Origin of the sequence: Candidatus Aegiribacteria sp. (assembly GCA_021108435.1) — a bacterium.
GTDB lineage: Bacteria > Fermentibacterota > Fermentibacteria > Fermentibacterales > JCC-6 > Aegiribacteria.
Map to the genome: position 1 here is coordinate 1 of JAIOQY010000046.1, position 45156 is coordinate 45156.

At 47.0% G+C, this 45156-nt stretch carries 40 protein-coding genes and 1 tRNA gene; 40 read left to right on the forward strand and 1 reads right to left on the reverse strand.

From position 1 onward, the window contains the following. Positions 1-1328, reverse strand: a 1328-nt coding sequence (locus tag K8R76_02595) for an HD domain-containing protein (GenBank protein MCD4847062.1), incomplete at its 3' end; no start/stop codon positions are given. Positions 1329-1434: 106 nt separating this feature from the next. Here K8R76_02595 and K8R76_02600 point away from each other — a divergent pair. From K8R76_02600 to smc, 40 genes are all read left to right on the forward strand, one after another. Beyond that, positions 1435-2322, forward strand: a complete 888-nt coding sequence (locus tag K8R76_02600; protein MCD4847063.1) for a PHP domain-containing protein — start codon at positions 1435-1437, stop codon at positions 2320-2322. 3 nt (positions 2323-2325) lie between these two features. Next, positions 2326-2529 carry a hypothetical protein gene (locus K8R76_02605; GenBank protein MCD4847064.1) on the forward strand — a complete coding sequence of 68 codons (204 nt, stop codon included), beginning with the start codon at positions 2326-2328 and terminating at the stop codon, positions 2527-2529. Positions 2530-2533: 4 nt separating this feature from the next. After that, positions 2534-3328, forward strand: a complete 795-nt coding sequence (locus K8R76_02610; protein ID MCD4847065.1) for a hypothetical protein — start codon at positions 2534-2536, stop codon at positions 3326-3328. A gap of 206 nt (positions 3329-3534) precedes the next feature. Then, on the forward strand, positions 3535-4518 hold the full coding sequence (locus K8R76_02615; GenBank protein MCD4847066.1) for a rod shape-determining protein: 984 nt from the start codon (positions 3535-3537) through the stop codon (positions 4516-4518). A 42-nt stretch (positions 4519-4560) separates the two neighbouring features. After that, positions 4561-5322 carry a rod shape-determining protein MreC gene (locus K8R76_02620; GenBank protein MCD4847067.1) on the forward strand — a complete coding sequence of 254 codons (762 nt, stop codon included), beginning with the start codon at positions 4561-4563 and terminating at the stop codon, positions 5320-5322. A gap of 39 nt (positions 5323-5361) precedes the next feature. Continuing rightward, positions 5362-5847, forward strand: coding sequence for a hypothetical protein (locus K8R76_02625; GenBank protein MCD4847068.1), 486 nt, complete (start codon positions 5362-5364; stop codon positions 5845-5847). Positions 5848-5851: 4 nt separating this feature from the next. Further along, positions 5852-7564: a penicillin-binding protein 2 gene (gene mrdA, locus K8R76_02630; protein ID MCD4847069.1), complete on the forward strand. Its 1713-nt coding sequence runs from the start codon at positions 5852-5854 to the stop codon at positions 7562-7564. Continuing rightward, entirely contained in the window at positions 7561-8769 is a 1209-nt protein-coding gene (gene rodA / locus K8R76_02635; protein ID MCD4847070.1) for a rod shape-determining protein RodA, read from the forward strand. The genes mrdA and rodA overlap by 4 nt, the downstream gene beginning before the upstream one ends. Positions 8770-8851: 82 nt before the next feature. Next, positions 8852-9661: a prolipoprotein diacylglyceryl transferase gene (gene lgt, locus K8R76_02640; protein MCD4847071.1), complete on the forward strand. Its 810-nt coding sequence runs from the start codon at positions 8852-8854 to the stop codon at positions 9659-9661. Continuing rightward, positions 9616-10335 (forward strand): ComF family protein, encoded by a 720-nt coding sequence (locus tag K8R76_02645; protein ID MCD4847072.1) that lies wholly within the window; start codon positions 9616-9618, stop codon positions 10333-10335. The genes lgt and K8R76_02645 overlap by 46 nt, the downstream gene beginning before the upstream one ends. 35 nt (positions 10336-10370) lie before the next feature. Beyond that, positions 10371-11507 carry a hypothetical protein gene (locus K8R76_02650; protein ID MCD4847073.1) on the forward strand — a complete coding sequence of 379 codons (1137 nt, stop codon included), beginning with the start codon at positions 10371-10373 and terminating at the stop codon, positions 11505-11507. Beyond that, positions 11507-14971, forward strand: coding sequence for a DNA polymerase III subunit alpha (gene dnaE / locus K8R76_02655; GenBank protein ID MCD4847074.1), 3465 nt, complete (start codon positions 11507-11509; stop codon positions 14969-14971). Before K8R76_02650 ends, dnaE begins: the two co-directional genes overlap by 1 nt. Then, positions 14968-15684, forward strand: coding sequence for a hypothetical protein (locus tag K8R76_02660; GenBank protein ID MCD4847075.1), 717 nt, complete (start codon positions 14968-14970; stop codon positions 15682-15684). Before dnaE ends, K8R76_02660 begins: the two co-directional genes overlap by 4 nt. Positions 15685-15701: 17 nt before the next feature. Further along, on the forward strand, positions 15702-16931 hold the full coding sequence (locus K8R76_02665) for an aminopeptidase (GenBank protein ID MCD4847076.1): 1230 nt from the start codon (positions 15702-15704) through the stop codon (positions 16929-16931). 9 nt (positions 16932-16940) lie between these two features. Beyond that, positions 16941-17114 carry a Trm112 family protein gene (locus K8R76_02670; protein ID MCD4847077.1) on the forward strand — a complete coding sequence of 58 codons (174 nt, stop codon included), beginning with the start codon at positions 16941-16943 and terminating at the stop codon, positions 17112-17114. A gap of 62 nt (positions 17115-17176) precedes the next feature. Beyond that, positions 17177-17455, forward strand: a complete 279-nt coding sequence (locus tag K8R76_02675; GenBank protein MCD4847078.1) for a DUF167 domain-containing protein — start codon at positions 17177-17179, stop codon at positions 17453-17455. Beyond that, complete coding sequence (locus tag K8R76_02680; GenBank protein MCD4847079.1) at positions 17452-20322, forward strand: AAA family ATPase; 2871 nt, start codon at positions 17452-17454, stop codon at positions 20320-20322. Before K8R76_02675 ends, K8R76_02680 begins: the two co-directional genes overlap by 4 nt. A gap of 86 nt (positions 20323-20408) precedes the next feature. Next, positions 20409-20975: a hypothetical protein gene (locus K8R76_02685; protein ID MCD4847080.1), complete on the forward strand. Its 567-nt coding sequence runs from the start codon at positions 20409-20411 to the stop codon at positions 20973-20975. Between the two features lie 123 nt (positions 20976-21098). Next, on the forward strand, positions 21099-21650 hold the full coding sequence (locus K8R76_02690) for a hypothetical protein (protein ID MCD4847081.1): 552 nt from the start codon (positions 21099-21101) through the stop codon (positions 21648-21650). Beyond that, the gene (gene ileS, locus K8R76_02695; protein ID MCD4847082.1) at positions 21647-24427 is read left to right on the forward strand and encodes an isoleucine--tRNA ligase; all 2781 of its coding nucleotides are present in this window, start codon (positions 21647-21649) and stop codon (positions 24425-24427) included. The genes K8R76_02690 and ileS overlap by 4 nt, the downstream gene beginning before the upstream one ends. Then, positions 24420-24923, forward strand: a complete 504-nt coding sequence (lspA, locus tag K8R76_02700) for a signal peptidase II (GenBank protein ID MCD4847083.1) — start codon at positions 24420-24422, stop codon at positions 24921-24923. Before ileS ends, lspA begins: the two co-directional genes overlap by 8 nt. 6 nt (positions 24924-24929) lie before the next feature. After that, the gene (locus K8R76_02705; protein ID MCD4847084.1) at positions 24930-25913 is read left to right on the forward strand and encodes a carbamate kinase; all 984 of its coding nucleotides are present in this window, start codon (positions 24930-24932) and stop codon (positions 25911-25913) included. A gap of 51 nt (positions 25914-25964) precedes the next feature. Beyond that, a complete protein-coding gene (locus K8R76_02710) occupies positions 25965-28430 on the forward strand; it encodes a PAS domain S-box protein (protein MCD4847085.1) in 2466 nt (821 codons plus the stop codon). Between the two features lie 25 nt (positions 28431-28455). Then, a complete protein-coding gene (locus tag K8R76_02715; GenBank protein MCD4847086.1) occupies positions 28456-29091 on the forward strand; it encodes a methyltransferase domain-containing protein in 636 nt (211 codons plus the stop codon). Continuing rightward, positions 29088-29459, forward strand: coding sequence for a hypothetical protein (locus tag K8R76_02720; GenBank protein MCD4847087.1), 372 nt, complete (start codon positions 29088-29090; stop codon positions 29457-29459). Before K8R76_02715 ends, K8R76_02720 begins: the two co-directional genes overlap by 4 nt. Before the next feature lie 136 nt (positions 29460-29595). Further along, a tRNA-Val gene (locus K8R76_02725) sits at positions 29596-29672 on the forward strand. 44 nt (positions 29673-29716) lie between these two features. After that, the gene (thrS, locus tag K8R76_02730; GenBank protein MCD4847088.1) at positions 29717-31642 is read left to right on the forward strand and encodes a threonine--tRNA ligase; all 1926 of its coding nucleotides are present in this window, start codon (positions 29717-29719) and stop codon (positions 31640-31642) included. Between the two features lie 34 nt (positions 31643-31676). Continuing rightward, the gene (infC, locus tag K8R76_02735) at positions 31677-32183 is read left to right on the forward strand and encodes a translation initiation factor IF-3 (GenBank protein ID MCD4847089.1); all 507 of its coding nucleotides are present in this window, start codon (positions 31677-31679) and stop codon (positions 32181-32183) included. Between the two features lie 12 nt (positions 32184-32195). Next, on the forward strand, positions 32196-32387 hold the full coding sequence (gene rpmI, locus K8R76_02740) for a 50S ribosomal protein L35 (GenBank protein MCD4847090.1): 192 nt from the start codon (positions 32196-32198) through the stop codon (positions 32385-32387). A gap of 18 nt (positions 32388-32405) precedes the next feature. Next, positions 32406-32759, forward strand: a complete 354-nt coding sequence (gene rplT / locus K8R76_02745) for a 50S ribosomal protein L20 (protein ID MCD4847091.1) — start codon at positions 32406-32408, stop codon at positions 32757-32759. Between the two features lie 17 nt (positions 32760-32776). Continuing rightward, positions 32777-33061: a hypothetical protein gene (locus K8R76_02750; GenBank protein ID MCD4847092.1), complete on the forward strand. Its 285-nt coding sequence runs from the start codon at positions 32777-32779 to the stop codon at positions 33059-33061. Continuing rightward, positions 33061-33456 (forward strand): cell division protein ZapA, encoded by a 396-nt coding sequence (locus tag K8R76_02755; protein ID MCD4847093.1) that lies wholly within the window; start codon positions 33061-33063, stop codon positions 33454-33456. The genes K8R76_02750 and K8R76_02755 overlap by 1 nt, the downstream gene beginning before the upstream one ends. Before the next feature lie 151 nt (positions 33457-33607). After that, entirely contained in the window at positions 33608-35158 is a 1551-nt protein-coding gene (rny, locus tag K8R76_02760) for a ribonuclease Y (protein MCD4847094.1), read from the forward strand. Between the two features lies 1 nt (position 35159). Next, complete coding sequence (locus K8R76_02765; protein ID MCD4847095.1) at positions 35160-35921, forward strand: YmdB family metallophosphoesterase; 762 nt, start codon at positions 35160-35162, stop codon at positions 35919-35921. Further along, a complete protein-coding gene (locus K8R76_02770; GenBank protein ID MCD4847096.1) occupies positions 35908-36798 on the forward strand; it encodes a polyprenyl synthetase family protein in 891 nt (296 codons plus the stop codon). The genes K8R76_02765 and K8R76_02770 overlap by 14 nt, the downstream gene beginning before the upstream one ends. Positions 36799-36802: 4 nt before the next feature. After that, positions 36803-38653, forward strand: coding sequence for a 1-deoxy-D-xylulose-5-phosphate synthase (gene dxs, locus K8R76_02775; protein ID MCD4847097.1), 1851 nt, complete (start codon positions 36803-36805; stop codon positions 38651-38653). Beyond that, positions 38643-39509 (forward strand): NAD(+)/NADH kinase, encoded by an 867-nt coding sequence (locus K8R76_02780; protein ID MCD4847098.1) that lies wholly within the window; start codon positions 38643-38645, stop codon positions 39507-39509. The genes dxs and K8R76_02780 overlap by 11 nt, the downstream gene beginning before the upstream one ends. A 1-nt stretch (position 39510) precedes the next feature. Continuing rightward, a complete protein-coding gene (locus tag K8R76_02785) occupies positions 39511-41169 on the forward strand; it encodes a DNA repair protein RecN (GenBank protein ID MCD4847099.1) in 1659 nt (552 codons plus the stop codon). Beyond that, a complete protein-coding gene (locus K8R76_02790) occupies positions 41166-41477 on the forward strand; it encodes a CDP-alcohol phosphatidyltransferase family protein (protein MCD4847100.1) in 312 nt (103 codons plus the stop codon). Before K8R76_02785 ends, K8R76_02790 begins: the two co-directional genes overlap by 4 nt. Positions 41478-41726: 249 nt before the next feature. Further along, the gene (gene smc / locus K8R76_02795) at positions 41727-45155 is read left to right on the forward strand and encodes a chromosome segregation protein SMC (GenBank protein MCD4847101.1); all 3429 of its coding nucleotides are present in this window, start codon (positions 41727-41729) and stop codon (positions 45153-45155) included. Position 45156 lies beyond the last annotated feature (1 nt).

Genomic DNA, 45156 nt, shown 5'->3' on the forward strand with positions numbered 1-45156 from the left:
AGCGGCATTGCCGCTCTGTGGAACAGATCCCTGCAAGTATTTTCTACCTGTTCCTTCAGTTCCGGACAGCAGTTAACAGTCAGATAATTCCTGTTTGGTTTAGCTCTGGCAAGGTATTCGGAGAAAGCCGGATCGATATCCTCAAGATCCTTGATTTCTTCATTCTGATTGACATATTTGATTCCCAGTTTCTCGAATCGTTCTTCGGATACTTTTACCGCATCAAGAGGCAGATCGACCAGAATGTATCTGGGATCAACTCCTGCCGCTTCAGCGATCATCCTTACAAGAGTAGCGGCAATCTCAGAAGGCGTTTCCTCTGATGCTCTGATTGTGTTCAGAAAAGAGATATCACTCTCATCAAGGGTTGCGGCATCTATACGGAATACCTGAGAAAAGAGCTTCTGTCTGTACTTCACTCTCCATGCCATCTCCCGCACCCACGGATCAGTTGAATCGCAGGCAAGGAAGCTTAGGATCTCATCATCGGTAAGAACATGGAAATCCTGTATTTCTCCGAGTTCGATAATACTTCTCCTTGCTGCTGCGAGCATCATCATATCTACAATCCTGGTTTTCTTATGAAGGTATACGCTGGAGTACATCTGCATTCTGGCGAAAAGGAAATCACGAATTGCTTCATGACCCTTGATAAGAAAAACTATCTCATCATTTACTACAGTCATGGTTGAGATGATCCTCTCCATCTCTATATGACCGAATGCTACTCCGGTGAAGTAGAAATCCCTCTGCAGATAATCAAGCATATCTGCATCGACTTCACCGAAGATCATCTGTTGAAGATAGCGGGGCCCCTTATATCTGCTGCAGATGAGATCCGCAACGTCTTCAGGATTGATGTCATATGATTTCAGGATATCCGGTATCCTGCCGGAACCTCTGATATTGAGAACCTGCTTACCCACCACAAGATCGGCAACGAGTCTCATGTGATCCATACCATGTATTTCGATATAGAGTGGCTCAAGAGTATGTGACCATGGTGTGTGTCCGATATCATGGAGTAAACCAGCAGCCTGCAGAATCTTACGCATTTTAAGCTGTTTATCCGCCGGGATATCGTCGATCTGTTCGAGAATGTGTTCTCCGATCTTATCCGCAAGATATGACACGCCAAGGGCATGCGATAGCCGCATGCAATGAGCTCCAGGATAGCTCTGGTAGGTTGTACCCAGTTGATGTACAAGACTGAGCCTCTGAACCTCGACTGTCTTGATAAGATCTTCCTGCAGACGGGAGAGTCTTATATTTCCATGTACAGGATCGCGAATATACATGACCTTTTTTCTGTTCGAATTTTCAGACATTATCTATTTCTCCATTCTCTGGATCATCTGCAAAGCAATTACGGGATTTTGCAGTTGCATTGTATTTCATAGCGGATAATATTCTCGATTCCGGAGGAAATTGCACATGCAGACTTATGTTGATCTTCATTTACACAGTACAGCCTCTGATGGTACTCGATCACCTTCCGAGCTGATTGAGCTTGCTGCAGAGAGAGGCTTATCCATAATCGCGATAACCGATCATGATACATTTGACGGTATTCCTCGCGGAATGGAAGCTGCTGATTCGATGGGGATAACCATGATTCCCGGTGTGGAACTGAGCGTTGATCTGGAAGAAAAAGGTTTATCCGCTCATCTGCTTGGGTATTTTCCGGGATCTGACCCTGATAAATTAATATCCGGATCAACTCCTCTTGGTAAAGCAATAACCTTCATTCAGGGAGGCAGAGAAAGAAGGAATCCCAGGATACTTGAGAAACTCAGTCATACAGGCATACATATTGATATTGATTCATTGAAACTTATTGCAGGTGGAGATGTCATCGGTCGGCCCCACATAGCAGAAGCTCTTATTGCAGGTGGACATGTGGGAAATTTCAGAGAAGCCTTTGACAGATATCTGGCAAAGGGGAAACCCGCATATGTTGACAGAGACAGACTTCCAGTTCATGAAGCAGTACGTCTAATAGCCGATGCAGACGGATTGCCTGTAATGGCTCATCCGGGATATATTCAAATGGAACCGAACGAGTTGAAATTATTTTTTGGCCGAATGAAGAATTACGGATTGGCAGGTATTGAAGCTTATTATCCCGGCCATTCCATATTGTTCACCCGTTTGCTTAAGGAGTTCGCAAGCAGATATGAACTTGTTCTTACAGGTGGAACTGACTATCATGGTCGGAAGCAGGATGCTGTTCCACTTGGCGGGAAACAGGATGGATTTCATATAACAGTTGAAATGGTTAAAGATTTTCTGGCTCTGTGCATTAGCGAAAACAGGAGGTAGCATGTGGCTAAGTTGAGCGAACTGATAGAAAAGGTCGACAGTGAAGTGAAAAGCGGGAACAGGAAAAGAGCTTTGCTGATGCTGGATAAGCTGCTTGAGAAAATTCCGGATAACAAGTCACTACTTGCCCGTAAGGCGAAGTACGGAAAAGAATACGAATTCGAAAGAAGAATAACAGCTCTTCAGGAGAAGTACGGCTCAGAATAGAATAATGCGGATAGCTGCAGCAGCTTCTTTGTTTCTTATTCTCTTTATTTCCCCATCATGCGGACTTCATACAGTTACAAGAGACAGTCTTCAAAGTCAAAGTGAGATCTACGCCAGCAGAATTTCATTTGGGTGGGGGAATCTGGACTGCTTTCAGCTTCGCGGAAATGCAAGACTTCAGGGAAGCAATCTTGTAGCCAGGGGACCTTTCGTACTCTGGGGAAGTACTTTGGACAATCTGCTCAGGGGTGATTTCTATGGACCTGACGGCAGCCCCGTTCTTTCTATGAATGGTGATTCGACAGGGATTCTGATCTATATGCCACAGGACGATTACGCAGTATTCATGCCTGGTGGACTTCAAACCGGATCAGGGACTATAACAACAGAAGATCTTATTTATCTGATCAGAACAGGCTTTCCATTACTTCTGGAAGCATGGATGATTGCTGATGGAGCCAAGGTCGATAATGGCATCATCGAATGGTTTTTCACTGTTCCTGATTCAATGGAATACATGCATCTCTCAATGTATAGTGGAGATATGTTTCCATCAATCTGTATCTGGGATTCAGGCAGATTCGAGATAACAGCATCTTCTCCACATGATGAGTACAGGGCATGGCCATGGAAATGGATTCTGTCTATTAACTCTAATTCTGTAAGCATTGAGTTAACGAGTATTAATTCATCAGCAATACCCTGGGAGGGTATCTGGGAAATGATCGTTCCAATTCCTGTTGATACGCTTTGTTCGAGTGCTTGCTGGCAGCCCGGCTGGAACATTCCGCAAAGGTAACGTTAAAGGTTACGTTAACTGAAAATCAGGCTCATGCCGATTTATTCTCCAAATATAACTATATCCGTTTTAGCATGGAGTTGACGCAGAGCTGAATGTTTACTATTCAACCTGTTACGAGTTAGTTTACGGGAGGTGAAATGAGTACTTCTGGTTTGTTAAGCGGTTTATTCGGAAGAAAGCCGGGAACACTGCTCTCAACTGCCATGGCGATTGATCTCGGAACAGCCAATACCCTTATTTATCTTCAGGGAAAAGGCATCGTTCTTGATCAGCCCAGTGTTGTAGCAGTTGACAGGGAAACAGGTGAAGTGGTTGCAGTTGGCGACGACGCGAAAGCAATGCTTGGCCGAACCGGATCTACACTTGATGCTGTCAGACCACTCAAGGACGGGGTAATAACAAATGCCACCGCGACAATGGCTATGCTCAGAGAGTTCTTCAGTATGGCTCAAACAAGAAGATTCTCAATGCGTCCCAGAGTACTTGTCTGTGTTCCAAGCGGTATAACTGAGGTTGAGATATCTGCCGTCAGAACTGCGCTTGAGAGAGCAGGCGCGCGGGAAGTACTCCTAGTTTCAGAACCTTTAGCATCTGCCATCGGTGTAGGAATATCCGTTGAAGGAGCTGCCGGTAATATGGTTGTTGACATAGGGGGGGGAACTACTGAAGTAGCCGTAATCAGTCTTTCAACTATCGCTGCGAATAATTCCATCAGAATTGGTGGAGATGAAATTGACGAAGCTATTGCCGGATATCTCAAGAAGCGATACAGTCTTTTAATAGGAGAGAGAACCGCTGAGAAAGTTAAACTCAACATGGGTACCGTACTCAAAAGTGACGACCGTGAATATGAGGTAAGTGGTCTTGATTTTGTAAATGGTATTCCGGAGACCTATTCCGTCAGTTCCGAAGATATCAGAAATTCCCTGAAGGAAGTTATTGGCACCATTGTTGAGGCTGTGCGGCATGGTCTCGAGAAGACACCGCCTGAACTTGCCAGTGATATCGTTGACCGTGGTATCGTCATGACCGGGGGTGGTGCGCTGCTTCGAGGTCTGGACAGGCTTCTTATGAGTGAGACCGGTTTGCCGATTCGGGTCGCTGATAATCCTCTGTCCTGTACTGTTCTTGGAGCGGGATTGATTCTTGAAGATATTTACCGGTATCGAAACCTTCTTCTTCAGTAGTATTTCAATATGAGCCTTGCTAAAAAAACCCGTAGAAGCACAATGAGTAATAAAGGGAAAAGATTGCTTCTGTACGTTGTGCTTTCAATAATACTGCTCTTGATCGGACCTGTTCTTCTTGGAGGACTGGGAAGCTGGATGGGAGCCAGATTTTCAACAATGTTCTTCAATCGTTCTGATTCTCCGGTTTTGGATGAACTCAGGGATGATATCATTCAGTTGATGCTTGAAAATGCCATTCTCAGAGAAGAAGCAATTAAAGTAGATCAATACCGAATTCTGCTTGGTATTACGCGGACGGGTAACAGAGATGCTCTTCCAGCAAGAGTTCTTTATAGATCAGAGGGTCTTGTTACCGGAACCATGGTCGTCGATCGAGGTTTTCGTGATAGAGTTGTGTTGAACTCCGTTTGTATCTCATCCAGAGGTCTGGTCGGAATAGTGAGTTCCGTACAGGAGAGAACAAGTGAGATTCTGCCTGTTACCAATCCCTCTGTTAATGTCAGCTGTGTAACATGGCCATCAGGCGCCTATGGAATTCTGCAGTCATCTTCAACCGGAGATCTGCAGCTTGTGCATGTTGATCTAACGAGTGGTGTAGAAATCGGAGACAGAGTGCTTACATCAAGATTTGGCGGTGTATATCCTGATGGACTTCTTGTCGGCAAAGTAATGAGAGTTTCGTCCGGGGAATCAGGGCTCGCGCTTAAGCTTGATATCGAATCAGCGGTTGATTTCAGAAATACCGGTGAGGTTCTGATACTTCTTCCAGACGAGACTTCTTCCAGTCATACGCAGCAGTAACGTTTACATATGTTGTGTATAAAGGATTAAAGGTGGAAAATGCAGATCAGGTTACTTCTGCTTTCAGTTACTGTTATTATTCAGTTTCTGCTGGAATTGACAGTCGGACGGGTTTTTCTGGCTCCATCTCTTCTACCTCTGGTTCTTGTATACCTTGCTGAGAATCATGGGAGCAGATGGGCGGTAGACGGAGCCTTCTGGTCCGGTCTGTGTCTTGATCTTCTGCTGCATCAACCTCCCGGTTCTTCTTCTCTCGCACTATTGGCGGGATTGTACATCGCCGGAATTCTTGGTGAAGTATCCGCTGGTGAAGGAAGGGGTTCTTTTCTACTTATGGCAGCTGTGGCTGTGGTGGTATCCGATTCTGTCTTCATTATCGTCGCGTCACGTCCCTTTGGTTCAGGTTTCTGTTCACTGCTTCTATTGTCTCTGCCCAGAGCCCTGATTACAACAGCATTAGGAGCCTTGATTATTTCAGCAGAATCGTGGATTTCACATATCAGAGCATATAGAGTGTCAGGATAGCTGAATGTATGGAAACAGCAAAAACTGGCCATTCTTCTTCTTTCTATCCGTAGTATCAATCCTCTTTATTCTGCTTGGAGTAAAGCTGGTTCATCTTCAGGTTATTAAGGGTGAGTATTACAGAGGGCTGGCAAGTCAGAACCACATAAGGGTCATCGTTACACCGGCTCCACGTGGAGTTATCAGTGACAGGAACGGTATTATCCTTGCTGACAGTAAGCCAGCCTTTATCGTTTCCGCAGTACCTTCAGAATTCATTAGAACCAATGCTGCACTTGTCGAACAACAGCTTGAAATGACCGAGGGCGAACTGAATGGAATCCTTGATGAAGCTTCAGATGTTCCTCACAGACCAGTCGTGCTCAGGGAGGGACTGGGTGTGGAGAAGGTCAGCTCAATCGCGGAGAATCTGTATAGAATACCAGGTGTGATAATTGATGTTGCTCCCCTGAGACGTTACCACAGACCGGAGGATTTCTGTCACATTCTGGGGTATGTCAGTTTGGCTGATGCTCAGGATTCATTCAGAGGTGAAATTACCGGCAGGACGGGGCTTGAACTCAGACTCAATGAAACACTGCGCGGAACTCCAGGTCTTCAGCGAGAAGTTGTTGATGCACTCGGCAGGATTGTGGAAGAGTTTCGAGGTGTTTCTTCGGAAGATCCCGTGCCGGGCGGGAACGTAGCGCTTACAGTAGACGCGGATTTGCAGAGTATTGCATTAACAGAACTGGAGCAGACTGGAATGCCGGGAGCAGCAGTGGTCATTGACTACGAAAACGGGGATATTCTCTGCGCCGCTTCGGTTCCAGCATTTGATCCGAATATGTTTGCACGGGGGATCACTCAGGCTGAATGGAATGCTATTCTCGATAATCAGGACAATCCTCTTTTCGAAAGAGCATGGGCGGCCGCTTATCCCCCTGCTTCCACTTATAAGGTTATCACGGCCTGCTGGCTGCTTTCGGAGGGCCTGATCTCCCGAGACTACATGCCTAACCCCTGCTATGGCTCACTGACTCTGGGAGATACAGAATTTGGATGCTGGACAGCTCATGGCAGGTTAAATGTAGTACAGGCACTTGAACAGTCATGCGATGTATTCTTCTACAGGACAGTGCAGCTGGGTTCAATTGATGAACTTGCTGAATATTCAGCCTGTTTCGGGATGGGAGCCAGGCTCACGGATGTTCTTACAGGAGAAAAAAGCGGTTTGATTCCCGATTCCGATTATCTCACTCGCGCCTACGGCAGTGATGGATGGGGTCTGGGTAACCTTCTTAATATCTCAATTGGTCAGGGAGAGCTTCTTGCAACACCTCTTCAGCTTGCAGTGATTGCCGGGATTATCGCCTCAAGAGGTGAAATGCCGTTTCCCGGAATTCTTCTTCAAAGAAAAACCCGGGATCCGGTACTATCCCCTGGTGCTGTCACGGATTACGCATTTGATACTGTAATCGAGGGTATGCTCAGGGTGGTTACTTCCAGAAGAGGAACTCTGTATAATGTCTTTTCTGATTCTTCTCTGGATTTCTGGGGGAAAACCGGTACAGCTGAATGCCCTGGAGAAGATCATGCTCTGGTTATCGGTTTTATGCGGGATCCAAAGCCTCTTGCGATATGTGTTGTTATTGAACATGGAGGACATGGTGGCGCTGTTGCCGGACCAGTAGCAAGAAATATCCTTTCAGGCTACCTGGCTGAAAGAGGGGAGTGATTGAACTGATAGGAAGAGACCGTCCCGATCTCCTTCTGATTATTTCAGTCGTTATACTCCTGGCAATTGGCCTCAGTACAGTATATTCCGCATCCATGGCGGCTTCCGAAAGCGGGCTGTTCAGTAGACAGGTGCTCTGGGTGGTTATAGGAATAGTCTTTTTCCTTGTCGGAACATGGATATCCTTTCGAAGGCTTGAAGAAATCTCTCCGGTTATTTATCTGCTGACCTGTCTGCTTCTCCTTGCTACAGTTTTCCTCGGAAGCGGGCCGGCAGATCGCTGGATCATCATAGGTCCCCTGCATATCCAGCCATCCGAGATAGCAAAAGCAGGCTTAATACTGATGAGTTCCTGGTGGCTCTCATCACTCAGAGTCCGACCCAGAAAATTTGGCGAGCTTCTGGTGTTTCTGACAATTCTCCCGGCCATCATTCTGACACTTCTACAACCTGATCTTGGGACTTCAGTAGCAATGATCATGATTGTGCTTGCGATATTTGTCTGGGCCGGATACGGTCCCGGATGGATATATCTGATCGTAAGTCCAATTCTGGCTGCTGTTTCCTCAATACACATCGTTTTCTGGATCCTGTTCGTTTGCATTCTTGGATTAATACTTTACAGACGCAGATATCCATTCTCAAGCTGGCTGATTTTCATTGGAGGGAACTCTATTGTCGCAGCCCTTACACCTATCGCATGGAATCTGCTCGAGACATATCAGCGATCAAGACTGATAACTTTTCTTGATCCTGCAAGTGATCCGCACGGAGCCGGATGGAATATCATTCAGTCAGAAGTTGCGGTTGGATCCGGAGGGTTATTCGGCCAGGGTTTTCTTCAGGGCGCGCAGAAAGAGCTGGCTTACCTGCCGGCAAGACATACCGATTTTGTATTTTCGGTCTGGGCGGAGGAGACAGGTTTCCTTGGTGGAATTATTCTCCTTGCTACTTTCTTTCTGCTTATATGGAGGATAACCCTTGCAGCAAGAAAATCGGTCAATGCTTTTAACTCGCTTGTAACTGCGGGAATAGCAGCATATTTCACATTTCATGTTTTCGTTAATGTTGGGATGACAGTTGGAATCATGCCTGTAACCGGACTCCCACTCCCTCTCATAAGCTACGGAGGAAGTCAGATGATCGTAGTTCTATTCCTGCTGGGACTTGCTGTTAATGCAGGAATGTACTGGAGAGAAGTGTGAAGTGACAGGAATCAACTCGTACCTTAGATTATGACTCCTAAAAATACTCATTATAGGACAGACTACCAGGGAGGTTCTGACAATGCACCCGGTTCTGTTTAAAATAGGCTCGCTGCCTATCAATTCCTATGGATTGATGCTTGCTGTTTCCTTTATGTTTGGGCTCTGGCTTGCTGCCAGAAGAGGTGAAGCTGCGGGAATATCCAGAGGAGACATTTACGACCTTGGTGTGCGTCTGATGATAGCTGCAATTGTGGGATCACGAGTTTTCTATGTAATTACGCATATGTCCGAATTCCAGGGGCACTGGCTGGATGTAATTGCTATCTGGAAGGGCCTGTACGGTCTCAGTATGCTGGGCGGTGTGATTCTTGCAGTCGCAGTCGGGTTCTATACCGTATGGAGAAAGCGACTCCCCACATGGAAACTCGCGGATGCCGTCATTCCTTCATTTGCTCTTGGTATTTTCATCACAAGGATCGGTTGTTTTCTCAACGGATGCTGCTTCGGCGCAGAAACATCATGTTCTCTGGGAGTTTCATTTCCTGATTCGGCGATGCCCTATTTCAATACCGGAATTATCCCCGGTTCATATATTCATCCGACACAGCTTTACAGTTCATTATCAGGATTGTTCATAATAGGAATCCTCCTGTGGGCTGATCGATATAAACATTTTCCCGGCTTCATCTTCTGTCTGTTTCTTGGTTTGTACGGTGTCACCAGATTCGGTATAGAAGAGTTTCGCTATTTTGATCACACACCCGATCAGATTCTGGGTTACAGTTTTACTGACAATCAGATAATCTGTCTCATAATGCTTCTTTCTGCTCCTATACTGGGAATATGGCTCTATCGGCGTTATCGCGGAACCTTCTCCGTCTCTTCCTGACTTCCGTTTGTCCCGGATGTGGAGGCAGAAGAGGGGAAAACGAATATCTCTGTTCATGGTGCAGGCTGAGAATAGACAAGTGCAGGCATGTACACTGGAGCAGAACCGGTGCTTCCTTCAGTCCGGTCTCTTCAAAAGGAAAGGCTGAGGAATTATCCAGTGGTATTGCCATATATTCAGCAGCTCTGTACAGAGGATTGCCCAGAGAGATAGTGCTGAGGTTGAAATTCAACGGAGAGAAATATCTCGCACCGACGGCAGCTGACATGATTCTGAAAAACTCAATGGTACTTCCGGAAGCTGAAGATGTTCTGGTTCCTGTTCCCGCAGGAAGAAAAAGGATACGTGAGCGAGGGTATAACCAGTCCTTCCTGATTGCCGGAGCACTTGCTTCGCGAACGGGTGCCCGAAACATGAACCTGTTGTCCAGAGACGACAGCCCTTCACAGGTTGGACTTTCTGTAACCGAGCGAAGATCTAACGTTAAGGGAGTATTCAGGCTGAGGAATCACAGAGAAGTACCTGCTTGTGTTCATATATGGTTGATAGACGATGTTGCCACCACCTGCAGTACGATGGACAGTGCTTCAGAAATACTGCTGGAAGCAGGCGCTGAGACTGTTACCGGTCTCACTCTGACCTACCGAAAACAGGCGTTCGGTAGTATTGTCTGATGAATTAAGATACGAGTATCGCGGAGGGAGTGAACATGACTGAAGAGCTGCGTTTCAATGTAAAAGATATTCCCCTGTGCGCGAAGTATGGGTTCAGCGCCAGGAAGATATGGGTTTATTTCAAGACACTTATTTTATCATGGATAATCTGGGACATTTTCATATATCTTGGTTTCTTTGCAGCGGGATATGACATGGCTGCCAGATGGGAACAGAGTCGTCTTTTTCCTCTTCCCGGAGCGCTCTTCTGGAAAGAAGTGATACCGGTTGCATTTTTGATTATCGCCGCTATTCTGATCTTATACGTTCTCATCCGTGGCGGACTGAAAGTTTCCAGAATGACCTTTCAGCAGATCCGTGGAGATAATTTCTTCTCCGGAGCGGATGCATCCAGGTTTGCCAGAGGAAACAGCTTCCCCCTTATTGCAATCCCTGTTCTTCTTGTACTTGTTATTCTGCTTGCACTGGCTGCCGGTGCGGCATCAGGAGTTCTTTCCAGGATTCCTGTCGCGGGTCCGATTCTGTCCGCATTGCTTGCAGTCCCGTTATGGGGTGTTATGCTGCTGGCGGTTCTGACTGCTCTGGCGCTTGTTCTTTCCTTTCAACTGCTTCCTTCGATAATAGCCACTACCGGTGCTGATACTTTCGAATCAGTCTTCGAATTGTTCTCCACCATGACTTCTCAATCCTGGAGAGTGTTTCTCTATTGGCTGCTTTCGCTGATCATAATAATGCTTGGCGGGATTACCTTTTTCCTGTTTGCATCGCTGGCGGTGGATTTACTCTCTTTTTCCGTAACTCTCGGCGCGGGAAGCGGGGGATTCGGTGCGGCACTTGCTTCAGGTCCAAGATTACTGGCTCCCGAGGCTCTCCCGTTCTTCTCAGGTCTGACAACCTTCGGACAGCAGGATTCCATTCAGACATGGACAGGAATATCCGGAGTGATTGCAGGGCTTTCAGGTACAGCAATATTCCTGGTTGTTGTATCCTATTTTCTCTCCTGCTGCTCATCCTCCTGGACACTTATTTATCTTGTTCTAAGATACAAAAAAGATGGTGTTGACCTTGCGGACAGGGCTGATCTTAAAGAACAACGTGAGTTTGACCGTCTGTACGGTAATACTGATGGTGACAATCAGTCATCAGGTTCGACAGGAGATTCAGAAGACTAATGAGTGAAGGTTTCGTTCATCTGCATTTGCATTCGGAATACAGCCTTCTCGATGGAGCGATAAGATTTGACCGCCTGGCAGGCTACATTGCCGAGAATGGAATGAATTCAGTAGCTGTTACTGACCATGGCAGCCTCTTCGGGGCAGTTCAATTCTTTGAGAAAACAAATGAAATGGGAGTACATCCAATTCTCGGAATGGAAGCCTATATAGCTTTCCCTTCCATGAATGATCGAACCAGGAACGGGAAAAGATATCACCTCACTCTTCTGGCGAAAAACGAAAAAGGATACCGTAATCTCTCGAAGCTTTCATCAGCCGGTTATATAGATGGATTTTACTATAAACCAAGGATTGATCGGGAAACCCTGGCTCGTTTCAGTGAAGGGCTTCTTATCGGATCAGCCTGCTTGCAGGGGGAGGTTACACAGCATATCCTTTCAGGCAGCAGGAAAAATGCTTTAGACGCTATTCGATTCTATCAGGATCTCGTTGGACCTGAAAATTACTTCATTGAGCTGATGGATCACGGATTGTCCGATGAAGCAAAGGTTCTTCCAGTTCTTGCTGAGCTGGCAAAGGAAACCGGGGCTATTGTCGCGGCGACCAACGATGCGCATTACCTTCGAAGAGAAGATCATCAGGCACACGAGGCACTTCTGTGTCTCCAGACAGGGAAGACCCTGAACGATCCCGGACGTATGCGTTTTGAAACAGCTGAATTCTATGTAAAAACTCCTCTTGAGATGCAGAAACTCTTCGAATGGATACCGGAAGCTGTCTCAAATACTGTCAGACTTGCGGAGAAATGTGAATTCAATTTGATCGAGGGTGAGCCCATTCTGCCCGAGTATCCCCTTCCTGAAGGGGAGGCGGACACAGATGCTTATCTCTATCGGCTTTCTTTTGAAGGTTTGACCAGGAGACTGGACAGGGAATTGAAACCCCGGGAAACCGAAAGACTTAAGCACGAACTCGGCATCATCGGAGATATGGGCTTTCCGGGGTATTTTCTCATCGTCTCCGAGATGATGAGATGGGCCAGGTCCAAAGATATACCGGTGGGACCCGGAAGGGGCTCAACTGCCGGAAGCCTTGTTTCCTATGCGATTGACATTACTGATATAAATCCGCTTGATTACGACCTCAGTTTCGAGCGCTTCCTGAACCCCGCACGGAAGGAGATGCCGGACATCGATATCGATGTTTGCTGTGAACGCCGCAGTGAGATCATCGATCACATCATCGCCATGTACGGCAGGGAAAATGTCTGCCAGCTCATTACCTTCAGCAGGATAAAAAACAGATCTGTGGTAAGAGATATGGCGCGTGTCATGGGAATGAGTGTCTCGGAGGGAGATATTCTGGCTAAACTGGTGGCATCAGCTCCCAATCCTGACGCTCCTCTCCCGGAAGTTGTAAAAAGTGTTCCGGAGCTTTCACGGAGAGTCAGCGAAGAAAAGGAAATTGAGAAGCTGTTCAAGTATGGTTACACTCTGGAGAATATCGCCAGGCATTCCGGAGTTCACGCAGCCGGTGTTATAATAACACCCGGCAATCTTCGCGAGTATGTTCCTCTCTGCTCCGCAAAAGAGGGCATTACAACCCAGTACGAAAAGAAAAGCGCAGAAAAAGTAGGTCTTCTGAAACTGGATCTGCTAGGTCTTCGAAACGTAACGATTATTCATCGGGCTGAGGGATTGGTTCGCAGACGAGATCCTGATTTCAGAGTGAAGGATCTGTCATTTGATGACAGGAAGACTCTTGAACTGATGAGCAGAGGTGAGACAGCAGGTGTGTTTCAGCTGGAAAGCTCCGGTATGCGTGATGCTTTAAGAAAAATAAACGTAAACAGCTTTGATGACATTGTTGCCGCCGTAGCTATTTTCCGTCCGGGCTCCATGGACATGATAGATCTGTATGCTGATAACAAGAAAGGTATTGAATCCGGTTCATCCGACTTCACCATTTCATTTCCCCATCCTGATCTGGAGGAAGTTCTTTCATCTACATTCGGAGTGATAATCTATCAGGAACAGGTTATGAGAATAGCAAACCTTCTGGCCGGCATGACCATGGCGGAAGCGGATACACTCAGACGCGCGATGTCGCGGAAGAACCCGGAAGTAATGGCTCAAATGCGGGAGAAGTTTATCAGCGGCGCCACCGGCAGGAATGTTAAGAAAAAAACAGCTGTGAAGGTATTTAACCTTATTGAGAAATTCGCCGGATACGGTTTCAATAAATCTCATGCTGTCTGTTATGCGGCGCTTGCTTATTGGACCGCATGGTTGAAAGTAAACTACCCTTCAGAATTTCTGGCAGCGTGTCTTACCAGTGAGATAGGCAAGATCGACAGGATTACTCCCCTCATTGAGGAGTGCTCACGACTTGGCGTTACAGTGAATCCTCCATCCGTTAATCACAGTTCGGTCAAGTTCGATGTTGATCAGGAAGGCAGGATAGTCTATGCGCTTTCCGCGATCAAGAATGTAGGAGAGGGACCGTCATCCGAGATCGTGGAGGCAAGAGAGAAGGACGGACCATTTGAAGACATCTTCGATTTGTGTACGAGGCTGGGAAATGGAGTAATCAACAAGAAGGCTGTTGAATCTCTCATTGGTGCGGGAGCAATGGATTGCTTCGGTATAAACAGAGCGACTCTTCTTGATTCAGTCGAACGCGCGATTACGTATGGAATATCTGTCAGAAGGCATATTGAAGCAGGACAGATGTCATTGTTCGGTGGAGAGCGGGACGACAGCGAAGAGAATTCTGTGAATCATGCGCCGATACTGAAGGAAAAGGAAGAATTATCCCTGAAAGAAGTGTACAGACTGGAAAAATCACTTCTCGGGTTCTACATGACCGGTCATCCTCTTGAAATGTATTCCGATGAGATTGACAGTTTTTCCAACGAGCCGATCGAACTGGCTCATGAAAGCGAAAGGAAACTCATAACTACCGCCGGTATGATCCTTAAAAAGAAGATCATTCCCACAAAACATGGTGAGATGGCTTTTGTACTGGTTGAAGGCTGCCGGGGTACAAGTGAGGTTGTTGTATTCAGTGATGCTCTTAAGGAATTCGGCGATTTGCTTGAACCGGATTGTCTTGTTCTGATGGATGGTGAGGTGTCCAGAAGAAGGGGGGACAGCCGTTTCAGCGCCAGGAAGATTTTTCCGCTGGACAAGGTCAGATCGATACTGAGAGCCGGCGTGACCATAATGGTTGATGGAAGCAACCCCAGAATTAATCTGCTTGAGCAAGCGGTAGACTGTCTCAGGAACAATTCGGGCAAGGGAGAAGTATCAGTTATTATCAAACACAGATCAGGATGGAAGGTTATGGGACGTTCCAGGTCTCTTAGAGTTGATCCTGACGCCGAATTGATTTTAAAACTGAGAGAGCTTCTGGGGAAGGAATCCGTATCTCTGTCCAGAGGAAGGGGGCCGCGCTTATGAGGAAAATTATCCTGATCGGTCTGTTGCTTCTGTTTGCCGGAGCCGGCGGTTCCGGTGAACTGATGAGAATAGTACATGAACCAACCGCTGGAATTGTCGCACCCAGGACTTACAGCATCTCCTTGAACACATTCCCGAATGATGGATTAAGGTTCTCATTCTGCGTGGGTATAATACCGAGGCTTGCAGCGGGGCTTGGTTACGGAGGATGGAATATTACCGGCATGAATGACCCATCATGGTTTGATCATATCTATCTCAAAGCAAGGTTTCGTCTGCTGGATGAAACCGTACCTCTTCCCGGCGCGGTTCTTGGATTTGATAATGAACCGGAAGCTGTTCGAAGCGGTGGATCGTACAGACGAAAAGCCAGGGATCTTTATCTGGCGCTCAGTAAGAATTTTAATACTATCGGTGGCGATATGGCATTCCACTTCGGTATCAGCGCCGACGTCAGGGAACTTGTGCACGCCGGTGTCTGGACAGGTCTGGATAAATCGTTTCCAGGTGGATTCGGAATGGCGTTCGAGTACGATTTCGCTACAGATGAAGCTGACTCTGTTCGTTTTGACGTAGGAGGAGGCTTTCTTAGCGGAGAAGTATACTGGGAGAGTTTTGGCCAGGTCAGAATATCACTGCAGTTTATTGATATACTTGAAACCGGGGGAAGAAGTTACAGAGCGCTTGGAATAGATTTCCTCGGATTGTTTTAATTATTGAACGGAGAATCATGAACAAAAACGAGTTCCACAGAAAGTATGCGGAAGTAATCATAAAAACCGCTGTCAATCAGCAGGAGGGTAAACCTCTCCTCATAAGGACTGATATAGCACAGAAGGAATTTGTCAGAGAACTTGCCAGCCTTGCGTACGAAAACGGAGCTTCTCTGGTCTCTGTTAAATACTCGGATTCCGCATTAGGCAGAATGCGAATTGACGGAGTCAAAAAGGATGAATACCTTGATTTTTTGCCCTCCCATCTGGAGAATATGTATGAGAGCTATCTCAATGATTCCTGGAGCAGCATTTCTCTTAGAGGTCCGGAGAATCCCGATATTATGGAAGGTGCTGATTCCATACGTCTCGGCAGGGTAAGCAAGGTAAACTCAAGGGCTATGCAGAAATTTCTGAAGGGGGTTTCAGCAAACAGGATCGCATGGAACGTATGCCTGTATCCAACTGAAGCCTGGGCAGAAAAGGTTCTTGGAGACTCCGAGAACTGGGAAGAGCGGATATGGGACATACTCATTCCAATTCTCCGCCTGGATCATGATGATCCCGCGAAGGCATGGCTCGAGCACGATGCCGAACTCAAGAGAAGATCAGAGCACATGAACAGGATACGCTATGATAAGATACATTTCACCGGTCCTGGAACTGACCTGTATGTCGGAATGGCTCCGAACAGAGTTTTTGCAGGCGGAAGATGTTCCAATCAGAGCGGAATAGTATTCTTTCCGAATATTCCGACAGAAGAAATATTCAGCACTCCCGACTTCACGCGAACTGAAGGAACAGTCAGAACAACACGTCCTGTAGAAGTACTGGGTTCACAGGTCGAAGGTGCGTGGTTCATATTCAAAGGGGGCAAAGTAATTGAATTCGGAGCTGATCATAATGTAGAAGTACTGGATCAGTATCTCCAATTCGATGAGGGGGCAAGGGCTCTCGGAGAAGTCGCTCTTGTTGATGTCAATTCACCCATCTACAGAAGTGGAAAGATATTCCAGAATATTCTATTTGATGAGAACGCTTCGTGTCATATCGCTCTTGGTAACGGTTATGCTGATTGCATTGAGAATGGAACCGGTATGTCCGATGAAGAACTGAAAGCGACGAAGTGCAATTCATCTCTTGTTCACACTGATTTCATGATCGGTTCGGAAGAGGTTTCCGTTTTTGGAATCCGGAAAGATGGTTCGGAGGACAAGATCATAGAGGATGGTCTTTTCGTAATTTAGGAGTGTATTATGCTTGATGAAAGATTGCTTTCGATTCTTGCCTGCCCGAAGTGCAAGGGTGAACTGGAATACAGAACCGATCCTGAAGAAGTGCTTGTATGTAATTCCTGTGCCCTTGTATATGAAGTGAAGGATGATATTCCGATAATGCTCATTGAGGAAGCCAAACCCCTCAATAAATAGTGACAGGCACTAGTTTAAAATGTCAGTTGTAATAATGTAAATAAAATGCCTGAATATGGCAGATGATGAACAACGAACAGTGTGCAATACGTTTGGAGATCAAGGTCATTCCACGGGCCTCACTAACTGAGGTTCGGGGAAGAATGGCGGATGGAACACTCAAAATAGCGCTCAATGCTCCCCCGGCTGACGGAAAAGCCAACAGAGAACTGCAGAAGTTCCTGGCTGGTGAGTTCGGTACAACACAGCTGTCCATTAAATTGCTGTCAGGCATTACATCAAGAAGAAAACTCGTATCTATAGACACTCACTCAAAATTACCTGACTGGTTCATTGAATGACAGTCAGATCATCCGGGCCTTACCGTGGAGCCATGGTCGGGCGCGAGCATCAGCTTGCTCGGGCGATCTCTTTTTTCTCGGAACTTGAAACCGGTGATTCGCCTGGTTTACTCTGTTACTGGGCTCCCGCAGGTATTGGTAAGACCAGACTTGTAAGAGAGATCGATGCAGCTCTTCCGGATACTGAATTCATCTTTATTGAAGCCGATCAGGCTCCGGGCACTGACCCTGTAGCTGATTTTTTCCGGGCGTGGTTCAATCTTGATGCAGGAGTTTCGGAGAAGAAAAACTCCGAGAACTTCCGGCACCTCTGGGAAGGGCTCCTTCTCAATCTTGAACTCCGGACAGATTATCCCGTTCATCAACTGATTGACGAACTCATGGATGCCAGACCTTTCCTTGAAAGTATTTCAGGGCTTTATCAGAAATCAGGGTCGATAGTACACCAGCTTGAACCATCGCAGCGGGCAGAAAGAATTTCGACATCAATAGCTTCGTTCTTCCTCGCTCTTTCAATTCTGCAGCCTGTTGTTGTTGTAATAGAGAATATCCAGTGGTTTTCCCGCGAGAGTATTCTGATCTTAGAGAGACTGTTCAGGACAGCTTCCGGATTTCCACTCGGGTTCATTGCGACGGGTAGACCGGATTCTACGGGATCCCAGCCTGTATTTCCATCCGCTGCATCTGCTTCGGGGTCAGACATAGTATTCCTCAGCGGGCTTTCAAAAAAGGACATCACCTCATTTGTGGAGGAGCTTACCGGTGTTGAGCCTGAACTGAAGCTTGTTGATTTTCTGTGGGATAGAGCGGGAGGAGTCCCTCTGTTTCTTGAGCAGGCCCTTGATTATCTAATTGAAACGAAACAAGTTAACAGAAGAGGAGACCATCTTGACCTGAGGTGGTCTGCAACTGAGATCACGGAATCAATTAAGGATATGTTCCTCGCCAGAGTTCGAATGATGCCGACTTCAGTGCAGAAGATAGCAGGAACCGCATCTCTTCTTGGTAAGACGTTCAATCCGGATGTTCTGGCTGAAGTCACTGAATCTGAAAACATTGAAAATGAACTGGAATCATGCGTTCAGAAGCACATATTCACAGTTGAAGGATTTTCCATTTCATTCGCACATATGGTGTTTCGTGAATGGGCTTTCGAACTCATTCCCTCCGATGAACATGAGAAGCTGCACCTGAGAGCCGGTAAGATTCTTGAAGTATTGCATGAAGGCTCAACTTCCGCTTCTCACCTAGAAGGAATCGCCAGCCATTTCCAGCTGGGCGGTGATAATTTGAAAGCTGCCATATATATCGGAAAAGCTGCGGAGACTTACGCTGACAATTTCGAGAACAGCGCGGCAATTGCATTGTACGGACGACTTGCTTCCATGGTTCAGGATCCGGAAAGGACAGAGGCTGATCTGGACCTTGCAGGTGTTTATCGGAACGCGGGGCTGCTTAACGAAGGTATAGACCTGCTTACCAGCACAATGAAGAGAATCAGCGGGGACCCCCTGATTGATGATTCACTGAAAGCCAGGGTGATGTTGAAGCTGGGGACTAATCTGGGTTCTTCGGGAAAACTGAAACAGGCCGAGAAAATGCTCCGGAGCTGCCTGGAAACGTTTTCGAGGATGGCTGATGTGCGCCACATGTCTATTGCCACGCAGCAGCTTGGTTTAATTGCCAGAACAGCAGGAAGAACTGAAGAAGCTGTAACTCTTGGTGAAGAATCTGTTGATCTTGCTCGCAAATCAGGGATTCCACTGGAGATATGCGCTTCTCTTTACTGGGTTGCCATAACTTACAGACAGCTGGGCCAGTACGATCTCATGAAAAAGTGTACAGAGGAGCAGGTCAGACTTGCTCAGGAAACGGGTCTGATAAAGAGCATCATCGCGGGATATGATAACCTTATGAGAGTTCACATTTACAACAGAGATTACGACAGTGCAGAAGACGTGCATAAGAAACTCAGGAAAGCTGCAGAGAAAACAGCGAACTGGGCCGCGCTGAGTACCGCCACAAGCAAGCTTGGAATTATCCATCTTCGGAGGGCGGAATGGGAACAGGCGATTGACTGCTTCATGCAATGTGTAACACTCAGCATTAAAACTGGTAACCTGAGGGCGAAGTGCGCTGCACTGGGCAATCTCGCTCACGCGTCGATTGAAATCGGAAATACCGATGCTGCTCTGAAGTACGCAACCGAGCTGATAGATACTGCCTCAGTCATCGGTTTCAGATCAGGTCTGATGTCAGGCTATGCCAGAATGGGATATATCTTTTCTCTCAAGGGAGATTATGAGTCAGCGCTTGATTGTGTTCAAACTCAGATTGAACATGCAGAGGCGATTGGTGATAAACGTAATCTGTCTGAAGGGTGGTCTGCGATTGCTCTGATTCAGTTACTGCTTGATGAACCTGCGGCAGCAATTGAAAGTATCAACATAGCATTGGAGAATTCAAGGAAAGCAAATGATATGGTATCCTTCAGCGGTCAGCTCGGACTGAGGGGAAAGATTCTTTCACTTAAGGGAGAATTCGAAAAGGCAGAGAAGGACCTCAGAGAAGCTCTTGATCTGAATGATGGCAGAAAAGGCAGGGAGAAGTTTGTCTACAACAGCAGATTGTATCTGGCAGTTATCCAGGCAGAGAAAGGCGATGAAAACGCATCCGCGAAACTCCTTGAAATGCTTGAGAATGCTCCTGATCGAAATTACAGAGCAGAAACTCTTTACCATCATTGGAAACTGACCGGCAATTCTGAATCTGCATCAGCAGGCAGAATGCTGCTTGAGGAAATCCATCAGGATAGACCTCAACCCATTATAAAGAAGTGGCTTGATTTGATATCAGCTGAAAAATAAATCACGAATTCAGAGGATTCATTAATTTCATTATTGACATGATCTTAATGGGTACCCATCTTTACTCAACTGAAAAGGGGGATCTTATGGAAAAGAAACGAATGTTCATACTTATTGTTGCCGTGATTGGAATGATTGGTGCATTCCTTCCATGGTACAATGTCTTTGGCACAATGAATGTCAGTGGTACCGAGGATGGTGGCTGGTTAGTTGTAATTCTGTTTGCTGCAGGCGGCGCGATCGCTTTCTTCACAGGAGATAAAACGGAACCTCTCGTAAAGAAATTTCTAAGCGGCGTCTGGATTCCAGCAGCTATTGCTTTTCTTCTGATACTGACCAAGATATTCAAGAGCAGACCGGGTGGGATCAGCCTGGGCATTGGTATCTGGGTCGTTGCGCTTGCTGCTTTAGCCCAGATATTCGTTACTTTCTTTTACAAGGGCGCAGCCGGCTGGGATATGCCCAAGTCAATGGCGGATGTAACCAAAGCAGCTGGAATTCCTGCTCTTGAAAAGGAACCTGAGGTTGCGGAACCCGCAGCTCCTGTTGCACCTGTAGCTCCTGTTACGCCAGTAGCTCCTGTTACTCCCGCAGCTCCTGCAGTTCCTGAGGCTCAGGAAGAAGAACCCGTAGAACCCAAACCTAACGAATAGCTAACCGCTTATAGAAAAAACATAGCGCTCCCGCCTCCCGCGGGGGCGCTTCACTTGTTCCACTGGATATATGTTTGCATAATCGCTGTTCGTTGTTCTCATATATTTAAAGAAGGTGATTGAATGTTCGCGGTTCTTCCCGGCAGCTGGAAATGTGATCTTCCCGAAGATACCTCAATCCATATTCGTACAGACAGGGAAGAAGCACTGGATTCCGTTCGATCCGCTCTTGCAGAAGGAGAGAAGCTTTTCCTGATAGGGGCAGAGGGCGTCTCCAGCACAAATAAATGGATTATTGTCTCCGACCATATTGCTTTATTCGGGGGCAGTCCGCTGATAGGTTCAAACAGAGAGGATCTGGGTCCAAGATTCCCGTCACTGATGGATCTCTATATCACTCCTGACGGTCCCTGGGAAAAGGGCGTAATAGGCAGAGTACCTGATTGGAGACTTGCTACACCGGCGGAACTGTCTGTGATGGGAACGGACGCGCTTGTGTCGGAAGGAGTGGACGAGGCTGAAGTGGCAGGTCATGGCGGAGCAGGAGTAATATTTCTTGTAAGGTGCCATAGCTGGGATTCCGCTAATTCTGAAGTATCACCCGTTAGAGAGGTCGCGAAAGCGGCACTCGATTTGTTCAATTCAAAATTCACCGGGGGAGGTGAGGAGCAGTGAACTACAAGGACACAATAAATTTGCCCAGAACCGGCTTCTCCATGAAGGGCAACCTTATTGCAAAGGAGCCTGAAGCGCTGGAGGAGTGGAGCAAAGGAGATATCTACGGCAAGATAAGGCATTCGCGCAAGGGGAGTCCTCTGTTCATTCTCCATGATGGACCTCCCTACGCAAACGGGCATGTTCATCTAGGAACAGCTCTCAACAAAATATTGAAGGATTTCATTGTCAAATCTCATACGATGATGGGATACGATTCTCCATACGTTCCAGGCTGGGATTGTCATGGCATGCCTATCGAGCATCATGTCATGGGAGATCAGCCGGAAGGTGGAAAGAATCTTTCAAGGGAAGAGATAAGGAAGAAATGCCGCGAGTATGCCGCTGAATTCGTGGGAGTTCAGAGGGAGGAGTTCAAGAGGCTTGGAGTATTCGGTCTCTGGGATAAACCCTATCTCACCATGAGTACTGATTATGAATCAGGTATTGTCAGGGCTTTCGGTGAACTTGTCAAACGTAATTATGTCTATCAGGGACTCCGTCCGATACACTGGTGCATGAAGTGCGGAACAGCGCTGGCTGAAGCCGAAGTGGAATACGGAGACCATACTTCTCCTTCGATTTACGTCGCGTTTCAGCAGGAGAATTCTGAGAACTGGGAGAAGGCTGGCGTTCCCTTCGGAACCAGAACAGTTATCTGGACAACAACCCCATGGACGCTCCCGGCAAACATGGCGGTAGCGCTTCATCCAACCGAGAAATACGTAATTGTCAAAACTGATGAAAACAGCTTCCTTGTCGCCATGAAACGATCCAGGGCATTTATAGATGAAACCGGTATTGAAGGAACAGTTCTTGAAGAACCTGTCTTCACCGGCAGCGAACTTGAAGGCCTGCTGTTGGAGCATCCTCTGCTTGAGGGTAGAACATCCATGATGATACTGGCGGACCATGTGACAATGGAGGATGGCACCGGTTGTGTTCACACCGCTCCGGGGCACGGAGCTGAGGATTTTATCGTCGGACTTAAATACGGTCTGGAAATATTCAGCCCTGTTACCGAAAACGGCACTTTCTCTGATGCCGCCGGCAAATACGCAGGCATGCATGTATTCAAGGCGAATCCGGTCATAACTGATGATTTGAAGAACTCGGGGCATCTTGTGGCTGACAGTAAGGATATCAAGCACAGTTATCCGCACTGCTGGCGCTGCAAGAAACCGCTCATCTTCAGAGCGACCAGACAGTTCTTCCTGAGTCTTTCACATAAGGATCTAAAGAATCGTGTTCTTGAAAAAGTAGAGGAAATAGACTGGCATCCGGCATGGGGTCACGAACGCATGCGGAACATGATGGAGGTCCGCCCGGATTGGTGTCTTTCAAGGCAGAGATCATGGGGGGTAGCTCTTCCTGTCTTCACATGTCCGGATTGCGGTGAGCCGGTTTTTGATCATGAGGTGATCGATGCTTTCGCTGATCTGGTTTCTTTGAATGGATCCGATGTCTGGTTTGAACTCGACCCTTCCGAATTATTCAGACTTGCCGGTAAAGAGGCTGAATGCCCATTCTGTAGCGGACATAATCTTGAGCGGGTAGACGACATACTGGATGTATGGTTCGACAGTTCTCTGAGTCATTACAACGTACTTACGGAGAAACACGGGCTTTCCCGCCCGGCAGCGGTTTATCTGGAAGCGACCGACCAGCACCGCGGATGGTTCGGATTAAGCCTTGTAACGAGCGAGGCGCTCGGTATGAGCAAGCCTGCTGATAATATCATAACACATGGTCTTATTCAGGATAAAAACGGACGGAAGATGTCCAAGTCCATTGGAAACGTGATTTCTCCTTTGAAGGTTATAAACAGTCAGGGAGCAGATATACTCCGTCTCTGGTTCGCCAGTGTGGATTACACATGTGATTTCCGGGCTGACATGTCTCATCTGGATGATGCGAGAGAGGCTTACAGGAAACTTCGCAATACTCTCAGATTCATGCTGGGCAACCTTGGAGAATTCAATGAATTTAACCTTGATCCTTCTGAACTTGAAGGTTTTGACAGGTACATCTACCTCCGTTTCAGAGAACTCTGCGGGTTCTGCATCGAAGAGTACCGGAAATTCCAGTTCCACAGGGTATATCGAGAATTACGGAACTTTGCCGTTATCAGCCTTTCAGGTCAATACCTGGATATAAGGAAAGACAGACTGTACTGCGGAGATACTGACTCCGCTTCAGTCAGAATGACCAGACAGGTTCTTGCGTATATGCTGAAGAACCTTGTGAAACTTCTTGCTCCGCTGATTCCCTTCACCGCTGAGGAAGCATGGAAGGAACTTCCGGACTGTCTTAAAGAAGGAGTGGATAGCGTACATCTGGCTTTATATCCGGATACTGCAGATCTTATTGCTTCGGAGCAGGAGATGGCAGAACTCGCTTCATGGGAGACTTATATAGAGATACGGAAACTAGCGCTGAAGGAACTCGAGGAGAAAAGAGCCTGTGGTGAGATAGGCGGCGGTCTTGATGCCGCAATCCACCTTACTGTTCCTGAAGGAATGGTTAAAAGCGCCAACGGGGAGAACTGGGCTGATTTCCTGATTGTATCTCAGGTGTATGTATCCGCAGGAGAAGAAGTTACTGTATCAGTTAAAAAGGCTGAGGGATCCAAATGCAATCGCTGCTGGAAAATACTTCCCGAAGTCGGAACCCTTGCTCCTGATGATGTCTGTTTCAGGTGTGCCGGTGTTCTGGAGGGTATGGATCTGAATGACTGATGCAAGAAAAAGAACTTACGGATATCTAACCACCCTGGCAGTGATTGGTATTGATCAGCTGACCAAACGGCTTGCGCTTGGTTCTCTTGATCTTCATCAACCCGTTTCTGTAATCGGGAATTTTTTCAGGTTCACTCTTGCCTGGAATCAGGGAGCAGCATTCAGCATGTCATGGGGAGGGCCAATGGTCCTGACCGTTTTTACAGCAATCGCGGTTATTCTGATTGCTGTTTTCATCTGGCGGCTCAGGAATCATACTACTCTGTTTTTCATTGCGCTTGGAGCTATACTAGGAGGAGCGACGGGAAACCTTCTTGACAGATTTTTCTACGGCAAGGTCATTGATTTTATCGATATCGGATCGAACGGCTGGCGCTGGCCTACATTTAATGCTGCGGATATCGCCATAACAATTGGCGGAATACTTCTTGTCATCCTTTTCAGAGGCAGTGCGAAGATATTACCGCAGAAGGATGATGAATTTGGAGGCTCATAGAATAGAATGATTTCAAGAACTGTTGTGGCTGTCGGAGGGAACTCACTGGTTTCTCCGGGGGGCAAGAATGGCAACCTTGATACGCATACGCTTGCTCGTGAAGTCTGCGAGGAAATAGCCACCATAGCCCAGCTTAGGGGAGGGCTGGTCATAACCCATGGCAATGGGCCACAGGTGGGCTTTGAACTTCTCAGGAACACCCTTGCTTCAAAAACCGTTCCACCTGACGGCATGGATGTCAATGTTGCTGCCACACAGGGTTATATTGGTTATTTTCTGCAGCAGGTTCTAGGCGATGTCCTGGAGGAACGGAACATAGATATTCCGGTTACAGCACTCATAACTCAGGTTCTTGTCGCGCCCGATGATCCGGCTTTCGGAAACCCAACAAAGCCTGTTGGATCTTTCTATAATGAAAGCGAAGCTGCAGAGGTCAGCGAAAAGTATGGCTGGATCATGAAGGAGGATTCCGGAAGGGGGTGGCGGAGGGTTGTATCCTCACCAAAACCGAGGCGAATTCTTGAGCTTGAGGCCATAAGGACTCTCGTAAATGCCGGACAGATAGTCATCTGCGCGGGAGGCGGAGGAATACCGGTCGTACGTGAGGGTTACAAAGTCAGAGGTGTTCCTGCGGTTATCGATAAGGATCATGTCAGTGCATTGCTCGCGACACGGCTTGAGGCTGATCTCTACGTTATTTCCACTTCAGTACCGGAGGTATATGTCAACTTCGGAAAACCTGATCAGGCTGGTATCCGGATCGCGACACTTCAGGAGATGGAGCGTCATGTACATGAAAACCAGTTTGCCCAGGGTTCGATGCTGCCAAAAATCCGGGCTTCCATCGGTTTCCTGAAACACGGTGGACAAAGGGTTGTGATTACATCGCCGGGAAACATTCTTAAAGCTATTGAAGGTGAAGCTGGAACAACCATCGTGCATGGCGGCAGTACTCTATCTAACTCAGTTATGTTCTCCGGTACAGGATAAACTACCGGAAGGTACTGTCAAACAGGCTCTGGCCAGGATAAAGTGGTTCAAATGCGGAAAAGAAAATCAGAGAGAAAAGGCACTTCTCATAAATCATCACCGCTGGTGGAAAACACATCACACTCAGAGACTTTAAGCAGTGAAATAATCAACCTGATGGAAGAAGCTATTCATGTTGTGGATAGCGATCTGAACCTGGTTATGTTCAATAATACTGTTCGTAGATGGGGAGATGATTTCGATATTCCCGAACCTCGACAGGGAATGAATCTTCACGAATTATGTCCGTTTCTGTCTGAAACTGTATTTGATGAGTACAGAAACGTATTCAGAACCGGTGAGGTTCATGTTACACCTGAATCCTGCATTCTCATTGACGGTTTGGAATACTTCAGAGAAACCCGAAAAATTCCCTTAAAGGAAAACGGCAGGACAGTATACGTCATTACGGTCATCCGGAACATTGCAGACAGCGTAAGATCCAGAAATATTGAAACATCACTCTATAGAATTGCTAGAGTTGCATTTGTTTCACCTGACAGCAAGGAGTTATATCGTGAACTCCATGAAATCATAAATGTTATTTTCCCTGCGGCGATATTCTCCATAGCTCTGCACGACGAATACACCGGAGCTGCCGTAGATCCCATGACAGGCGAACTGCATGGGGAAAGAACCTCTGCAGATCCTGTGGCGGAAGAACTCGAGCGGCATGTGATCAAAACCGGTAAGACTGTCCTGATATACAGCAACAGCGCATTGGAAAGACTGAGGAGAAGTGGAGAAGTTACACCCGCAGGATCATTGATTTCAGGATGGATAGGCGTTCCACTGCGAATAAGTGCAAAAACAGTTGGAGTTCTTTCACTTAAACCCAATAAGCTTGGTATGCAGTTCACCGAGAAACACAGGGAAATTCTCGAATTCGTATCCGACCAGGTCGCAATGTTCATTGAAAGAAAGAAGATGCTTATCTCCCTGCAGGAAAGCGAGGAGAAATACAGAAATCTGGTGGAGAGCGCGAGTGATGGTATTGTTATCTTTCAGGACTCAAGGATAGTATTCGCGAATAAGCAGCTCATCAGAGTCCTCGGTTTTGAAAAAGACGAAATAACAGGTTCGGAACTCGGAGAATTCTTTTATTCAAACGAAGATGCAGTGAAATTTAAGGTTTATAAGAACTTAACCGACGTTGAAAAGGCTGCCTTCTGTAAGATCAGACTGAGGAAAAAGGATGGATCAGTTCTATATGTGGAATTGAACAGAAATGCTACTATTTACAGGGGAGATCAAGCGGAACTCATGTTCATAAGGGATATAACAGAACGGCAGAAAACCGAGGAGGAAAAAAACAAGCTTCAGGCCAGGATACAGCATGCGCAGAAGCTGGAAAGCCTTGGTGTGCTTGCCGGAGGAATAGCTCATGATTTTAATAATCTTTTGATGGGTATACTCGGCAACGCGAGTCTTTCACTCGATCAGCTTCCACCGGAATCCGTGATCCGGAAGAATATAGGACGTATAGAAACATCCGCTCTCAGAGCAGCGGATCTCACGAATCAGCTTCTCGCGTATTCCGGAAAAGGAATTTTCGTTATTGAACCTGTTCAGCTGTCTGAGATGATCGAGGAAATGCTGAACCTGCTGGAGACTTCCATATCGAAGAATGCTGTTCTTGATTTCAGTCCGTGTGAGAATCTTCCTCCTGTGGAGGGTGATGCCACACAGATCAGACAGATTGTAATGAATATCATATTGAACGCGTCAGAAGCACTTGGAGACACCGGAGGTGTCATCAATATCTCAACAAGCATGGTCGTGGTTGACAGCAAGTATCTGGAAGAGAACAGGTTCAACGAAAATATCGCTGAAGGCAGGTATGTATGCCTGACCATTTCCGATACAGGATGCGGCATACCGGAAGATAACTTCACATTGATATTCGATCCTTTCTTCACAACAAAATCCTATGGAAGAGGACTGGGACTGGCAGCTGTACTCGGAATCATCAGAGCACATAAAGGAGCAATCAATGTTCATTCAAAACATGGTGAGGGAACCAGATTTGAAGTGTTTCTTCCCTGCACCGAGGTACAAACCGAAGATTCCGGACTCAGAATAGAAACATGCGATGAGCAGTCGGGGAAAGGACTGATCCTTTTTGTTGACGATGACGATGAAGTACGAAACGTGTGTATTCAGATTCTGGAGAGTAGTGGATATGATGTCATCGCAGCTTCTGACGGGCTTGAAGCGGTTACGATATTCAGGGAGAATTCACAAGAGATTCTTGCCGTCTTTATGGACATGCTGATGCCGAACATGGATGGCATAGAAGCATTCAGGAAGATAAGAGAGATCAGACCGAATATCAGGGTTATCATGTGCAGCGGATATACTGAACATGTTGTAATGAATTCTTTCAAGGATAACTGTCCTTCAGGATTTCTGCATAAACCTTACAGAACGAAGGATATGCTCCGCAAGCTCGCTGAAATTATCAGTGATGATATATAACCTGGAAAAGTCAGAATTAAATAGTATGAACGAACCACTGGAATACTGGGACAACCTGTTTCGAGATCTTGATCCGGAAACGATGGATTTACCCAGAAGCCTTCCGGCATCCGCTCTTCCGGATTTCTGCGACAGATATCTGAAGAAGGGTGATCGGGTTCTCGATCTGGGATGCGGCTCCGGAAGAAATGCAGCTTACCTTGCCGGTCGAGGATTTCTGGTCTGCGGAGTAGACATCGCTCAGGGAGCGGTTGAATTCTGTGTTAAGCGCCTGGCTCAGCTACAACTTTCAGGCGTATTCAAACAGGGAACTCTGGAAAATATTCCATTTCCGGATAACGAATTCACTGCCGTGGTTTGCATTGCATCGCTTGATCACGTAACACTGGACTGTGCCAGCAAATCCATCGATGAGATCAGGCGTGTACTCTCCGAAAGCGGAGTCATGCTGCTTACATTCGATCCACCCGATACCGATGAGGATATAGTTGATGAGGCTGAGATTCTTCCTGATGGAACCCTGAAATTCGTCAGCGGAGACCAGAAAGGTATGCTTTTCCGAAGGTACAGTGATCGGGAAATCACGGATCTTGTAGGAGAGGAAAACATCATCTCATTCAATAATACCAGGAGTGGCGGCAGAACAGTGGTGTGCCGTTGACCGGCGGAACAGTACACTGGAGGGACAGGTGGGACGAGTACAGTAAGATCGAGCGGGAGGAGATGGAATCACTTCCTTTTAAGCGTTTACTCGATAATATCAGGCAGGGCAAGTACGGCAGATACTACACTATCTGGTACGTGATAGCTGAGCGTTCCTCGCTTGAAGAAGCCGGATGGGTACTATTTCAGGTTCTGAAGAAGGATATTGATTACCTCTACAGATATCATAGCGCAGCGGCATTGATCGAACTGCTTGGTGATAATGAGTTTGAACCTGTTGATCTGAGCACTGATCATGAGAAAATCCAGGATAACATCGATCGATTGAACAGGATTCTTATAGAACGGATCGGAAATCACCGGTAAGATTTTCTGAACAGATTCCAAACCTTGACGATTATGAAGTTTGCGTATATCCTTCGTGCCACATATTAGCCCTTAAACTCATGCGTCGCTGCAGTAGAACACTGGTGGGATTTATGGGCTATAATAATGACGCGGTGGGCGATTAGCTCAGTTGGCTAGAGTACTTGCTTGACATGCAAGAAGTCACTGGTTCAAGTCCAGTATCGCCCACCATTTTTATTTGTTGATAATTTGACCGGAAGGAGGTTGCCGGGACCATGCGTATTATTTTCCCAGACAGCAGTGTAAAAGAATTTGAGGCCGGTACAACCGGTCTTGATGTTGCGGAATCAGTTTCTCACGGTCTTGCGAGGAATGCTTTGCTTGTTCGATTTGAAGGGGAACTTCTTGACCTGAATACTCCATTGCCGTCAGGCGGCAGGATTGAGATTCTCACATTTCAGGATGAAGAAGGGAAGAAAGTTCTAAGGCACAGTTGTGCTCATCTTCTTGCCGGAGCGGTTCAGAAGCTGTTTCCGGGTACGAAACTCGGCATAGGTCCATCCATTGAGGACGGATTCTATTACGATATGAACATACCCGAGTTCTCCGGTATTTCAGCATTTGAAGCTATCTCTGATGAGATGAAAAAGCAGATTAAGGAAGATATTCCATTCATAAGAAGAGATATGAGCTTCGAGGACGCTTTCAAACTCTTCAGTGAAAGAGGAGAAGAGTACAAGCTGGAACTGCTTGAAGAACTTCGAGATATCGGTGAAGAGATATCAGTTTATTCACACGGAGATTTCATCGATCTTTGCCGCGGACCTCATGTTCCATCCACAAAGGCGTTGAAGCATTTTGAGCTTCTCAGTGTTGCCGGAGCCTACTGGCGCGGTGATGAGAAGAATGAAATGCTGACCCGTATCTATGGATCTGTTTTTGACTCTTCAAAGAATCTCAAGGCATATCTTGAAATGCTTGAGGAAGCGAAGAAGAGGGATCATAGGAAGCTTGGTCCGGAGCTTGGTCTTTTTGTTATTGGTGGTGATGGCGGTCCGGGGCTGACCTACTGGCTGCCTGCCGGTACGATTGTTCGGGAAGAGCTTGAGAATCACTGGAAGAAAGCACATGCAAAAGCCGGATACCAGCTTGTCAATACTCCTCATATCGCTCCTGTTGAGCTCTGGAAGACCTCCGGGCATTACGATTACTACCGGGAGAACATGTACTTCCTTGATATTGACAGCGGTGAGTATGCTCTGAAGCCGATGAATTGTCCCGGACATATCATCATCTATAAACACAGGAAAAGATCATACCGCGAACTTCCAATACGCTTTGCTGAACTTGGTATGGTATACAGGTACGAAAAGAGCGGTGTGCTTCATGGTCTCATGCGGGTTCGGGGATTCACTGTTGATGACGGTCATATTTTCTGCACAGAGGAGCAGATAGTCGAAGAGATTCAGAAGGTTGTAAGATTTGCTCTTTATCTCCTGAAGATCTTCGATTTCGGGTACAGGATAGAGCTGTCACTTATGGATCCTGAAGACCCAGATCATTACGCCGGTGATCCGGAGGAGTGGAACAAAGTCGAATCCGCTCTGGCCAGGGCACTTGATGATATGGGCGAGGATTACAGGCCGGTTGCGGGGGAAGCGGTTTTCTACGGACCAAAGATAGATATCAAGATGAAAGATGCGCTTGGAAGATACTGGCAGGGTCCTACAGTTCAGTTTGACTTCAATATTCCTGATCGCTTCAATCTCACTTACGTTGGAGATGATGGACAGGAACACAAGGTATATATGGTTCACAGGGCTTTATTCGGCTCCGTCGAAAGATTTATTGGTAATTTGATTGAACATTACGCAGGCAACCTTCCGGGCTGGCTTGCGCCCGTTCAGATTGTTATCTTACCTATTACGTCAGAACAGCATGAGAAGGCCTCAGAAATCGCGGATGTACTTGAGCGAGCAGGTCTTCGCTGCAGAAATGACAATAGGAGCGAAACGATAGGTTATCGCATCAGAGATGCTGAAACCAGTAAGGTTCCATTCATGTTCATTATCGGTGAACGTGAAATGGAGTCAGACAGGGTTGCTTTGCGCATTCACGGTGAAGGTGACAGGGGAACCATGGAACTGGGTGAAGCGCTTGATATAGCGTTGGCTGGATGCAAACGACCGGAACTGCCCTGAACAAGGAGGTGCGTCTATTAGCAATAAGGAACAGATTAGGGTGAATGGAGAGATTCGAAGCCCTCGAGTAAGAGTACTCGATGAAAATGGAGACCATGTCGGTACTCTGAGCATTCAGGAAGCACTTGACATGGCCGCGGAAGCCGGCCTGGATCTTGTTGAGATTTCACCTGGGGCAGACCCGCCTGTAGTCAGCATAGTTGATTACGGGAAGTTCCGGTATCGCATGAATAGAAAAGAAAGAGAAGCAAGGAAAAAACAGAATACTGGAGGTCTGAAGGAAGTCAAATTCAGACCAAACACTGAAGAGCACGATTATAATTTCAAGATGAAACACGCACGTGAGTTTCTGGAATCCAGACATAAGGTAAAGGCCACAGTAGTGTTTCGAGGACGTCAGCTCTCCTATAAGGAGCAGGGTTACGAACTTCTGGATCGACTGGCTGAAGATTTGAATGATCTGGGCCGTATAGAGAGGAAACCCGCCATGGAAGGGCGACAGATGACAATGATTATTTCTCCTCTGAAGGAGAGGAACTAGCGGGGAGTCGAAATGCCAAAGATGAAAACCCATAAAGGAGCCGCAAGAAGGTTCCGAAAAACGGCGAAAGGCAAGTTCAAAACAACAAGCCCGTATGCCGATCATATTAAAACCAAGAAGAGCGCAAAGCGGAAGAGGAACTTGCGTAAAGACGGTATTGCATCCAAACCTGATACCAAGCGTCTTAGAAAACTTCTCCCTTAGCAATCACGGAGAGAGAAAATGAGCAGAGTAAAAAGTGCTGTTGTACGAAAGAAACGTCACAAGAAAAGACTTCAGGCAGCTAAAGGGTATTTTGGCGGAAGAAGAAAGCTTTACACTGTTGCCAATGAAGCCAGGAAGAAGGCTCTGGAGTATCAGTACCGTGACCGAAGAAACAAAAAACGTGATTTCCGGGCACTCTGGATAACCCGCATAAATGCTGCTTCGCGTGAGCACGGTCTCACCTACAGCAAGTTAATTGCTGGTATCAACGGAGCTGGAATTAAGCTGGATAGAAAAATACTGGCGGATCTTGCCGTTCGAAACCCGGAAGCATTTGCGAAGGTTGTGGAAATAGCCAAAGCCGCTCTTTAATTGTAAGGGGATGATACGTGTCCCAATCGGAAGATCTCGAGAGGTTGACCGAAGCGATAAATAGACTGATAGTCAGGGTGAGGTCATTACAGACTCAGCGTGACGAATTATCAGCAAAGGTCAATGACCTTGAGTCCAGACTTGAGAACAGTGTGGACACGAAGGATTCTGATGGTTACAATATACTCAGAATCCATAGCGCCAGACTTCTGCGAGAAAGGCAGGAGATCAGGCGCAGGCTTTCAGGTGTGCTGGGTAAGCTGGATAGCATAGAATTACAAGCAAATAAGTTAGAGGTATAATGAGCAACCGGACAGAGGTTACCCGCGTTAATATTTTCGGGCGGGAATACACAATCCGAGGAGCCGGTTCACCTTCCTATATTGCAGAAATCGCTCATTACGTTGATATGAAAATGCGGCAGATGACTGATAACGCCACTCTGGCTTCCACAGCCAAGGTGGCGATTTTTGCTGCACTCAATATAGCCGATGAACTTTTTCAGAAGAGAGATCAATACGGAGAAATGGAAGAGAGCAACAGTAACGAACTGACCAGGCTTGCCGATCGCATTGAACAGGTACTTGCCGAGTCATCTCATCCTTCCGTATCCTCCTCCTCTGCTGCTTCAGGTTCTTTGTCATCAGTTGAAACTCCCGTTCTCCAGCAGAACAGCACATCCGGTCTATCGCAGTAAATTCCAGTACTTTCTGCGATAGTACGTTTAAGAACACGGAAAGGATGTGCCGACACTCTGCGCAGGGGTGATTTCGGTCCGGTCATTATTCATGGCTGCATTCTGTGCCGTTTTACATAAATGCATACCTGCGCCTGAACAGGAGCTTACCATGGACATAGTAATACCCGCGTTAATTGCTATCATTACATTTTCACTTGGCTTCATTCTCCATAAGTTGCTTATATCCAGAGAGATAAAAGGATCAGAAGCAGAAGCTGACAGGATAGTAATCGATGCGAAGCGTGAAGGTGAAACACTGAAGCGTGAAGCTCTTCTGGAAGGTCGCGACACAATTTCCAGAGAGAGAGTCAATGCCCTGGAAGAATACCAGGAAAAACGGATAAATCTTGATCGAAAAGAAAGCCAGTTATCAGGTGAAACAGAACGACTTGGAATCCTCAGGGAAAAACTTGAGGACTCGCAGAAAGCTCTGAAGAAGCGTGAAACAGGTCTGTCAGAAACAGAGCAATCTCTCAACGCAAAGCATCAAAGGGTAACCAAGCTTATGGATGAGCAGAACAAACTGCTTGAGAAGATCGCTAATCTTTCCAGGGAAGAAGCCCGAAAGCTCATGCTTTCCAATCTGGAGGAGGAGCTTCATCATGAAGCCGGAAGACTGACGCGCAAGATACTGGAAGCCGCTGAGAATAAGGCGGAAGAAGAGGCGCTTAAAATACTGTCCACTTCAATTCAAAGATGTTCAGCGGATTTTGTTGTTGAAAACTGCGTTTCAATCGTGAACCTGCCCAGTGATGACATGAAAGGGAGGATTATCGGTAGGGAAGGGAGGAATATCAGAGCTTTTGAGGCTGTTACGAACGTTGATGTTATCATTGATGATACTCCTGAAGCAGTAGTTATTTCCTGCTTTGATCCAGTAAGAAGAGAAGTGGCGAGAATTGCTCTTGAAAAACTTCTGGAAGATGGAAGAATACATCCGGGAAGAATTGAATCAGTCGTAGCCAAAGTATCTTCAGAAATGGAGAAAAAGATCAGGAAACTGGGAAATCAGCTTGCTCTTGACGCGAATGTTTCAGGCCTTCATCAACAGCTGATCAGGCATCTTGGCAGATTACGGTATAGAACCAGTTACGGTCAGAATATGTATCAGCATTCACTTGAAACAGCAAATATCTGTGGGCTTCTTGCTTCAGAACTCAAGCTGGACCCGGTCATAGCAAGGCGTATCGGTCTTCTTCATGACATTGGAAAAGCGACTGATCAGGACATAGAAGGGTCACATGCCGCTGTAGGAATGGAACTGGCTCAGCGTTATGAAGAATCCCCTGTTGTGTGTAATGCTATTGGTGCTCATCATGAGGAGATCGAGTGTAATTCGCTGTACGCGATTCTGATTCAGGCTGCCGATGCGGTTAGTTCTGCACGTCCCGGAGCCAGGAGGGAAACACTTGAGCTGTACGTTAGAAGACTTCATAAGCTTGAATCAATAGCCGATTCATTCGACGGAGTCAGGAAATCGTACGCAATTCAGGCGGGAAGAGAATTGAGAATTGCAGTAAAACCTGAACAGATCGATGATGATTCAGCCGCTGAGCTTGCGAGGATAGTAGCAAGAAAAATCGAAAGTGACATGGAATATCCGGGCCAGATAAAGGTTACTGTGATCCGGGAAACCAGGGCTTCTGAGACGGCTCGATAAAGTGAAAATATTACTATTTGGAGATGTGATCGGGAGACCTGGACGAGAAGCGCTTATATCGTATCTGAAAGATGGAGAATATGATTTCATCGTTGCTAACGGTGAGAATGCGGCTGGAGGTTTTGGTCTAACCAAAGGTACCGCTATTCAGCTTCTAGAAGCAGGAGTTGATGTTATTACATCAGGGAATCACATCTGGCAGCACAAGGATGTGCTTGAATATATAGATGAAGTGAACTGTCCTGTATTGCGACCCGCAAATTACCCTCCGGGGAATCCCGGCGAGGGTTATATTACTATCCGCAAGGAGGATGTGAGAATCCTGGTTATTAACCTTCAGGGCAGACTGTTTATGCCTATGGCTCTTGACTGCCCATTCAGGACTGTGGATACTATCATCAGAAATAATCCGGGTGATGTGATAATTGTTGACATGCATGCTGAAGCGACCAGTGAAAAACAGGCGCTGGCTAAACATCTGGACGGTAGAGTAACAATTGTCGCCGGAACACATACACATGTTCTTACCGCTGACGCAAGAATACTGCCCGGAGGGACAGCATGTATAACCGATCTCGGGATGTGCGGCTCCATGGATGGAGTAATTGGAATGGGTACTGAGGAAGCAAGGCTCAGATTTATCACAGGCAGACATATCAGGCTTAAAGTTGCCGAGGGTAACACTTATGTGAATGGTCTTGAAGTAGTGCTGGATGATAAGTTGAATGTAGACGGATTGCGCACGATAAATGAGAGAATATGATTCGCTGCGGCTGAAAGAGAGTCTCTCAAGTACAGCTGATTGGGTCGAGCAGGAGCTTGATCAGATTTTTACGAATCAGAAATTAATTTCCCGTCTTCCGTTATTTGCGGGTTATTCTCTTGGATCCGGAGGGAAGCGTATAAGACCTTTCCTTGTAAGAGCTGCCTGCTGCGCAACTGGAGGTAATCCGGACAGAGCCCTGCACGCGGCCTGTGCTGTGGAGATGATTCATACTTATTCACTTATTCACGATGATCTGCCCTCAATGGATAATGATGATCTCAGAAGAGGAAAACCGACACTTCACATGACATGCGGAGAGAATCAGGCATTGCTTGCCGGTGATCTCCTGCTCATTGAAGCTTTTGGAGTGATTCTCCGAACTCCTCTTGGTCCTGGAAGGATTGCAGAAATGGTCAGGCATCTGGCTTCCGCCGCCGGCCCGGGTTATCTGGTCGGTGGTCAATATATGGATATGTGTCATCCAGCAGAAGCGGATATGGACTGGATCCGCCTGATGATAAAAGGGAAATCTGCTGCCCTTATAAGGGTCTCCCTGGAACTCGGAGCGTTAGCGGGCTCCGCAGATGATGAACTCATCAGTAAAGTTTCCTTCGAAGGCGACCGGCTGGGATATCTCTTTCAGCTTACAGATGACATTCTGGACATCCGCGGGAGTGCGTCCGAGATGGGGAAGAAGGTTTCAAAGGATTCAGATCTTGGTAAGTGTAATCCCGTTACGAAGCTCGGTCTGGATGCTGCCGCAAAAGAGGCTGAAGAGCTGTCATATGATATTGCCGAGGCATTCTCAGGATTAAGCGGAAACTGGGAGGAGATCTCCTCACTGGCTCTGTATCTTCCGGACAGGAGGAAATAGTTTTATGTCAGTACTGGATGGAATCAGCTCTCCGACTGATGTTTCGAAGCTTTCCATGGAGGACAGGCTCGTTCTGGTCGATGAGATCAGAAATAGAATAATTAATGTGGTTCGCAGTACAGGCGGGCATCTGGCATCCAGTCTTGGTGTTGTTGAACTGACCGTTGCCCTGCTTTCCGTTTACTCTCTGCCTTTGGATAAGATCATCTGGGATGTAGGCCACCAGAGCTACCCCTGGAAACTTCTAACAGGCAGGGCTGATCGATTTCATACGATCAGACAATCGGGAGGTTTGAGCGGTTTTCCAAGAAGGGATGAAAACCCCTGCGACGCTTTTGGAACAGGACATAGCTCTACTTCAATATCTGCCGCTCTCGGGTTTGCTCTGGCGCGGGATCTTTCCGGGGAGAATCATAAAGTAGTCGCTGTGATTGGCGATGGCGCGATGACAGCAGGTATGGCTTTCGAGGGTCTCAATCATCTGGGACACATTGGCACTGATATGCTTATCATTCTCAACGACAATGACATGTCTATTTCGCCGAATGTGGGCGCCATATCCAGGCATCTTACGACACTTATTACCGATCCGCGATATAACCTGATCAAAAAGGAAGTCTGGAATGTTCTGGGAAAAATTCCATCTCTTGGTGAACGCGTCAGAAGTGTAGCTCATGCGGTCACAGCCGGATTGAAGAAAACACTTGTTACGCCTGACACTCTGTTTGATGATTTTGGCGTGCGATATATAGGTCCTGTTCCGGGAAATGATCTTGCTGCGATTACCGGAGTTCTTCAGCGGGTTTCGGAGATACCAGGTCCGGTTCTGCTTCATATTGAAACTAAAAAAGGGAAAGGTTTTGAGCCCGCTGAGCTTGACGCAACCGGATATCATGGTGTATCCGCGTCATTTACGGAGAAAGGGAACAAAAGAGAATCGTTTACTTCAGCTTTTTCAAGAACGATGATTGATCTGGGCCGATCCGATGAAAAAACCGTTGCCATTACTGCGGCAATGCCCGATGGAACCGGACTGAATGAGTTTGCGAACAAATATCCTGATAGATTTTTTGACGTAGGTATTGCCGAGCAGCATGCTGTTACGCTCGCATGTGGGCTCGCGTTCGGAGGTCTCAAACCGGTTGTAGCTATCTATAGCACTTTTCTCCAGAGGGCGTACGATCAGGTTATACACGATGCTGCTCTTCAGAAAGCCCCCATTGTTCTTGCTGTTGATAGAGGCGGTGTAGTGGGGGAGGATGGACCTACGCATCATGGCATGTTTGATATTCCCATGCTTCTTCCTGTGCCGGGTCTGCGTATCGGAGCTCCAAGAAATTGCGATCTGCTTGAGATCATGCTGAGGACTTCAGTCATTTTCGAAGAATATCCTACAGTTATCAGGTATCCAAGAGGAGAAGAACCGGATATTCAATCTATATCCCCGGAGACAGTATTGCCGGGGGAAGGCCAGCTGATTAGAGAAGGGAAGGACGTACTTGTAATCGGTGTGGGAGTTATGGCTCTTTACGCCCTCAAAGCAGCAGATGTTCTTGAAAAGCGGGGAATATCCGCTGCCGTGTTCGATCCAATCTGGTTAAAGCCTGCTCCGGTAGATGATATTCGCACAATGGCCGCTGAATGCGGTAAAGTTATAACCATAGAGGATGGAGCGGCAGAGGGTGGATTCGGTTTTCATATTCGATCTATACTGTTCGATCTTAATGTGCCTGTTCTTACACTTGGTTTTCAGGATGAATTCCAGACTCACGCCACAAGAGAAGAACTGCTGACTATGGCGGGGCTTGATTACAAATCATTAGCTGAGAGAATTGGTGGGTTTGTTGGACAATAACGTTAACTCTGTTCCGATTAAGAACCTCTGTCTTTACGTAGACCGATTCAATCCTCCTTATGCCGGTCTGATTCAGAATATGCTTTCTATCTGTGAGAAATACGGGATCACGATCGGGTCAGCTTCTTCATCTGCCGATCACCTCAGCAGTTTCGATATTCAGGAGAGTGATCTGTGCGATATGGCAATCATACTCGGGGGTGACGGGACCATCTTAAGGGGAATGGATTACTATCGCACATTGGACATACCTGTTCTGGGTATCAATGCCGGGCAACTGGGTTTTCTTGCCAGTGTCGAGCAGGTATCTCTGGAAAAGACAATCTCCAGGATATCAAAAGGTGATTACATCGTCGAAGCACTGCCCATCCTTAAAGCGAAATTCCCTTCGGGTCATTGCCTTACTGCAGTGAATGACTTCAGTATAAACCGATCCATGATGGGTGGGATATTGCATTTTGATCTGTTTGTGGACGACGCAAAGGTTGCGCATATGGTCGGTGACGGCATTGTAGTCTCCACTCCGCTGGGGTCTACCGCATACAGCCTTTCCTGTGGAGGGCCAATCCTCGATCCCGGATTGCCTGCTATCCTGATAGTTCCTATCTGTCCTCATTCTCTGTCCCTGCGGCCTCTTGTCGTACCTGACGATTTGTCTGTTTCAATAACAATAGGTGCTTTAAGAGGAACCGGACCTGTTGTTTCCGCTGATGGCGCTGCCTCAGGGACGCTCAGGGCCGGAGAAACGCTTTCAATAATCAAGGACTCAGGCTCATGCAGGATTGTAAGGTTTTCCGATCACCCGGGTTATTACGACAAGCTTGGACAAAAGCTGGGATGGGGATCGAGGGGATAGAATGCTGACTTGTCTTACTCTCAGGAATCTGGCGACCATCAGCGATACAGCAATTGAATTTGACAGTGATCTGAACGTTCTGACCGGGGAAACGGGTGCCGGAAAGTCAATCCTGATTGACGGGCTGCTGCTGACACTCGGAGAGAGAGCTGATACCGGTCTGGTTCGCCCCGGCACAAGACTGGCAAGCGTCGAGGCTGTATTCCTGAACGCGGACGGATCGGAAATACTGATCCGGAGGGAAATTCGTGAGGGTGGGCGAAGCAGGATTTTCATCAACGATGAACTGTCAACTCTGGATGAAGTAAAAAAACGGGTCTCCGGAATCATCGATCTTCATTCACAGCGCTCGACTCCTGCGCTGCTTGTTCGAAGAAACCAGCAGACAGCGTTCGATGAATTCGGTGGAAATTCCAGCCTGGCAGGTAATCTTTCTTATTTGTTTGAGGAGTACAGATCGCTTCTTCAGCGTCTGGATGATCTGCACGAAAACCAGGAAAAAAATCTGGAATCAAGAGATCTTATCAGACATGAACTTTCACTGATAGAGAACTTGAACCCCTCTCTGGAAGATTACCGGAGTCTTGTAAACGAGCGAAAGGAATTAAAAGCTTCAGAGAACAGTGTTGAAACCCTTCATGGTATCGTAAACGCAATATCAGATGATGATGGAATACTTGCCGCGCTTGGAAAATTCCGGAACGAACTTGGACAAACCGATATTGAACTCAGCGAAACCATCGAACTGATCGGGCAGGCTGAGATCTCGCTTGCCGAGACCAGTTCTTCCTGCAGCGCAATTCTCGGAAGGATTGAAAGCGCTCCCTGGAGGCTGAAAGAGATAGACGACAGGCTGGACGGGTATTCGGAACTGCTTGGAAGATGCGGCGGTTCTCTTGACATACTTCTTCAGAGAAGGAAAACGCTGGAGGAGGAGCAGGAGAAGTACGAATCTCTTGAGCGTGAACTGCAGGATCTGGAAACAACGATTCCAGGAAAGGGTAAAAGATTGCACGAGACTGCGGAGCAGCTTTCGGTCTCCAGAGAATCAACTGTGAAGAAACTTCAGAATTGCGTTCAGAAGGAACTGAGACTCCTTGGTATGCCGGATGCGGTCTTCAGCGTAATCATGCATGATCCTCCGCTGAACAGAAGCCTGACATCAGACGGAAGGACTATCTGTTCCGATGGATATGAAATACCTGAATTCTACTTCAGCGCTAATAAGGGTATGAAGCCCGGTTCACTGGCTTCCGTCGCAAGCGGCGGAGAACTGTCCAGAGTGAGCCTGGTTCTGAAACTTGCACTTGCCAGCGTCAGTCAGGCTCCGACTATGGTCTTCGATGAAATAGACAGCGGTATCGGAGGAGAAACAGCGAATCTGCTTGCGGATTCACTTAAAAGAGCATCAGAGAACAGGCAGGTTATCGTAATAACTCATCTGGCCCAGATCGCATCAAAGGCTGGAAGACATCTTGCGGTATCCAAGGAACTGCATGATGATCTGCCTTCAACCCGTGTGAGGGAATTAACGGGCAAACAGAACAGAATCCCGGAGCTTGCACGCCTGCTCGGTGGTGGAGACGCTGCCATTGAACATGCGGAAAAGATGCTTGATGGCTTCGGATCATCATCCTTTGAGGATGGTAACGGCTCATGAAAGGGCCTGTAATAAATCTCCCCAATATTATCTCTCTCTCAAGAATACCTATGGGGTTTGGAGCATGTTTCTTCCTTGCATCCAGAGCGATCATTCCCACATCCATTATTCTCATTGTGGGGATCTTTTCCGATTTCCTTGATGGAATCATCGCGAGAAGGACAGATTCCATAAGTGACTGGGGAAAGATATTTGATCCCCTCGCGGATAAGATCGCAATGACCGCGTTCATCATTACTCTTGGTTTTGGTTCATTGTGGTTGCCCTGTCTCGAGATATTCTCATTGCTTCCGGAGGGCTTTATCTAACAAAGCGTCTTGGATCACCTCCGTCTTCGAACATCTGGGGTAAACTCTCAACTCTCATACTTTCGATCTACATGACCATAGCCGCGATCTGCTATATGCTTGACACAGGTTTTTGCCGGACTCGATCCTGTGGGTCTGGTTTCTTTTGCGTTTGTGCTGACAAGCTTTTTTGTCTATTTTTCTGAATCCGTGCGACAATTCCGGAATAACTGATCCGGGTACACTTTCAGCTGACGGGAGCATCGATACTTGTATCTTAAAAGGCTGGAGATAGTTGGATTTAAATCATTTGCGGATGCCTTTGAATTGGAATTCCGTAAAGGTATCTCCTGCATAGTAGGTCCGAACGGCTGCGGGAAAAGCAATATCGCTGACGCGATAAGATGGGCGCTCGGATCCCAGAGTCCATCAGAACTCCGAGCCGATCGCATGGAGGACGTGATATTTTCCGGAACAGTTGACAGGAAACCGCTCGGAATGGCTGAGGTTATCCTGACTTTCGACAATTCAAAAAGGGAACTTGATCTGGATTTCGATGAAGTTTCAGTAACAAGAAGACTTTTCCGATCCGGAGACAGCGAGTACCTTCTGAACGGCAACCGATGCAGGCTCATGGATATTACCGATCTGATCGTTGACAGAGGGCTTGGAAGCAATGGTTACTGGATTCTAGAGAGAAACATGACCGAGACTATTATCGAAAGCGGTCCGGCTGACAGAAGATTTCTCTTTGACGAAGCCGCTGGAATCGTAAAATACAAAATACAGCGCCACAGAGCTGAACTGAAGCTTAACGGCGCAGGTGCTGATCTGGAAAGACTGGATGACATTATCTCCGAGGTTGACAGGAATGTCCGATTACTCAAAAAACAGGTGGCTGATTTCAGGCGGTGGGAAAGATCTGAAAAACGTGTAACCGAAATCCAGGGGCTCATGGAACATCGCAGCCTTCAGGTATCACAGAACAGATTGAAACAACTGGAGAAGCGCCTTAAAGAAAGCAAAGGACACGAACAGAAATACTCGGCTTCAGTCGCAGCCGCTGCTGCCAGACTGAGCCAGGCCAGAACTTCTCTGGAGGCGGTTCAGTCTCAACTTGACAGAGAACATCAGCAATGCTCCATGCTTGATTCAGAACTCGGGAAGGTCCGGGAACAACTTGCAGTTGCCGAGGAGAGAAGAAAATATACCATAGAACAGGCAGAGACCGCTGAAAAGGAATCGGTACTGGAATCAGAAAAAGCTGAGAATCTTGAAAAAAAGGCTGAGATTCTGCTTGGCGAGCAGACCTCCCTTGAGAACCGAATCAAATCCGCCCGAAGCATTAAAGAAAAGGCTGCCTCTGAAACCTCACTGAAGGAAAACGAGTACAAAAGATTATCAACCGAACTTGAAAAACTGAAATCAGAGTACAGAGACAGGGCTGACAGCTTACGTTCTCTGCAGGAAGAATACACTGATCATCTAAGAAGGATCGAAAGAGCGAAGCAGGAACTGGAGCATGCTCTGGAGAGAAAAGAAGAGCTTGAGAAAGCAATTCAAAGGATCAGCGATAACCTTGTTGAATCAGAAAAAGAACTTGCCGGAGTTACAACCGCAAAAGTTGAACAGGAAAGCAGACTTGAAAAGGAAAAGGAATCTCGAACGGACATTGTGGGAAAGATCACCGAAGTAACAGATCGTATCAGATCCGGTGAGATGGAAGCAGGTCTTCTGAAGGCAAAGATTGAAAATCTAAGAGAGGCTGATTCCGAATCTGATTCCCGTGATTCACTCATATCATCAGGTTTATCTGTTCGGCCCGGAATGGGAATAGCTGTCGGCGCATGGCTCGATTCGTTTCAGGACTCAATAATCTGCGACGGCAGGATCCTCCCTGAGGGTTCAGGCGGAAAAAGATATTTTCTGAGTGTCAGAGAAGTATCAAAACCCTTGATTCCGGAAAAGTCGATATGGCTGCCTGATTGCCTGGAGGAGAATTCCCCGGATAGTTACAGGGCATTGCTTTCAGGATGCGTTGTCGCTCCAGACAGAAAAACCGCAGCGGAATGGTTTTTCAGCGGCATTGACCTTGATATAGTCACCAGAAAAGGCGATCTGTTCAGGAAAGACGGTCTCGTACGGCTCGGGGTTCCCGAATCAGGCGGAGGAGCGATTGAACGGGAAGCGCTTGCCGAAGAAGCTGATAAGATGCTTCAGACTCTGGGAAAGAAGCTTGACGCTGATCGGGACCATGAGAGCCGCCTGAGAGAAACCGAGATTGAATTATCGTCCTCTCTTGAAGAAATTCGCGATGGGATCATCACGCGAGAGAAGAGTAAAGCCTCACTTCAGGCAACAGTTAACGGTCTTAAAAGCAGGATCGGTGAACTTGCATCCGAGAAGGAAACTCTCGAAGCCAGCCTTCCAGGTATCAGGAAGGCTTCAGAAGATCAGAAATCGGAAGAACCCTCAAAAAGAATTGAGGAATGCAGCGCCTTTCTTAATAAGCAGGCCGGTATTCTTGAGAAAATTGAGGCTGAGCGGGACAATCTTACCGTTGAACTCAACAGAGTCGTTCGAGAAGATAATGCTGCGCTTATCGAACTGTCTTCTCTCGAGACATCTCTAAAGCAGGTCGGACTTGATCGGGCAAGACATCTTTCTGACGCTTCGGAATCAAGGGAAGGAAGCCGTACTCTTAAAGAAAAAGCTGGTTCTCTGCTTGATGGAAAGCTTACGATTGATAAATCTATTGAGCAACTTGAGGAGCAAAAGGGAGATCTTTCCTTAAGCAGAGAGGAAGCCGAAAAAAGCAGAACGTCCGCCAGCAACAGCAGAGCAGAATGGCTTGAGAAAACCAGACAGGTTGAGAATGAGCTTTCGGAACATAGAGAGAATTTGTCTTCCGCCAGAGAAGAAAGAGCTGCTCTTTCGGGCGAATCGGAAACAGTGAGAGGGCTTGTTGATGAACTCAGGGAGAAAGAACTCGTCCTCCCCGAGGAAAAAAGCAGGTTCTGGGACTACACCGATGAGAATCTCGAAATGGAACTGAACAAGCAGATCGGCTACAGAGAGAACCTTGGCCCTGTAAACATGCTTGCTGTTCCGGAGTTTGAAGAAGCCAATAAGAGAATCACTTTCCTGAAGGATCAGAGAGACGATCTCAACAAAGCCAGAGGATCCCTTATGGATGCTATAAGAGAGATCAATCAGACAGCCGCAAAGAAGTTTGATGAGACGTTCATTGAAGTCAGGAAGCACTTCAAGGATATGTTCACCAGCCTTTTCAGCGGGGGAGAGGCTGATATCATGGCACTTGATTCAGAAGATCCTCTTGAAGGCGGTATACAGATAGTCGCCAGGCCACCCGGAAAGAAACTTGAGAATATCACTGCTCTTTCAAGCGGCGAGAGAGCCATGACTGCTGCCGCGCTGCTGTTCGCTCTATATCTTGTTAAGCCGTCTCCTTTCTGTGTGCTGGACGAGCTGGACGCGCCGCTTGATGATTCAAATGTTGATAACTATGTCAAACTGCTCCAGGGATTTGTTGACAGAACCCAGTTCGTGGTGATAACGCACAACAAGCGAACTATGGAAGCCGCTGACCGCCTGTTTGGAATAACAATGGCCGAACAGGGAGTCTCATCCATGACATCTGTCAGCCTTGAAACCGCTGAACAACTGAGTGACAGCTGAG

Bases quoted from the DNA above. Each gene is read 5' to 3' on its own strand.
- K8R76_02600 (MCD4847063.1), top strand. From the start codon at position 1,435: ATGCAGACTTATGTTGATCTTCATTTACACAGTACAGCCTCTGATGGT.
- K8R76_02610 (MCD4847065.1), top strand. From the start codon at position 2,534: ATGCGGATAGCTGCAGCAGCTTCTTTGTTTCTTATTCTCTTTATTTCC.
- K8R76_02615 (MCD4847066.1), top strand. From the start codon at position 3,535: ATGGCGATTGATCTCGGAACAGCCAATACCCTTATTTATCTTCAGGGA.
- K8R76_02620 (MCD4847067.1), top strand. From the start codon at position 4,561: ATGAGTAATAAAGGGAAAAGATTGCTTCTGTACGTTGTGCTTTCAATA.
- K8R76_02625 (MCD4847068.1), top strand. From the start codon at position 5,362: ATGCAGATCAGGTTACTTCTGCTTTCAGTTACTGTTATTATTCAGTTT.
- mrdA (MCD4847069.1), top strand. From the start codon at position 5,852: ATGTATGGAAACAGCAAAAACTGGCCATTCTTCTTCTTTCTATCCGTA.
- lgt (MCD4847071.1), top strand. From the start codon at position 8,852: ATGCACCCGGTTCTGTTTAAAATAGGCTCGCTGCCTATCAATTCCTAT.
- K8R76_02645 (MCD4847072.1), top strand. From the start codon at position 9,616: ATGGCTCTATCGGCGTTATCGCGGAACCTTCTCCGTCTCTTCCTGACT.
- K8R76_02650 (MCD4847073.1), top strand. From the start codon at position 10,371: ATGACTGAAGAGCTGCGTTTCAATGTAAAAGATATTCCCCTGTGCGCG.
- dnaE (MCD4847074.1), top strand. From the start codon at position 11,507: ATGAGTGAAGGTTTCGTTCATCTGCATTTGCATTCGGAATACAGCCTT.
- K8R76_02660 (MCD4847075.1), top strand. From the start codon at position 14,968: ATGAGGAAAATTATCCTGATCGGTCTGTTGCTTCTGTTTGCCGGAGCC.
- K8R76_02665 (MCD4847076.1), top strand. From the start codon at position 15,702: ATGAACAAAAACGAGTTCCACAGAAAGTATGCGGAAGTAATCATAAAA.
- K8R76_02670 (MCD4847077.1), top strand. From the start codon at position 16,941: ATGCTTGATGAAAGATTGCTTTCGATTCTTGCCTGCCCGAAGTGCAAG.
- K8R76_02675 (MCD4847078.1), top strand. From the start codon at position 17,177: ATGATGAACAACGAACAGTGTGCAATACGTTTGGAGATCAAGGTCATT.
- K8R76_02680 (MCD4847079.1), top strand. From the start codon at position 17,452: ATGACAGTCAGATCATCCGGGCCTTACCGTGGAGCCATGGTCGGGCGC.
- K8R76_02685 (MCD4847080.1), top strand. From the start codon at position 20,409: ATGGAAAAGAAACGAATGTTCATACTTATTGTTGCCGTGATTGGAATG.
- K8R76_02690 (MCD4847081.1), top strand. From the start codon at position 21,099: ATGTTCGCGGTTCTTCCCGGCAGCTGGAAATGTGATCTTCCCGAAGAT.
- lspA (MCD4847083.1), top strand. From the start codon at position 24,420: ATGACTGATGCAAGAAAAAGAACTTACGGATATCTAACCACCCTGGCA.
- K8R76_02705 (MCD4847084.1), top strand. From the start codon at position 24,930: ATGATTTCAAGAACTGTTGTGGCTGTCGGAGGGAACTCACTGGTTTCT.
- K8R76_02710 (MCD4847085.1), top strand. From the start codon at position 25,965: ATGCGGAAAAGAAAATCAGAGAGAAAAGGCACTTCTCATAAATCATCA.
- K8R76_02715 (MCD4847086.1), top strand. From the start codon at position 28,456: ATGAACGAACCACTGGAATACTGGGACAACCTGTTTCGAGATCTTGAT.
- thrS (MCD4847088.1), top strand. From the start codon at position 29,717: ATGCGTATTATTTTCCCAGACAGCAGTGTAAAAGAATTTGAGGCCGGT.
- rpmI (MCD4847090.1), top strand. From the start codon at position 32,196: ATGCCAAAGATGAAAACCCATAAAGGAGCCGCAAGAAGGTTCCGAAAA.
- rplT (MCD4847091.1), top strand. From the start codon at position 32,406: ATGAGCAGAGTAAAAAGTGCTGTTGTACGAAAGAAACGTCACAAGAAA.
- K8R76_02755 (MCD4847093.1), top strand. From the start codon at position 33,061: ATGAGCAACCGGACAGAGGTTACCCGCGTTAATATTTTCGGGCGGGAA.
- rny (MCD4847094.1), top strand. From the start codon at position 33,608: ATGGACATAGTAATACCCGCGTTAATTGCTATCATTACATTTTCACTT.
- K8R76_02770 (MCD4847096.1), top strand. From the start codon at position 35,908: ATGAGAGAATATGATTCGCTGCGGCTGAAAGAGAGTCTCTCAAGTACA.
- dxs (MCD4847097.1), top strand. From the start codon at position 36,803: ATGTCAGTACTGGATGGAATCAGCTCTCCGACTGATGTTTCGAAGCTT.
- K8R76_02785 (MCD4847099.1), top strand. From the start codon at position 39,511: ATGCTGACTTGTCTTACTCTCAGGAATCTGGCGACCATCAGCGATACA.
- K8R76_02790 (MCD4847100.1), top strand. From the start codon at position 41,166: ATGAAAGGGCCTGTAATAAATCTCCCCAATATTATCTCTCTCTCAAGA.